This window comes from Enterococcus sp. 5B3_DIV0040 (assembly GCF_002140755.1).
Lineage (GTDB): Bacteria > Bacillota > Bacilli > Lactobacillales > Enterococcaceae > Enterococcus_D > Enterococcus_D casseliflavus.
On record NZ_NGLC01000002.1, the window covers coordinates 858318 to 915988 of the forward strand.

51 protein-coding genes and 1 pseudogene (2 of these 52 cut by a window edge) are annotated in these 57671 nt (G+C 41.5%); 44 read left to right on the forward strand and 8 right to left on the reverse strand.

Features of this window, described 5'->3' with window-relative positions; genetic code table 11:
* The 6 genes from A5883_RS16500 to adhE form a co-directional block, all read left to right on the forward strand.
* Window positions 1-655 carry the 3' portion of a Sapep family Mn(2+)-dependent dipeptidase gene (locus A5883_RS16500; protein ID WP_086339080.1) on the forward strand. 647 nt of this gene lie to the left of the window's left edge, so the window shows 655 of its 1302 coding nt (coding positions 648-1302); its start codon lies beyond the left edge, outside the window; the stop codon is at window positions 653-655.
* 124 nt (window positions 656-779) lie between these two features.
* On the forward strand, window positions 780-1727 hold the full coding sequence (locus tag A5883_RS16505; RefSeq protein ID WP_086339081.1) for a N(4)-(beta-N-acetylglucosaminyl)-L-asparaginase: 948 nt from the start codon (window positions 780-782) through the stop codon (window positions 1725-1727).
* 39 nt (window positions 1728-1766) lie between these two features.
* Window positions 1767-2099: a PTS sugar transporter subunit IIB gene (locus A5883_RS16510; RefSeq protein ID WP_005227348.1), complete on the forward strand. Its 333-nt coding sequence runs from the start codon at window positions 1767-1769 to the stop codon at window positions 2097-2099.
* 68 nt (window positions 2100-2167) lie between these two features.
* Window positions 2168-3523, forward strand: coding sequence for a PTS cellobiose transporter subunit IIC (gene celB / locus A5883_RS16515; RefSeq protein WP_086339082.1), 1356 nt, complete (start codon window positions 2168-2170; stop codon window positions 3521-3523).
* A gap of 17 nt (window positions 3524-3540) precedes the next feature.
* On the forward strand, window positions 3541-4059 hold the full coding sequence (locus A5883_RS16520; protein WP_086339083.1) for a GrdB-related putative oxidoreductase: 519 nt from the start codon (window positions 3541-3543) through the stop codon (window positions 4057-4059).
* Window positions 4060-4442: 383 nt separating this feature from the next.
* On the forward strand, window positions 4443-7034 hold the full coding sequence (gene adhE / locus A5883_RS16525; protein WP_010748754.1) for a bifunctional acetaldehyde-CoA/alcohol dehydrogenase: 2592 nt from the start codon (window positions 4443-4445) through the stop codon (window positions 7032-7034).
* 244 nt (window positions 7035-7278) lie between these two features.
* Here adhE and arfA read toward each other — a convergent pair whose 3' ends face one another.
* The gene (arfA, locus tag A5883_RS16530) at window positions 7279-8811 is read right to left on the reverse strand and encodes an arabinosylfuranosidase ArfA (protein ID WP_077453702.1); all 1533 of its coding nucleotides are present in this window, start codon (window positions 8809-8811) and stop codon (window positions 7279-7281) included.
* 101 nt (window positions 8812-8912) lie between these two features.
* On the opposite strand from arfA, the gene A5883_RS16535 reads away from it, so the two are divergent.
* The 10 genes from A5883_RS16535 to sufB all read left to right on the forward strand — a co-directional run bounded on the left by A5883_RS16535 (window position 8913) and on the right by sufB (window position 17232).
* Window positions 8913-9680 (forward strand): AraC family transcriptional regulator, encoded by a 768-nt coding sequence (locus A5883_RS16535; protein WP_015508907.1) that lies wholly within the window; start codon window positions 8913-8915, stop codon window positions 9678-9680.
* A 91-nt stretch (window positions 9681-9771) separates the two neighbouring features.
* Window positions 9772-10257, forward strand: a complete 486-nt coding sequence (locus tag A5883_RS16540) for a hypothetical protein (RefSeq protein WP_086339084.1) — start codon at window positions 9772-9774, stop codon at window positions 10255-10257.
* A gap of 110 nt (window positions 10258-10367) precedes the next feature.
* Entirely contained in the window at window positions 10368-10910 is a 543-nt protein-coding gene (locus A5883_RS16545) for a GNAT family N-acetyltransferase (RefSeq protein ID WP_086339085.1), read from the forward strand.
* Between the two features lie 187 nt (window positions 10911-11097).
* Window positions 11098-11322, forward strand: coding sequence for a type II toxin-antitoxin system PemI/MazE family antitoxin (gene mazE, locus A5883_RS16550; RefSeq protein WP_371860490.1), 225 nt, complete (start codon window positions 11098-11100; stop codon window positions 11320-11322).
* A complete protein-coding gene (locus A5883_RS16555) occupies window positions 11315-11665 on the forward strand; it encodes a type II toxin-antitoxin system PemK/MazF family toxin (RefSeq protein WP_086339086.1) in 351 nt (116 codons plus the stop codon). The genes mazE and A5883_RS16555 overlap by 8 nt, the downstream gene beginning before the upstream one ends.
* Window positions 11666-11970: 305 nt before the next feature.
* Entirely contained in the window at window positions 11971-12744 is a 774-nt protein-coding gene (gene sufC / locus A5883_RS16560; RefSeq protein WP_005232112.1) for a Fe-S cluster assembly ATPase SufC, read from the forward strand.
* Between the two features lie 13 nt (window positions 12745-12757).
* On the forward strand, window positions 12758-14098 hold the full coding sequence (gene sufD, locus A5883_RS16565) for a Fe-S cluster assembly protein SufD (protein ID WP_015508910.1): 1341 nt from the start codon (window positions 12758-12760) through the stop codon (window positions 14096-14098).
* Complete coding sequence (locus A5883_RS16570; protein ID WP_074934372.1) at window positions 14095-15339, forward strand: cysteine desulfurase; 1245 nt, start codon at window positions 14095-14097, stop codon at window positions 15337-15339. Before sufD ends, A5883_RS16570 begins: the two co-directional genes overlap by 4 nt.
* Window positions 15317-15811, forward strand: a complete 495-nt coding sequence (sufU, locus tag A5883_RS16575; RefSeq protein WP_086339087.1) for a Fe-S cluster assembly sulfur transfer protein SufU — start codon at window positions 15317-15319, stop codon at window positions 15809-15811. The genes A5883_RS16570 and sufU overlap by 23 nt, the downstream gene beginning before the upstream one ends.
* Window positions 15812-15840: 29 nt before the next feature.
* Window positions 15841-17232, forward strand: coding sequence for a Fe-S cluster assembly protein SufB (gene sufB / locus A5883_RS16580; protein ID WP_005232103.1), 1392 nt, complete (start codon window positions 15841-15843; stop codon window positions 17230-17232).
* Window positions 17233-17365: 133 nt separating this feature from the next.
* Here sufB and A5883_RS16585 read toward each other — a convergent pair.
* Together A5883_RS16585 and A5883_RS16590 are read right to left on the reverse strand one after the other, a co-directional pair.
* Window positions 17366-18659, reverse strand: a pseudogene (locus tag A5883_RS16585) (ISL3 family transposase).
* Between the two features lie 320 nt (window positions 18660-18979).
* Window positions 18980-20050: an MATE family efflux transporter gene (locus tag A5883_RS16590; RefSeq protein WP_254907885.1), complete on the reverse strand. Its 1071-nt coding sequence runs from the start codon at window positions 20048-20050 to the stop codon at window positions 18980-18982.
* A 390-nt stretch (window positions 20051-20440) separates the two neighbouring features.
* Here A5883_RS16590 and A5883_RS16595 point away from each other — a divergent pair, with 390 nt between their 5' ends.
* Window positions 20441-20956, forward strand: coding sequence for a hypothetical protein (locus tag A5883_RS16595; RefSeq protein WP_008377855.1), 516 nt, complete (start codon window positions 20441-20443; stop codon window positions 20954-20956).
* Window positions 20957-20969: 13 nt separating this feature from the next.
* Window positions 20970-22256, forward strand: a complete 1287-nt coding sequence (locus A5883_RS16600) for a hypothetical protein (protein WP_074934370.1) — start codon at window positions 20970-20972, stop codon at window positions 22254-22256.
* 270 nt (window positions 22257-22526) lie between these two features.
* Here A5883_RS16600 and A5883_RS16605 read toward each other — a convergent pair whose 3' ends face one another.
* Window positions 22527-22835, reverse strand: a complete 309-nt coding sequence (locus tag A5883_RS16605) for a hypothetical protein (protein ID WP_008377858.1) — start codon at window positions 22833-22835, stop codon at window positions 22527-22529.
* Between the two features lie 885 nt (window positions 22836-23720).
* Between A5883_RS16605 and A5883_RS16615 the strand changes: the two genes are divergently transcribed.
* The 18 genes from A5883_RS16615 (at window position 23721) to A5883_RS16705 (ending at window position 45978) form a co-directional block, all read left to right on the forward strand.
* On the forward strand, window positions 23721-25415 hold the full coding sequence (locus A5883_RS16615; RefSeq protein WP_074934369.1) for a DUF2075 domain-containing protein: 1695 nt from the start codon (window positions 23721-23723) through the stop codon (window positions 25413-25415).
* On the forward strand, window positions 25378-25713 hold the full coding sequence (locus tag A5883_RS16620; protein ID WP_061053736.1) for a nucleotide pyrophosphohydrolase: 336 nt from the start codon (window positions 25378-25380) through the stop codon (window positions 25711-25713). The genes A5883_RS16615 and A5883_RS16620 overlap by 38 nt, the downstream gene beginning before the upstream one ends.
* A gap of 482 nt (window positions 25714-26195) precedes the next feature.
* The gene (locus A5883_RS16625; RefSeq protein WP_074934368.1) at window positions 26196-26939 is read left to right on the forward strand and encodes a hypothetical protein; all 744 of its coding nucleotides are present in this window, start codon (window positions 26196-26198) and stop codon (window positions 26937-26939) included.
* A gap of 706 nt (window positions 26940-27645) precedes the next feature.
* The gene (gene celB / locus A5883_RS16635) at window positions 27646-28926 is read left to right on the forward strand and encodes a PTS cellobiose transporter subunit IIC (protein ID WP_074934366.1); all 1281 of its coding nucleotides are present in this window, start codon (window positions 27646-27648) and stop codon (window positions 28924-28926) included.
* Complete coding sequence (locus A5883_RS16640) at window positions 28927-29826, forward strand: DUF7916 family protein (RefSeq protein ID WP_074934365.1); 900 nt, start codon at window positions 28927-28929, stop codon at window positions 29824-29826.
* A 290-nt stretch (window positions 29827-30116) separates the two neighbouring features.
* Window positions 30117-30698 carry a GNAT family N-acetyltransferase gene (locus tag A5883_RS16645; RefSeq protein WP_074934364.1) on the forward strand — a complete coding sequence of 194 codons (582 nt, stop codon included), beginning with the start codon at window positions 30117-30119 and terminating at the stop codon, window positions 30696-30698.
* A 496-nt stretch (window positions 30699-31194) separates the two neighbouring features.
* Window positions 31195-32214: a serine hydrolase domain-containing protein gene (locus tag A5883_RS16650; protein WP_086339089.1), complete on the forward strand. Its 1020-nt coding sequence runs from the start codon at window positions 31195-31197 to the stop codon at window positions 32212-32214.
* Between the two features lie 261 nt (window positions 32215-32475).
* A complete protein-coding gene (locus tag A5883_RS16655) occupies window positions 32476-32712 on the forward strand; it encodes an addiction module antidote (RefSeq protein WP_016609673.1) in 237 nt (78 codons plus the stop codon).
* Window positions 32709-33119 carry a type II toxin-antitoxin system death-on-curing family toxin gene (locus tag A5883_RS16660; protein ID WP_074934362.1) on the forward strand — a complete coding sequence of 137 codons (411 nt, stop codon included), beginning with the start codon at window positions 32709-32711 and terminating at the stop codon, window positions 33117-33119. Before A5883_RS16655 ends, A5883_RS16660 begins: the two co-directional genes overlap by 4 nt.
* Before the next feature lie 393 nt (window positions 33120-33512).
* On the forward strand, window positions 33513-35750 hold the full coding sequence (locus A5883_RS16665) for an ATP-binding cassette domain-containing protein (RefSeq protein ID WP_086339090.1): 2238 nt from the start codon (window positions 33513-33515) through the stop codon (window positions 35748-35750).
* 241 nt (window positions 35751-35991) lie between these two features.
* A complete protein-coding gene (locus tag A5883_RS16670) occupies window positions 35992-37467 on the forward strand; it encodes a helix-turn-helix domain-containing protein (RefSeq protein WP_074934360.1) in 1476 nt (491 codons plus the stop codon).
* Window positions 37468-37841: 374 nt separating this feature from the next.
* Window positions 37842-42422, forward strand: coding sequence for a hypothetical protein (locus A5883_RS16675; RefSeq protein WP_086339091.1), 4581 nt, complete (start codon window positions 37842-37844; stop codon window positions 42420-42422).
* 39 nt (window positions 42423-42461) lie between these two features.
* Complete coding sequence (locus tag A5883_RS16680) at window positions 42462-42980, forward strand: hypothetical protein (protein WP_015508953.1); 519 nt, start codon at window positions 42462-42464, stop codon at window positions 42978-42980.
* A 25-nt stretch (window positions 42981-43005) separates the two neighbouring features.
* Window positions 43006-43569, forward strand: a complete 564-nt coding sequence (locus A5883_RS16685) for a hypothetical protein (protein ID WP_074934358.1) — start codon at window positions 43006-43008, stop codon at window positions 43567-43569.
* Window positions 43570-43603: 34 nt separating this feature from the next.
* A complete protein-coding gene (locus A5883_RS16690; protein WP_016609681.1) occupies window positions 43604-43933 on the forward strand; it encodes an LPXTG cell wall anchor domain-containing protein in 330 nt (109 codons plus the stop codon).
* A gap of 172 nt (window positions 43934-44105) precedes the next feature.
* Complete coding sequence (locus tag A5883_RS16695) at window positions 44106-44501, forward strand: hypothetical protein (protein WP_086339092.1); 396 nt, start codon at window positions 44106-44108, stop codon at window positions 44499-44501.
* Window positions 44502-44625: 124 nt separating this feature from the next.
* Complete coding sequence (locus A5883_RS16700) at window positions 44626-44973, forward strand: DUF7006 family protein (RefSeq protein ID WP_016609683.1); 348 nt, start codon at window positions 44626-44628, stop codon at window positions 44971-44973.
* Between the two features lie 156 nt (window positions 44974-45129).
* The gene (locus tag A5883_RS16705; protein WP_074934356.1) at window positions 45130-45978 is read left to right on the forward strand and encodes a MerR family transcriptional regulator; all 849 of its coding nucleotides are present in this window, start codon (window positions 45130-45132) and stop codon (window positions 45976-45978) included.
* A gap of 295 nt (window positions 45979-46273) precedes the next feature.
* On the opposite strand, the gene A5883_RS16715 is transcribed toward A5883_RS16705, so the two are convergent.
* Window positions 46274-47017: an EAL domain-containing protein gene (locus A5883_RS16715; protein ID WP_010748787.1), complete on the reverse strand. Its 744-nt coding sequence runs from the start codon at window positions 47015-47017 to the stop codon at window positions 46274-46276.
* A 134-nt stretch (window positions 47018-47151) separates the two neighbouring features.
* Between A5883_RS16715 and A5883_RS16720 the strand changes: the two genes are divergently transcribed.
* From A5883_RS16720 to A5883_RS16730, 3 genes are all read left to right on the forward strand, one after another.
* On the forward strand, window positions 47152-48276 hold the full coding sequence (locus tag A5883_RS16720) for a GGDEF domain-containing protein (protein ID WP_228074223.1): 1125 nt from the start codon (window positions 47152-47154) through the stop codon (window positions 48274-48276).
* 448 nt (window positions 48277-48724) lie between these two features.
* Entirely contained in the window at window positions 48725-49042 is a 318-nt protein-coding gene (locus A5883_RS16725; RefSeq protein WP_086339094.1) for a hypothetical protein, read from the forward strand.
* Between the two features lie 58 nt (window positions 49043-49100).
* Window positions 49101-49643 (forward strand): DUF3267 domain-containing protein, encoded by a 543-nt coding sequence (locus tag A5883_RS16730; protein WP_086339095.1) that lies wholly within the window; start codon window positions 49101-49103, stop codon window positions 49641-49643.
* A 193-nt stretch (window positions 49644-49836) separates the two neighbouring features.
* Here the strand turns inward: A5883_RS16730 and A5883_RS16735 are convergent, their stop codons facing one another.
* Together A5883_RS16735 and A5883_RS16740 are read right to left on the reverse strand one after the other, a co-directional pair.
* Window positions 49837-50256, reverse strand: coding sequence for a DUF2000 domain-containing protein (locus A5883_RS16735; protein WP_005232083.1), 420 nt, complete (start codon window positions 50254-50256; stop codon window positions 49837-49839).
* Window positions 50249-51082, reverse strand: coding sequence for a helix-turn-helix domain-containing protein (locus tag A5883_RS16740; RefSeq protein WP_086339096.1), 834 nt, complete (start codon window positions 51080-51082; stop codon window positions 50249-50251). Before A5883_RS16740 ends, A5883_RS16735 begins: the two co-directional genes overlap by 8 nt.
* 368 nt (window positions 51083-51450) lie before the next feature.
* On the opposite strand from A5883_RS16740, the gene A5883_RS16745 reads away from it, so the two are divergent.
* Window positions 51451-51567: a putative holin-like toxin gene (locus tag A5883_RS16745; protein WP_086339097.1), complete on the forward strand. Its 117-nt coding sequence runs from the start codon at window positions 51451-51453 to the stop codon at window positions 51565-51567.
* Between the two features lie 532 nt (window positions 51568-52099).
* Here A5883_RS16745 and A5883_RS16755 read toward each other — a convergent pair.
* The gene (locus A5883_RS16755) at window positions 52100-53491 is read right to left on the reverse strand and encodes an aminotransferase-like domain-containing protein (RefSeq protein WP_086339099.1); all 1392 of its coding nucleotides are present in this window, start codon (window positions 53489-53491) and stop codon (window positions 52100-52102) included.
* A gap of 90 nt (window positions 53492-53581) precedes the next feature.
* Here A5883_RS16755 and A5883_RS16760 point away from each other — a divergent pair, with 90 nt between their 5' ends.
* From A5883_RS16760 to A5883_RS16775, 4 genes are all read left to right on the forward strand, one after another.
* The gene (locus A5883_RS16760) at window positions 53582-54550 is read left to right on the forward strand and encodes an ornithine cyclodeaminase family protein (protein ID WP_086339100.1); all 969 of its coding nucleotides are present in this window, start codon (window positions 53582-53584) and stop codon (window positions 54548-54550) included.
* A complete protein-coding gene (locus tag A5883_RS16765) occupies window positions 54547-55332 on the forward strand; it encodes a PhzF family phenazine biosynthesis protein (RefSeq protein WP_086339101.1) in 786 nt (261 codons plus the stop codon). Before A5883_RS16760 ends, A5883_RS16765 begins: the two co-directional genes overlap by 4 nt.
* A 278-nt stretch (window positions 55333-55610) precedes the next feature.
* Window positions 55611-57650: a BglG family transcription antiterminator gene (locus A5883_RS16770; RefSeq protein ID WP_086339102.1), complete on the forward strand. Its 2040-nt coding sequence runs from the start codon at window positions 55611-55613 to the stop codon at window positions 57648-57650.
* Window positions 57647-57671 carry the beginning of a PTS sugar transporter subunit IIB gene (locus tag A5883_RS16775; protein WP_005227537.1) on the forward strand. 257 nt of this gene lie beyond the right edge of the window, so 25 of the gene's 282 nt are visible here — the first part of the coding sequence; the start codon lies at window positions 57647-57649; its stop codon lies beyond the right edge, outside the window. Before A5883_RS16770 ends, A5883_RS16775 begins: the two co-directional genes overlap by 4 nt.

Sequence of the window (57671 nt, forward strand, 5' to 3'; positions counted from 1 at the left end):
AGACCACCTATCGGTAACCGTAGGCAGCCAGTCCTTTGAAGCACTAGGCAAACGCTCCCCTAGCAATGCCCCTGAGCTAGGGGACAATGCCATTACAAAACTTGCGCAGCAAGCGGCACCGCAACTGGCGGCGACACCGTCATTGCAAGCAGCTTTGCAGTGGATCACCCAAAGTTTTCACCAGCAGCACTATGGCGAAGGCATTGATTTGGTACTAGAAGATGCCGACTCAGGAAAATTGATCTTGACCCCTGTGGTTCTCCAAAAATCCGCCAGTGGACTAGCGTTAGAAGTGGCCTTTCGCTATCCTGTATCGGTAACGGAGGAACAAGTGCTCGCTGGGGTGCAAAAGGCATTGCCAAAAGGGGCAAGTCTTACGATCCTTCGCAGCATTCCAGGGTTCTGCCGATCAAAAGATGCCCCCGAAATCCAAAAGCTATCGACAATCTATCACCAAGTAACGGGCAATGATCCAACCCCCGTGACGACTACAGGAGCAACCTACGCCCGCAAGATGCCAAACATCCTTGCTTTTGGTCCGTCTTTTCCAGGGCAAAAAGGGATCGCTCATAACCAAGATGAGTACATGGCGGTTGCCGATCTACGGACGAATCTTGAAATTTATTTGCGCAGCTTACAAGCACTGACAAAATAAGCGAAGACACGAACGAAGAAGAGTTTTTCCAATTTTTTTGAGAAACTCTTTTTTTAGTATAGACATAGTAGTATATACCGTATAGAATATACTTGAAAGCGCTATGAAAAATGGAGGGATATTTATGTGGGGAATGATTGCTACATGGCGGATGGCACACGATGGCGTGCTCGCTGCTAAAGCAATATTAGAGCAACAAGGCTCCTGCCAAGATGCAGTAGAAACAGCCATTAAAGCAGTGGAAGATTATCCATTTTATAAATCGGTGGGGTATGGCGGACTGCCCAACGAAGAAGGCGTGTTGGAAATGGACGCTGCCTTCATGGATGGTGATACCTTCAAAATTGGTGCCGTCGCTGGGATCGTCGATGTGGAAAATCCTATTTCCGTGGCACGCAGCCTAAGTGAGGAGAAATTCAATAGTTTTCGGATCGGCCAAGGAGCGGTCGCTTATGCGCTTGCCGAAGGATTCCAGCCCAAAGAGATGCTGACACCGCGAGCTAAAACCATTTGGGAAAAGCGCAAAGCAGAGATCGCTGCCAACAACCTCGATCCCTATGACGGCCACGATACAGTGGGAGTAGTTGCGCTGGATGAACACCAAAGCATGGCAGCAGGAACCTCTAGTTCTGGTTTATTTATGAAAAAAAGCGGTCGTGTTGGCGATTCACCTTTATCTGGATCTGGTTTTTATGTGGATAGTGAAATCGGCGGTGCCGCTGCCACAGGGTTAGGGGAAGACTTGATGAAAGGCTGCCTTTCCTACGAGATCGTCCGTTTGATGGGAGAAGGGCTAGCACCGCAAGAAGCATGTGATCAAGCCGTTTACGACTTTGAAGCGCGATTGAAGAAGCGCTACGGCAAAGCCGGCGCCTTCTCGCTGATCGCCTTAGATAAACAGGGTCGCTGGGGGGTGGCAACCAATGTAGAATTTACCTTTAGTGTCGCAACCACCAATCAAGAGCCTGCTATTTTTATGGCAACACCAGGACCTGAGCAGACAACCATGATCGAGCCTATTACGAAAGAATGGTTGGAAGCGTATGAAGAACGAATCAAAGCGCCGGTCTAACAACCGCGATTGAGAAAAACAAACATTGGAGGAATGGATATGGCAACGAAAAAAATCTATTTGTTTTGTGAAGCTGGAATGTCAACGAGTATCATGGTCAATAAAATGATGGAAGTCGTCAAAAAGCACAACATGCCTTTGACGATCGAAGCATTCCCTGCGATCCATGCAGAAGAAAAAGTCGAACAAGAAAAACCAGTCGCTATTTTGTTAGGTCCACAAGTACGACACTTAGATAGCAAAATGAAAGCAACTTTCGAGCCAATGGGGATTCCAGTCGGCACGATCGCGACAGAAGCATACGGCATGATGGATGGCGAACGAGCGTTGAAAGATGCCTTAAGCTTGATCAAAAAAGCCAAAGCAAAGTAATAAAAGTGTTGGAGTAACAGGGGACTACGTGTTATCTGCCAGATAGCACGCAGATGGGAGGAAGAAAAATGCAGAAATTTTTAAACTGGTTAGAAAAAGTGTTAACACCGATGGCAAAGACGATCGGTGAAAACAAATACTTGATTGCGATTCGTGATGGTTTCTTATTATCCACACCGTTGTTGATCGTGGGTTCACTCTTTTTAGTCTTGACCAATTTTCCGATTCCAAATTGGAACGAGATGATGAGCAGTTTGCTGGGAGACAACTGGGCAACGATGTTGAATATGCCAGCAACAGCCAGCTTTGACATTATGACGATTTTAGCCGTTGGTGGGATCGGGTATAGTTTGGCAAAACAGTTTAAAGTTGATGCCATGCAAGCAGCCATTATTTCACTCGTTTCTTTTTTTATCGTGACACCATTTACGACCGTTTTCACACCAGAAGGCTCTACGGAAGTATATGAAGTTGGCAGCCTGCCATTACGATGGATGGGTTCTAGCGGTTTGTTCTTAGGGATGGTTGTTGCCTTGATTTCCACCAGAATGTTCGTTGCGTTATTACGCAAAGGGTGGACGATCAAAATGCCTGACGGTGTTCCCCCAACTGTGGTGAAATCCTTTGAGGCGTTGATTCCCAGCTTTGTGATCGTGACGGTCTTTATGATCGCCAACTGGTTAGCCAACTTGACGTCTTATGGCAATCTGCAAGAGATCCTCTTTAAGTTCTTACAGACACCGTTGTTAAGTTTAGGAAATACTTTAGGTGCCATGATCATAGCCTACCTATTTTTGCATTTTTTCTGGTTCTTTGGGATCAATGGTTCCAGTGTGGTCGGCGCTGTCTTCAACCCTATCTTACGAGCATTATCTATTGAAAATTTAGATGCTTTCAAGAATGGCGCAGAAATTCCTAACATCATCACCGGTCAATTTCAAGACATGTTCGCGACCTTTGGTGGGGGCGGTTCGACATTATCTTTGATTTTAGTCATGATCTTAGTCTGTAAAAGCCAACGGGTCAAAAAACTATCACAGTTATCGTTAATCCCAGGTATTTTCGGGATCAATGAACCCATCATCTTTGGGTTACCGATCGTCTTGAATCCAGTTCTGCTGATTCCTTTTGCTTTAGTGCCAACGATCAATATTATTATCTCTTACTTCTGTATGGATCTTGGGTTAGTCAACTATACCAATGGAATTCAACTGCCATGGACCACGCCACCGATTATTTCTGGTTTCTTAGTCAGTGGTTGGCAAGCGTCCGTGTTACAAGTCTTGTTGATCCTCTTAGGAATGGCTATTTATTATCCGTTTATCAAAGTCTTAGATAATCAATATCTAAAAGAAGAAGCGGATACCGTTGAACAAGAAGAAGAGGAAATCAATTTTGATGATTTCGATTTTGATGATCTATAAGAAAAGAGGCACCGCTCATGAAAAAAATAATTTTGATTCTCAATCATGTCACTGCAGGGATGGGAAGTGATGAAAATGCTCAGTTGCCGCCAAGCGGCAAAAAAGCTGCCCTTGGTCCAGGTCGAACCTTGAATCCACTTTTTCAAGAGCAAGACGCACAAATCGTTGCAACGCTTTATTGTGGTGACCAATATTATCACGAGCATCAAGAAGAAGTGAACAAAAAATTTGTGGGGTTTGCTAAAAAATTTGACGCCGATGCCGTTCTTTGCGGACCTGCGATGCATTATCCTAATTTTGGCGAAATGGCAGCAGGATTGACGAAAGTATTCAATGCGCAAGGAATTCCAGGGGCTGCAGCGATATCAGAGGAAAATCCAGCAGTGACAATCTATGCCAAAGACATCTATATCTTGAAGATGCCGAAAAAAGGCGGAATCGGATTGAATGATTCCTACAAAAAGATGGCGCACGTTGTTTCCCAGCTTGCCCACGGAAAGCCTCTAACAGAAGCCGACCAAGAGGATTTGTTTTAAAGAGAAAGACGATCAGCGATGGCTGGTCGTTTTTTTGTCCTCGATAGACACTAATAGCCATTGAAAGAAGGGCAGAATACTAGAGGGAGTATACGGCAATCTTAGATAAAATAGTAGAAGGAAGAGTGATTTTTTTCAAAAGTGAACAAAAAGTTTTTTTAACCTATTGTTCAACTTAGCACATGACATTTTTCTTAATAAAAACCGAAACTTTTGTCCACTTCTTTTCCTTAAAAGTTCTTGAAAACGCTTAATTTAAAGGGAGTTTAATAAAACTGTGAAAAAAATCACAAAAACTATTTACAAACGAAAAAAGATGTTGTATGATCTGTATGTGAAGTAGTTAACAAACAAAACATGTTTAAAAACTAGGAGGACATACAATGGCTAAGACATTGGAAAAAGAAGTGACAATCGACGTACAAGCAATGATTGACGATTTAGCAACGAAGGCAAATGTGGCGTTAAAAGAAATGGAAAGCTTTGATCAAGAAAAAGTGGACCACATTGTTCATGAAATGGCAATGGCAGCATTAGACAAACATATGCCTTTAGCTAAAATGGCAGTAGAAGAAACTGGCCGTGGTATCTATGAAGATAAAGCGATCAAAAACATGTACGCTTCAGAATATATTTGGAACAGTATCAAACATGACAAAACAGTCGGCGTGATCAATGAAGACAAACAAAAAGGCTTGATCGAAATCGCTGAACCAGTTGGTGTCGTTTGTGGGGTAACACCAACAACTAACCCAACATCTACAACGATCTTTAAAGCAATGATCGCTTTGAAAACACGTAACCCGATCGTTTTTGCTTTCCACCCATCTGCACAAAAATGTTCAGCAGAAGCTGCACGTATCGTTCGTGATGCAGCCATCGCTGCTGGGGCACCTGAAAACTGTGTGCAATGGATCGAACATCCATCAATCGAAGCGACTGGCTTATTGATGAACCACCCAGGAATTGCGATCGTATTAGCAACTGGTGGCGCTGGCATGGTCAAAGCAGCATACTCAACTGGTAAACCTGCATTAGGTGTTGGACCAGGGAACGTACCTGCATATATCGAAAAAACAGCGAAAGTGAAACGAGCAGTCAATGACTTGATCGTATCAAAAACTTTTGATAACGGAATGATCTGTGCCTCTGAACAAGCAGTGATCGTTGATAAAGAAGTCTATGCCTCTGTGAAAGCAGAATTTGAAGCACATCAAGTCTATGTTGTAAAAGCAAAAGAATTACAAAAACTTGAAGATGCCGTGATGAACGAAGGAAAATATGCCGTAAATCCAGCAATCGTTGGACATTCAGCAATGGAAATTGCGAAATTAGCAGGCATCAACGTACCAGAAGGAACAAAATTATTGATCGCTGAACTTGACGGTGTCGGTGCTGATTACCCACTATCAAGAGAAAAACTTTCTCCAGTTTTAGCAATGATCAAAGCAAACAACACAGAAGACGCGTTCGAAAAATGTGAAGCAATGCTTGATTTAGGCGGATTAGGCCATACAGCGGTGATCCACACTGAAAACGAAGACTTGCAATTAGCATTCGGCCTACGCATGAAAGCTTGCCGTATCTTAGTTAACACACCATCTGCAGAAGGTGGTATCGGAAATATCTACAACGAAATGATTCCATCATTGACACTTGGTTGTGGTTCATACGGGAAAAATTCTGTATCACGAAATGTTTCTGCTGTGAACTTGATCAATGTGAAAACTGTAGCGAAACGGAGAAATAATATGCAATGGTTTAAATTGCCACCAAAAATCTTCTTTGAAAAGAACTCTCTAATGTACTTGGAGAAAATGGAAAACGTTGAACGTGTCATGATCGTTTGTGACCCTGGTATGGTTCAATTCGGCTATTGCGATACGGTTCGTGAAGTACTTGCTCGTCGTAAAAATGACGTGAAAATCGAAGTCTTCTCTGACGTAGAACCAAACCCATCAACAAACACCGTTTACGCTGGAACAAAAATGATGGTTGATTTCAAACCAGATACAGTGATCGCCCTTGGTGGTGGATCAGCAATGGATGCTGCCAAAGGCATGTGGATGTTCTATGAGCACCCAGATACTTCATTCTTCGGCGCGAAACAAAAATTCTTAGATATCCGTAAACGGACATACAAGATCGACAAACCAGAAAAAACGCAATTCGTTTGTATCCCAACAACGTCTGGTACTGGTTCTGAAGTAACCCCATTTGCGGTTATCACTGACAGTGAAACACACGTGAAGTACCCATTAGCTGATTACGCATTGACACCAGATGTAGCAATCGTTGACCCTCAATTCGTAATGTCAGTACCTGCTTCTGTTACAGCAGACACTGGAATGGACGTTTTGACTCATGCGATCGAATCTTATGTGTCAGTAATGGCATCTGATTACACTCGTGGATTGAGCTTACAAGCAATCAAGTTAGTCTTTGACTACTTAGAAAAATCAGTGAAAACACCTGATATGGAATCTCGCGAAAAAATGCATAATGCCTCAACAATGGCAGGTATGGCCTTCGCCAATGCATTCCTAGGTATTTGTCACTCAGTAGCCCACAAAATCGGTGGTGAATATGGTATTCCTCACGGACGTACAAATGCGATTCTTTTACCGCACATCATCCGTTACAATGCCAAAGACCCACAAAAACATGCAATGTTCCCTAAATATGACTTCTTCCGTGCTGATACAGATTACGCAGACATTGCGAAATTCTTAGGCCTTAAAGGCAAAACAACGGCTGAATTGGTTGAAGCATTGGCAACAGCTGTTTACGAATTAGGACAATCTGTTGGTATCGACATGAGCTTGAAAGCGCAAGGCGTCACTCAACAAACACTAGATACAACAGTTGATCGCATGGCTGAATTGGCTTATGAAGACCAATGTACAACAGCAAATCCAAAAGAACCACTAATCTCTGAATTGAAACAAATCATCGTTGATGCCTATAACGGCTAAACAATGAATCAAGAACACCCTGCGGTATCTTAGCTGCCGCAGGGTGTTCTTTTGTCGTCTCTTTTTTTGGAAAAGTAAGCCGGCAGTTGCCGCCTTTTTGCCCAGATCAGTTAAGAATGCGAAAAATAGCAAGTGAACAGGGGGGACCATAAAAAAGGAGTGGATTTCTCCACTCCGTAAAAGTCTCGTTTTTTCAGGATGTCACCAAGGCTGCTGCTTTTTTTGGCTAAAACAGATACGCTCGTTACTTGCTGACGTTTTTCTTCAAGCGTAGCATCTGGAAGCTTTGTTTTTCCAAGACGACACGCAAAATGCCGTCATTCAATTCCGCTGTTTTTCCATTGACGGGCACAACGTTGTTCGGGGTTGCTTCGGTATTGACGGCATGCAAGTCTGGGTGGTGTAAGACTTGATGGGTAGCGATTTGCAATGAATCATATTGACGCAAGTCGCAAGTGAATTCATTGGCATCCTGCAAATCCTTATTTACTAAGAAAAAGGTCAAATAGTCATCTTCGTTTTCGATCGCAATGGCATCCACATAAGAAGCTTTTCCGTGGCTGCTATCGAAATCAGCTCCTCGAAGGATGCTATGCAACACGTGACCGCGACCATAGTTGCTGATCATTTCATAGGGATAAAAAATCGTTTGTTTCCAAGCGGCAGTATCGGAAGTCATGATCGGTGCGATCACGTTGACCAGCTGTGCCATGCAGGCGATTTTGACGCGATCTGCGTGATGAAGCATCGTGATCATCATGCTTGCGACGAGTAACGCATCTTCAAAGTGATAGACGTCTTCTAATTGTGGTGGGTGTTGACTCCAAGGTTCAATTTTTTGATCCTGTTCATTTGAGTGATACCAGACGTTCCATTCGTCGAAGGAAATATTGATCGTCTTCTTGCTTCGGCGTTTGGCTTTCACTGCATCACAGATTGCTGCGACTTGACTGATGAACTGATCCATTGCGACATTGCTTGCTAGATAATCTTGGCTATCGCCATTACGGTTGCCATAATATTGATGCATGGAAATGTAGTCGACTTGATCGTAACAATGACTTAATACTGTATCTTCCCACATGCCAAAGGTCGGCATCGTGAGAGAAGAACTACCACAAGCGACGGTTTCGATCGTTGGGTCCACCAGACGCATCGCTTTGCCAGCTTCTTCTGCGAGACGGCCATATTCATCGGCTGTCTTATGTCCTTCTTGCCAAGGACCGTCCATTTCATTGCCTAGACACCAAAGTTTGATGTCATGAGGATCGGCCACCCCATGGGCACGACGGAGGTCACTATAATAGCTGCCGCCTTTTAAATTGGTGTATTCGATCAAGTTTTTTGCTGCTTCGATTCCTCGTGTCCCAAGATTGATCGCCATCATCGGTGCCGTATTGACTTGCTTGGTCCAATCCATAAATTCGTTTAAGCCGAACTGATTGCTTTCGATTACCCGCCAGGCCAAATCGATTTTTGCTGGCCGTTGCTCTTTAGGGCCGACGCTATCTTCCCATTTATACCCAGAGACGAAATTGCCTCCTGGGTAACGGACGATCGGCACATTCAACTGCTTGATCAAGGCAGCGACATCTTGACGAAAGCCTTGCTCATCGGCAAAAGGACTTTCTGGTTGATAAATCCCTTCGTACACACAGCGCCCTAAGTGCTCCACAAAAGAGCCGTAGATCCGTTCGTCGACTGGTGCCAAAATAAAGTGTTTGTCTAAATACATCGTAGTTTTCTTCAATTTTGCAACCCCTTTCTTTTCTTTCATTGTAGCGATAGTCCATGAAAATAAACACTACATTCTGTCTTATTCTATTGACGTTTTGTCCGTTTTCTTTATACTAAAGGCAAGTAGGAAGGAGTGAGAAGTTGAACGTAACCTATTCAGGATTTCAAATGCACAATGCTGTTTCCGATCATATTTATCGCCCCTCTGGCTTAAAGCATTATCTTTTCGTGTTGACGTTGTCTCCAATGGTTTTCACTTTTGAAGATGGTCATCAAGAAACTAGTGAAAAAGGTAGCTGCATTCTTTTTCCTCCAACCGTCTATCAAGATTATCGTGGCAAAGAAGATTTTTTTAATAGCTTTGTTGAGTTTCAAACGGATCAGGTGATCGAAGAAACCTATGCGATCCCTTGTAACCAACTGTTCCAGCCGAAAAATATTCAACAAATCAACAAATTGATCCAAAAGATCAATCATGAATCCTTGTTGCCACAACGGCACACGGAAGAATTGATCGCGGCGTATATGACAAATCTATTGGTCTTACTTGAACGCAATTTTGAAGAAAGCATCCCGCAACCACAAAACGAACACTATCAACTGTTTCAAGCGATGCGGTTGAAAATGTTAGTCAATTGTGAACAGCAATGGGATTTTTACCAGTTTAGCCGAGAGCTTTCCATCGGTAAAAGCCAATTCTATAAGCTCTATCAACAATTTTTTCATACCACGCCCAAAGAAGATTTATTGCAAGCTCGGTTTCAAAAGTTTTTTTATTTACGCAGCAACGAAACACTGACGATTCGAGAGGCGGCGTTTCAATCTGGGTTCCAAAACATCAACCATTTTAATCGGCTCTTTGCGAAGCGCTATGGCTGTGCACCGACAAAGTACCAACAGGAGCAATAGGCAGGTCTGATCGGTAAAAACGCAGAAAAAAGTCCGACGAATTCTTGACGGATGAAAGAGAAAACGGGACAATGTCATTAGGAGGTGGCGTATGGATACAGAAACGATCGTAAGCGAACTTTCTAAACGTTCAAACGAATTGGAAGCGCTACAAAGCAAGTTGAGTCAAAGCCAATTAATGAACAATGAAGCGGCACAAACGTTCATTTTTGACTTAAAGGATTATTTAGATAGCTTAAAGCTCGTAACGGATTTAGTACCGTCAGCGGCCACTACAACAGTGGAAGTTGACCAGTTGTCGTTCGTCTTAGGTGAACAAAATCAAAGCATCCAGCAGCTGCTGGTTATTTTGGAAGAAGCCGAAGCAAATGACGACCAGCGCTTTTTCGGCAAAAGTGCGGGAGAAGTGCGGCGGATGATTGGCAGTCTGTCTGGGATCCTGGAACTAAACGGTCTGTTGCTGCAAGACAATCGGGGCTTTCAGCAAGTCGTGAAGGAAACTGGACCGCTTCAGGTGACTGAAACAAAGGAAGTCCCTGAGAAAAAAGGGTTTCTCCAAAAGCTTTTTGGGAAATAAGCACTGATCGTCGATCGCAATACGTGTACTTGTATCTCAAACGGTTCTCCATAATGCGTGAAGAACCCTTTAAGGAGACGACTTTTTTTAGGAGAAAGGGGGGCTTGAAGATGGCAGAAACAGTCACACTTCAATCGATTACGGAAGAAATGATTGCTGAACTTTGGTCGATCAGCTATGGGCCTAAGGCAGATTTAGAATGGAAAAAATGGGACGGACCGTATTTCCAAGACCCCGTGTTGACGTGGGAAGAATTTCGAACGGGGTTTGGCGCTAGCTGTATCGACAACCCGTTACGTAAAGCGATCAGCTATCAAGGAAGAATCGTAGGGATCGCGACCGCTTATTGGGAAGACAATACCTTGCAGCAGTGGTTGGAATTCGGGATAGCCATCTATGATGCTTCCCTTTGGAATCAAGGCATTGGCAGCCAAGCAATTCGTCAGTGGATCAATGAGTTGTTTGAATCACAGCCTCATATCCAGCGTGTCGGTTATACCACGTGGTCGGGCAATCACCGCATGATGAAACTAGGAGAAAAGCTAGGGATGACCAAAGAAGCCCAGATCCGCAAAGTCCGTTTCTGGGAAGGCACCTATTATGATTCCATCAAGTATGGCATCTTGCGAGAAGAATGGGCACAGCAGAAGTGAAGGTAGGGGATGCGAGATTTTTTCGTGTCCTCTTTTGTTGTTGATGATTTATCAGATGCATTTTGCGTATAGTAAAGTACCTAGTAAAAAAGGGGGCTGATCTCCTAGCTGTATTTTGTAATTACAGTAACTACGTGGTGAAATAGACTATATATGTTATGAAGGAAAGGTGATTGTTTTGGATACAGTGAAAACAAGAAAGCAAGGAAATGCGGTAATGGTCACGCTAGCAAGTAAGTTTGAGATTCCTGCTGGTAAGACCTACTTTATCAGCAAAGAAAACGATGGTACGATTTCCTTGATTCCTAAGATCGATGATTATTTTTTAGCTGCGAAAGAGAAAGAATTTGTTGATGAAGAAGATATGCTAGCTGCTGATTTTATTGTTGAAGGCAGGCAGCTTGATGAATAGGCTCGAACAAGGGACTCTTGTATTTATTGATTTTGATCCCTCGAAAAGGAGTGAAATCAAAAAGCGCAGGCCTGCTTTAGTCATCAGCAGGGATGAGTACAGTTACACCTCAAATTTGATCATTGTTTGTCCAATAACGAGTACAGATAGGAAGCGTCCTTACTTTGTCGATATTCAACACGATAAATTGAAACCTGGGAGTAAAGTAAATACAAAGCAAGTTTATACGCTATATTATTCCGAGCGTGACGGTAGAAAGATTGAAATATTAGGGAAACTATCAAAAAAAGAACTGATTAATGTTGCACAGCATTTTATGATGAACTTTAATTTTCCATTATAGTTAAAAAAACAGCAGGATGGAAAAAGTGAAGGACCCTCACAAAAAACGAGTGAGGGTCCTTCACTTTGTTTTCCTAAGAATACAAGGTTTCAACAATAGAGAAAAGAAGATAGTGGAAAGATAAAAGTAAAATTTCAAAAATAGTCGACTTTCTGAACAATAACCATGTACTATCTCTATGTAATACTTTATAATAATTCCAATGTACAGATTATAAATATTTTAAAAAAGTCGGGAATAGCGTTTGAAGTTCATTCTCAATTAGTCTAAAATAGTGAGAAAGAAAAGATACTGGAGGGAAAGAAATGTCAGTTTTAGAAATCAAAAATCTACACGTCCAAATCGAAGATAAAAAGATCTTAAAAGGCGTTGACTTAGTGTTAAAAACTGGAGAGATCCATGCCATCATGGGACCAAACGGTACAGGGAAATCAACCTTGTCCGCTGCCATCATGGGTAACCCGAATTATGAAGTGACAGAAGGGGAAATTTTGTTCGACGGCGAAAACGTCTTGGAAATGGAAGTGGATGAGCGAGCTCGTTTAGGTCTGTTCTTGGCGATGCAATACCCAAGTGAAATTCCAGGCATCACCAATGCGGAATTCATGCGGGCAGCGATCAATGCCAAACGTGACGAAGACGACAAAATCTCTGTCATGGATTTCTTGAAAAAATTAGATGAAAAAATGGATTTATTGAATATGCCAGAAGAAATGGCGGAACGCTATTTGAATGAAGGCTTCTCTGGTGGAGAAAAGAAACGAAATGAAATCTTACAATTGTTGATGCTAGATCCAACCTTTGCGATTTTGGATGAGATCGACTCTGGTCTAGATATTGATGCCTTGAAAGTCGTAGCAAAAGGCGTCAATGAAATGCGCGGCGAAGGCTTTGGCGCTTTGATCATCACCCATTACCAACGTCTGTTAAACTACATCACACCAGACGTGGTTCATATCATGATGGAAGGCCGTGTCGTGATGACCGGTTCGGCAGATTTAGCCAAACGCCTAGAAGCAGAAGGCTATGCTGGGATCAGTAAAGAGTTAGGGATCGACTACAAAGAAGAAGAAGCGTAAGGAGGCAAGGTAAATGGCAAAATTACAGGATTATCTTGAACAAGTCAACGTTTTTTCAGCGTTAAAAGAAGAGCCTGAATGGATGTTGGAATTACGCCAAGCAGCCCTTGCGAAAGTGGATGAACTTGCGTTTCCAAAAATCGAGCGGGTGCGTTACGAGCGTTGGCCATTGTTCAATATCGACGAACAAGCACTTGCTGGTGAAAAAGAATTTGCAGGCTTCATCGATCCAACCTTACCTGCAAGTGAATCTAAGGAGACAGGTGCTGGCTTGGTTCCCGCCTTTGACGCGATGGATAACCATCCGACTCTCGTTCAGTTTGATGACACCACCATCTTTGAGCAATTACCGCAAGAGCTGATTGACAAAGGCGTGATCTTCACCGACTTGTTTACAGCAATGAAAGAAGTACCAGAGTTGGTCAATCAATACTACATGACCAAAGCAGTACCAATGGATGAAGACAAAATGACCGCAGCACATGCGGCGTTTATGAATAGCGGCATGTTCTTGTATGTACCAAAAAACGTGGTGATCGAAGAACCCCTTGAAGCGATTTTCTATCACAATGGCAATAGTCAAGCGCATTTCTTCAAACACATTTTGATCGTTGCTGATGAGCACAGTGAGTTCAGCTACTTGGAACGTTTCCAAACCAAAGGCGACCAAGCGAAAAAACTGTCTGGCAATATCGTAGTGGAAGTGATCGCCAAAGCAGGTGCGAAGGTCAAATTCTCTGCGATTGATCAGTTAGGTGTCAACATCACTACGTACATGAATCGTCGCGGCTACGTATTACGAGATGCGATGGTAGATTGGGCAATTGGAGTCATGAATGACGGCGACGTCGTGGCGGACTTTGATTCTGATCTTGTAGGCGAAGGCGCGCATTCGGAAGTCAAAGCGGTCGCCATCAGTGCTGGGCGTCAAACACAAGGAATCGACACTCGCGTCACCAACAAAGCACCGCATTCCATTGGCCATATCCTGCAACACGGCGTCATTAGAGAACGCGGCGTCTTAACCTTTAACGGTATCGGACACATTTTAAAAGGAGCAAAAGGGGCGGACGCGCAACAAGAAAGTCGTGTCTTGATGCTTTCTGACCAAGCCCGTGGCGATGCCAACCCAATCCTTTTGATCGATGAGCACGAAGTAACCGCCGGACACGCAGCCAGTGTGGGACGGGTCGATCCAGAAGAAATGTACTACTTGATGAGTCGTGGGCTGCGCAAAGCAGAAGCGGAACGTTTGGTGATTCGTGGCTTCTTGGGCTCCGTCTTGACCGCGATCCCAGTCAAAGAAGTGCAACAAGAATTGGTTGCCGTTATCGAAGGGAAGTTACTCGCATGATCGATGCCCAAAAAGTGAAACAAGCGTTTCCCATCTTGGATCAGCTCGTAAATGACGAACCATTGGTCTACCTCGACAATGCTGCCACTACGCAAAAGCCAGAGGCGGTGCTGCAGGCGATCACCGATTATTACCATCAAGACAATGCCAACGTTCATCGTGGGGTCCATACCCTCGCAGAACGGGCGACCCATTCCTATGAAGGCGCACGGGAAAAAGTGCGCAGCTTTATCCATGCGAATGAAACGGCGGAAGTGCTGTTTACTCGAGGGACGACCACTGGTTTAAATTGGGTCTCCCGCAGCTACGGCGACCGTTTTGTCAATGAAGGCGATGAAATCGTGATTTCCTATATGGAACATCATTCCAATATCATCCCTTGGCAACAATTAGCAGCCCGAAAAAAAGCTACCTTGAAATATATCCAGCTGACGCCAGAAGGCACCTTGGACATGGAAGATGCCAAGAAACAGATCACTGAAAAAACCGCTATCGTTTCGATCGCTCATGTTTCCAATGTTTTAGGCGTGATCAATCCGATTGCGGAGCTAACCAAATTGGCGCATCAGCACCAAGCCGTCATGGTGGTGGATGGTGCTCAGGCTGTTCCACATATGACAGTTGATGTCCAAGCACTGGATTGTGATTTCTATGCCTTTTCTGGCCATAAAATGTGCGGACCAACTGGCATCGGTGTCTTGTACGGCAAGCGGCAATGGCTGGATCAGATGGAGCCCGTCGAATTTGGTGGGGAAATGATCGATTTTGTCCATCTGCAAGAAAGCACGTGGAAAGAACTGCCGTGGAAATTTGAAGCTGGTACACCAAATATTGCCGGTGCGATCGGTTTAGGTGCATCGGTGGATTACTTAACAGAAATCGGCTTAGAAAATATCCACGCCCATGAAGCAGACTTAGCTGCTTACGTTTTGCCAAAACTGCAAGCCATTGAAGGCTTGACCATCTATGGCCCCCAAGAAGCAGCAAAACGCACGGGAGTGATCGCCTTTAATCTAGCAGGCATCCATCCTCATGATGTTGCCACCGCTTTAGACATGGAAGGCATCGCCGTACGGGCAGGTCATCATTGTGCCCAACCCCTCTTGACCTATTTGCAAGTCCCAGCGACTGCACGGGCCAGCTTTTACCTGTATAATACAAGAGAGGACGCCGATCGACTGGTTGACGCCATCAAGCTGACGAAGGAGTTTTTCCAACATGGCACTAACGAAATTAGATAATTTGTATCGACAAGTCATTCTGGATCATTCCAGCCACCCACATCATCGGGGCACCTTGGATGATTCAACGTACAAAGTCGAATTGAATAACCCTACCTGTGGCGACGTGATCCACTTGGAGCTCGCTGTCGAAGGAGACACCATCAAAGACATCGCGTTTACTGGCGAAGGCTGTTCCATCAGTACCGCCAGTGCATCCATGATGGGGGATGCGATTATCGGTAAGACACTAGCAGAAGCTGGTGAGCTATCAGGCTTGTTTTCTGAACTCATCCAAGGAAACGACATTCCCCAAAGCGATCGCTTAGGCGATGCTTCCATGCTTGGAGGTGTGGCGAAGTTTCCTGCACGCATCAAGTGTGCGACCTTAGCTTGGAAAGCATTAGAAAAAGCTATTGCTGCCGACAGTACACAAGCATCTGTCAGTCACAGCCACGCCAATGAATCTGACACTGAAGAAACCAGCGAATAGACAACCGCACTACAAAAGGAGTGAGAACCATGGGTGTACCCGAATTAGAAGAATATAAATTTGGCTTCCACGATGACGTGCAGCCTGTTTTTAGTACCGGCGAAGGATTGACCGAAGACATCGTCCGTGAAATCTCACGGGTCAAGCAAGAGCCAGAATGGATGCTTGAGTTCCGCTTGAAGTCTCTTGAAGCCTTCAACAAGATGCCCATGCAAAACTGGGGCCCAGACCTGTCTGACATCGATTTTGATGCCATCAAATATTACCAAAAACCAAGTGATCGTCCTGCCCGTGATTGGGATGACGTACCAGAAAAAATCAAAGAGACCTTTGAGCGCATTGGTATTCCAGAAGCCGAGCGGGCATACCTGGCTGGCGCTTCTGCCCAATACGAATCAGAAGTCGTTTACCACAACATGAAAGAAGAGTTTGAAAAACTTGGCATCGTTTTTACCGATACCGATTCAGCCTTGAAGGAATACCCTGAGCTGTTCAAACAATACTTCTCAAAATTAGTCCCACCAACCGATAACAAGCTTGCTGCTTTAAACTCAGCCGTTTGGTCAGGTGGTACCTTTATCTATGTACCAAAAGGCGTTCGTGTCGATGTGCCATTACAAACCTATTTCCGAATCAATGCCGAAAATACCGGTCAGTTCGAACGCACATTGATCATCGTTGACGAAGGCGCCAGCGTCCATTACGTCGAAGGCTGTACCGCCCCAACCTATTCAAGCAATAGTTTGCACGCAGCCATCGTTGAAATTTTTACCCTAAAAGACGCTTACTGCCGCTACACCACCATTCAAAACTGGTCAGACAACGTCTACAACCTAGTAACCAAACGGGCCAAAGCCTTAGAAGGTGCTACCGTTGAATGGATCGATGGCAACCTAGGTGCCAAAACAACCATGAAATACCCAAGTGTGTATCTTGATGGCAAAGGCGCACGGGGCACGATGCTTTCCATTGCCTTTGCAGGTGCCAACCAAATCCAAGATACTGGTGCAAAAATGATCCATAACGCACCAAATACCTCCAGCTCCATCGTCTCAAAATCAATTTCTAAAGACGGCGGTGCAGTAAACTACCGTGGACAAGTCACCTTCGGCAAGAAGAGCGCAGGCTCTATCTCCCATATCGAGTGTGACACCATCATCATGGATGACCTATCGAAATCCGATACCATCCCATTCAATGAGATCCACAACAGCCAAGTGTCCCTAGAACACGAAGCCAAAGTCTCCAAAATCTCAGAAGAACAACTGTACTACCTAATGAGTCGCGGTCTTTCCGAAAGCGAAGCAACCGAAATGATCGTCATGGGATTCGTCGAACCATTCACCAAAGAATTACCGATGGAATACGCAGTCGAATTGAACCGGTTGATTAGTTATGAGATGGAAGGTTCTGTGGGGTAATTGAATTGCATAAGCTAGAAATGCCTATTTGAAGGCGTTTCTGGCTTTTTTTGCTCTTTGTCAATAAGGACTGATGAGTTGTGCAAAATCAAATCTGGGTCAGAATGAACCACATTCTGGCTCAGATTTTTTGTTATCTTACATTGATTATTTGATTGATCAAAAAGATTCTAATTCTCATGTTCTCGAATGATTTAAATCCGTAGGATACTCGTTTCATTGTCTTTATGTGGGTATTCTTCGCTTCTATTTTCCATTGGAATAAGGTTAGATCATTGCGTTGGTAATGCCTTCTTCATAGGTCAGAAGGTTTTGAAGCTTCTCCCGAAAGCCACCATCTAACGTTTCTGGAAGTTCTGCCAATAAGGAGAAAAATAAGTCAGGGTCTTTGTCTCGAAAGGCTTCAACTAATTCATGAAAAATGGGATACGCCTCCTTTAGGGGCGTAGAAAACTCAAGCAATCGATCAATCATCATTGCTTCAGTAAGAAATGGGTATTTTGGTGCTCGGAAACTTTTCCATGTTTTGTATTCATAATGGTTGATGTTTGCACGATTTTTTAGCAAAAAGCGCCAGTTCTTTTTCAGTTTTTCTGCCTGGTTTTTCTGTCCTGCTTTACGAAGTTCATTCATTTCACGGATACGCAACTCATTGAACGCTTGATTCATGTGTTTGACAATATGAAAACGATCAATCACTACTTTCGCATTTGGCAGAACACGTTTGGTGAGCTGGAAGTAGGCAGCGTTCATGTCTGTCACCAAGAATTCTACTTCTTCTGGATTGGTACAACCTAAGAAATAGCTTGTTAATCGAGGTAATTTACGCATAGGCAAAACATCTAATAATTTTCCTGTTTCGCCATCTGCGCAAATAAAGCTCATTTTATCTTCTATGGAAGCATGCGAGCGAAATTCATCAACCATCAATACTCTGGGGAGAATCTTCTTAGATTGCTTTGGCAAATAGCTTTTAAACTCTTTCAATGTACGAATAACGGTGGTCAAAGATACCTGACAGCTTTTCGCAATAAAAGATAAAGATACTTTTTCAGTCAGTAAAGAAGCAATTTTATATCTAACATGATTTGCGATTGAATGTCTGGGTTGGACGAAATAACTTTGAGCAGTCCAATGGGTGCGGCAGTTTTTACAGGTATAGCGCTGCTTTTTTAGGCGCATAACCAAAGGCATATGATTGCATTGTTCAAAACGGACAATCGTTTCCTTCTTCCCATTTTTCACTATAATTGCTTTCCCGTTTCCATCTACCACAGTAGAACCACAACTTCTACAAGCTCGAGGAGTAGGCGAGAGAACAGCATCGACGACCAACGTCTTTTTCTTCTGAAGGGTCTCGTAAGAGACCTCTGTAATCATCAAATCTTTCTCTATTATTCTCAGCATTTTTTGATAGAATCATTCATATAGCATATCGTCCTCTCAGTTTGTTTATTTTGTGGTGATTTAATCATACTAGAGAACGATATGTTTTTTAATATCTAAAATGAAAATGGGGCTGAAGAATCAATTCTGATTCATCAGTCCCATAAATTATAGAGCCCTTTTTTCATGTGAAAACAATTACCACTTACGTCAACGTATGCTGATACCATTTCTTCCCTCAAAATCGCAGCAAGAAAATCAGGCCCCGAACGCCCCATTCGATGGTCATCACGACATAAATCCCTGTCAATCCATAAAACAAAACGATACGAGCCAAGTACCCCATACCAATCCGGAAAATTTAAATCGAAAGCAGCGAAGCGATGGTCGTGAAGTTGGTATCGCCAGCAACGCGCAATGCAGCAGGCAAAATGAAGACAATGCTCCAAGTTAGAAAGTGCATCACGATGGCAATCAAATAAAGCCGATAAATCGCTGGAACAATAACTGCCGGCGGATTGAACAGGCGCATCCCATATGAAAAGAAGGGCAGCAGACTTAAGTTAATCACAAGAAACGCCACCATACCAGTCAAAACAAAGGCCTTCGTAAACTTCTTGGCGTCTGCGATATTGCCCCGTCCAATACTTTGGCCCACGATTGGCACAAGTGATGTGGCCAAGGCGCTAGGAATGATTTCTAAAATCTGAATCCCTGAAGACGCAATCGCGTTGGTAGCAATCACATTGGTTCCAAAACTGACGATCATTGTTTGGATAATGATTTTTCCGCCATAAAAAAACAAAGAGTCAGCAGCAAAGGGAATACTGATCTTTAACACTTTGCTGATGACTTTCATGCGAATATGCATAAGTCTTCTTTCTTTAATATAAAGAGCCCGCGATTGATGCGCAATGTGTAGACAGCAAAGAGCAACCCAATCATCCCCATGCCTAATACATGCAAAAAGAGAATATTGAAGACAATGTAGACAAAGTTCATTAGCAAAGATAATTTTAAATGAGGCCTTCGTGTGGCCAATCCATCTCAAACTGCCATTGGTTCCTTCTAATATTGCTTGCAATCGGTATGAGGCCAATAGACCCAACAAATAAATCTTGGCATGGTCCAAAACCAGCGACTCTGCTTGTCCGAATAACAACTGCAAGATACCTTTCTGAAAAACAGCAATCAAAATACTGACTGAACAGGCCAAAAAGACGGTACCGTAGACTGTGCCACTGCACACTTTGCTATGTTGTTTGCGCTCTTTTTTGGCGAAATATTGTGCCATCAAGACTGTTCCACCCAATCCGACAGCAGTAAACGTATTGACCAAGAAGAAATGCAAACTGCCAACCATACTGACCACACTAACTGTTTCTGTACCAGCGGAGCTGATCATCGCTGTATTGACAAAATTAAAACTCACATGAAAAAATTAATCGAGGATCACGGGTAACACAAGAGCGAGGATAAACGGATAAGCAATATCTTGCCCGAAATAAACATTCTTTAGCCAATTGCCGCTATGATGCAGGATAGACTTGATCATATTCAACGAGGACACACCTTATATTTAATTTTGCACACGGTTTCATTTTTATGCTATCGTTTATGGTAGCTTATGTCAATATGGAATAAGTCGAAGGATGTGCAAATTGGCGAAATTGTAAAGGTTTATCTCGGATTTTTTATCACCTGACAAAAAGGATTAGGTGTTTTATGAAAAAGACAGTGGAAACGCAAAATATACCTTGCTACGACTGAAAGTAAAGGCTATTATAATCTTGTTAATAAATAAAATAAGGGTGGTAAAAAAATGAAAGAGTACCAAGATATTATGGGTAAATATCAGAAACAAAAGCAATACTATAAAAAAGTCATAGTAGTATCTATCGGATTGATCCTACTAGCAAGCCTCATCGTTTTTTTAGATGTGGTAAGAATCAATCCTTTGCTTGTTTATTTGGTGGGAATGAGCACTGCTCTTTTTTATGCAAATAAAACTCGTGTTGAAAGTAAATCATATGCACAATTAAAAAAATATTTGCGAAAAGCAAATCCAAAATTATTGCAACAAGAAGCGCTTGTCTTTTTTATTGACCAACAACTCAATAAACTTCCTCAAGAAGAAGCAAGTGGTCTTTTTGATTGGTTAGCAGAAGAAAAAAAATGGCAAGACAAGAAGGAACGGTCATATTTCCATGGAAAAGTGGATGAATTGCGTGCGTATTATTTGTTCCTCAACGATATGACCGATGATGAAGAGAATGGGGAAATCACTTTGGATACATTTCGGGCATTAGGAATAAACAAATATAAAGAGTTGGTCTAATAGGAGAGAAAGAATGAAATTAAGAAAAGAGTTATTAGGGATTGTTTTGGCTTTTTCAATGACAGGGATCATTGCAACCTCTGTGAATGCAAATGCCTACCAAGATGTCTATGATCAGCAAGAAAAACAAGAACAAAAAATCAATAAATTGCTTCAATCAGTGTTTATCTCAGAAGATGAACAAAGCACATTAGAACATGAATTGACCTCGTTTGATCAAGTGAAGGATCGTGAAAATAGACAAGGTTTATTGGATTTGATTGCGCAAAGTGAAGCAACGCTCGCAAAAGTTGAAAAGAATGTGTCATCTGCAGAAGCCAATGCCGTTAAAACAGAACTTAGCCAAATCAAAACACAACTAGATGCGTTGGCTAAAAAAAGCGATGAAGCGTTTATTACCAAAGATGATCAAACGCAAATCAATGAAATCACAGAGAAGTATCAAACGGTATTTGGAACCAGTGAAATTACACCTGTCAGGTCTTTAGCAAATGAAGTAACAACACTGGCTAAAGCAGTCGAGAGGCATCAAAAAGAACTGATTTCTCTAGTTGATAAGCTCAAAGAAGATAACAAAGCAACAGATACATTGCTGAAAAAAGACTATTTGTCAGAGCGCGATAAAAAAGACTTAACGCAAAACAAAGCAGTCAACCAAACATTTTTCGAAGATGCAGATGAAAAGACAGCTGTTGAAGAACGACAGAGTGATTCGGCGAAGCTGATTGAAAACATCAGGCAAAAGCAAGAAGCGACTGCTAAAGAATTCAAAGACTATGAATTTAAAGCCAAATCACTGATTAAAGAAACAACATTATTGCTTGATGATGGTGATCTTACGAAGGATGAAACAAAAGAGCTTACAACTGCGAAAACAACTCTGGAAGATTCATTGGCGTTGAAAGATTACTCACCAGGTACCTTAAAAGATGACTTTGCTGCATTGGATAGTCAATATGACAGTGCAAAGACAAGCAGTGACAAACGGATCGCTGATAAGAAGAAAGAAGCCGAAGCGGCTGCAAAAGCTGAGCGTGAGAAACAGGCCAAAGAACAAGCAGAAGCCGCAGAGCAAGCGAAAGCTAATGAGGAAGCAAATCAGGCGAATGCCAACCAAGCCACCCCATCTCCTTCATTGGTTGGCGAATGGTACCAAGCACCTGCAGGGTATAAGTTCTTGAAGGTCGAAAGTGGCAAGACCTATGGACAAGTAAAGATTCCAGAGAACTTCACGTTGATTACAGATTCAGAAGCACAGAGTTATAGTCCGGGTCATGGTAACGGATATGCGAAGCAATAATGAATAGCCACGTCAGACAGACCAAATTTGAGTATTTGGTCTGTTTTTCTATATGCAAAAAATAAACGAATAATAACGATGTAACAGATGCCTTTGTTTTCGTTCATCAAAATACTACCTTATTAATAATTGGAATAATTTTATCGTAAAGTAATAGTTTTAGAATATTCGGACTGTTTTCTCGTCCAAAAAGAAGTTGGCAAATCGAAGAAAAAAACTGATTGATAACGGTATCAATCAGTAAGAGCTTAAAACGATCGAAGATTAGTATTACTTAGCATCGTTTTCTTTAAAGTAGTCATCAATGTAATCCTTAATTTTTTCAAAGTCCTTAGTCAGAAAAAATTTTGAAGGAACTTTTATGATAGGGAGGTTATTTTCATTATCAAAAGGAGCAAATGGCTCAGGAAGGACCAAGTAATCAACAGTATCTTTATCTCTCAGATAATTGATTGAAACGTCGTAAAACGGTGAAAAATAGTCTTTGAGGCTTGTGTCTCTTTGATAAAGAACACCTGGAGTTAATGGTGTGTAAGATAATCCATTGCTCAAAACTAAGACAAAACAAATTCTTTTCATAAAAAATCACCTTTCCTTTCGATTAAATACTAGCGTCATCTCAACAGTCAAGGATTCGTTATTCATTTAATAAATCCATTTTAATAGACAAATGGATAAAATAGTGAGCAATAGAAAAATAATTCAGTTGTTGGGTAGAAGGGAACCAACAATCACAAGTTGTTCCTTTAAAAAACAAGAGATAGGAAAATACCAAGAACAATTGTGGTTAAGATTTCTAGAGCTCTTTCCAGAAACAAATTGTTGCTTTTTAAAAATATTGTTTTCTTTTTATAAGGGAACCAAAATGACTGGTTTGCGTAGTCTGGCGGGTACACGAGATCTAAAATACCACTGATTAACAGTAATGGAATTGCTTCGAAAATATTGTCATGGACGGCTAAATAAATATAGTATGTTAACAAAGAAATTTGAGCGATCCGTAGATATCTTAGGCTGGTAACTGTATGGTTCATCAAATCATCCTTTCGTAAATGATTATCTCATATTGAATGATTTGGTCAAATTAAAATTATAAAATATTTATTTATTTTAATGTTGAAAAATAAATTCTTTTGATTTAATAAACAATTTATAAATATCCTAAACAGAGGATATTTGATGAATTATCAAAGGGGATTTTCAGCTATTTATTTTAGAACGTTTTAGAGAGGATTCGTTTGAAAAGAGTTTCAGGATAATAAGTTAGTCTATTAAATCATTAGCAAAGTATGCACGTTGGACGAAATTAGTAGATTAATCAACAGCGATTTTTTTAAATAATGGTTATTTTGCTAAAACAAAAAATTACCAATTTTGTCTTTAATGCTTTAAGAGCAAAATATGCAATGATATACTAAAATAAATAACCTTAATGGAATAGACACTAAACGGAGACTCTAAAATATGACCAACCAACTAATCATAGAAGATCATCATTTCAAGAAAGGTGAGCTATCTAGCATAACGACGGCTTATATCGATCAGTACCCAGTCGTTTACATACTCTACAACCGAAATGAAAAGAAAAGACCTGTTGCGTACATTGGTCAAACGGTTCAAGTGAACAAACGATTGAAGCAGCACTTGAATAACGCTAAGCGCAGAGAAATTAAAGAAGTCCTGCTGATTGGTCATGAAAAATTCAATCAATCAGCGACCTACAATATCGAAACCAATTTGATCAATCACTTCATTGGGGATGAGCAGTTTCAGTTGCAAAATGTCAGTCAAACAAGACAGGTGCAGATGCATCAGTATTATGAAAAAGAGTATTATGATGAAGTGGTCTTCCAAGAGTTATGGGAAGAATTGCAAAGGCGTCAGTTGGCGAAGCACTCAATCGATACGATTCGCAACAAAGATGTGTATAAATTATCCCCTTTTAAAGAACTGACGCCAGAACAGTTAGATATAAAACTTGAAATCATTGAGTACTGTAAACAAGCGATTCAGCAGGATGAAACACAAAAAGTCTTGATGATTGAAGGAGAAGCTGGAACGGGAAAGAGCGTCTTATTAGCATCTCTCTATAACACCCTTCAAGACTATACAAAATCAGAGTCTGTATTAAAAGGCACTGATAATTATTTGCTGGTCAACCATTCAGAGATGTTAAAAACCTATCATACAATGGCAGAAAGTTTGCCAAATTTAAAAAAGAATCATATGTTAAAGCCAACTTCCTTTATTAATAAAACAGATAATCAGAAGTTGCACCCAGACATCGTTATTGTGGATGAGGCCCATTTGCTTTTAACGAAGAAAGACAGCTATAACAGTTTTCACTATGAAAACCAACTAGAAGAAATTATCAAGCGAGCAAAAATCACGATTTGTATCTTTGATCCGAAGCAAGTATTGAAAATCAAAAGTTATTGGGATCAGGACCAATTGGATCAGTTTCAGAAAAGGTACAATGCTTCTCGCTTTCAGCTAAAAGATCAATTAAGAATGAAAAGTAGTCCACAAATTATTCAATGGATCGATGATATCGTAGAAAAACGTGTAACACCGATTCCAGAATCAACAGCATCTTTTGAGCTTCAGATTATGGAAACCCATGATGCGTTGAAGAATAAAATCTTTTCTCTCGATAAAAAGGAAGGTCTGTCACGGATCATCTCAACATTCGATTATGTTCATAAAAAAGACGGAGCTTCTTATCTTGTAGATCCTGGTGGGATCAACCTGCCATGGAATACGACCGACACGAAGCGAACATGGGCGGAGCGACCAGAGACAATCAGTGAAGTCGGATCAATCTACACCGTCCAAGGTTTTGATTTAAACAATGTAGGAGTCGTCATTGGCCCTTCCGTTGATTACGATCCAGAGACCGACCAGCTTGTCATCGATATCGATAAATATGAGGACAAAGGGGCGTTTACGGGACGTGACGATATGAACCAAGAATTGACGAAGAAAGCCAAAGAAACGATCATCCTTAATTCATTGAATGTATTAATGAAACGAGCAATCAAAGGGCTTTACATCTATGCAATCAATCCCAATCTCCGCCAAAAACTCATAGCCCTACAAAACGAAAGGAGCCAGTCCAACCATGCAAAACCAACCCTCTTCAATGGAACGGATCAATAAATTCCGAGATGATCGCAATTGGCGACAATTCCATAATGAAAAAGATCTAGCTATTTCTATCTCCATCGAAGCCGCCGAATTGTTGGAGATTTTTCAATGGAAAACACCTGAAGAAGCCACTCAAGATTTCGAACATCTAAAAGAAGAAATTGCCGATGTTCTGATTTATTCCTATATGCTGGCAGACAATTTGGGTCTTGATATTGATGAGATCATCAAAGAAAAGCTGGAAAAAAACAACATGAAGTATCCGGTGAAAGAAAGTAAAGATTCGAAAAAGAAGTATAATGAATTGTAACAAAAAAGAAGCAAGGACGCTGCAAGTTCTTGCTTCTTTTTTTTAATGGAATAGGAGCAACAACGGCTTTCTGAATTCATCAGTGATTGGTTACGAACGTCAAAAATCTGTCATAATTGAGAAAGTTGAAGATAACTTCAAATTGGTTACAATTTTTCGGAAATTTGAAGTTAACTTCAAATAAGCGCAATTTTTTATAAAAATGAAGTTAGACCTAGTGTCTGCTAGAGTAAAAACAAGATTATCCTATCCGAAAATGAAGACAAGGTCATTGGGAAAAAATCGGCAACAATGAAGGTCATTTTCTATCAAAAATATTTCTCCCCAAAAACCTAAAAAACCTATTGCCCCCCGAGCCCACTTACTGTATAGTAAACAAGAATATTTCATGAAAATAACCAAAAATAACTAATTACAAAGACTTTGTTATTGAAAATTGCGCTTAAACGATGCCGCGAACGGAATGTAAGAAGGAGAAAACAATGACGTATCTAACAAACAATTTTGTGAATTGCATGATCACTTTAGGGTTTATCTTCATCCATCTATCTTCAAATGTTATCTCATCCAGAAAACTAAACGTGCAATACATGAGCTCCTTTGCCGCTGGGGTAGGGATCTCCTACGCGATCGTTCATCTATTGCCCCATTTGGCGTATTTTCAAACGGTGTTGATCGATGAATTTGGCTGGGATTCGGGGATTTTTTATAGTCATGGGGTCTATGGCATCGTTTTGTTTGGCTTAGTCTTCAGTTACGTGATCTACAAAATCGATGAGCGGACGTTTATGGTGTTAGAAAAGAAAGACATCACCAGTGCCAAAAACGCCTTTTTTTGGTCGGATATCGCTTTTCATGTGATCTACAATATCATGATCGGCTATATCGTGATTGCCAATACGCTATCAGAGCGTTTTTACATTTTGACCTACTTTATTGCCTTTGGTTTGCACTTTCTCATGAACGATTGGCTGCTCTATCACCATCATGGTGCCCTCTATAACAAATATGGCCGTTTTGTGCTTTCCTTCAGTATTTTCGCGGGAGCTGCGTTCTCCCTCTTTGTTTCATTGCCCTACTATTTGGTGGTCATCATTGAAGCCTTGATCACCGGCGCTTTGCTGGTCAATATCATCAAATTTGAGTTACCCAATGAAGGAGAAGGCAGTATTCGTGGGCTATTGGTAGGCACGATCTGCTCTGGAATTTTGTTTGTATTTGTCTAGCGCGAAAAGGAGGACTGAATCATGGATGATTCGGTCCTCTTTTTTTATAAATACGCAAAGTAATTACTATTTTCTGTTTCAATCAAACAAATCACAATAGTTTTTTATTTTTTTGACCATTATTTACAATTTTGTTACGATGTTCGCTTGCTTTTCCCAAAAACATTCTATAAAATGTAAGCGAATAGAAACCAAAAAAATAGGCACCTCGTATCTCTGCGCCAACAGATTTACGAGGCCCTGATCAGTCACACCCTTAAGACGGATGACCAATCAAGTTGCCATAGTTGATCGCCAAAGGCATCAACGTGTTTATTGTACCCGATTTTCTTGTCGATTTCTAGTAGATTCAGGCAGGTTTTTGGGCAAAAACCGTGGGATGCTGGACGCTTATTTTGCTATGCCAAAGGCATTGGACAATCTTGTCCAATGCCTTTTTTGTCGTTTGAAACGGTTCATGCGCAGGATCGTTTGCGGCAAATAACAGGTGTGAAGATCAGTTGAGGACAGTCGCATGGAAAATAGGCAGTCATAGTTGAGAAATCCAATGCCATGCGTTCTTACTGTGTTCATAGAAATAGCGTTCTGGCGATCAGCACTTCAATCCTAGGTTCTTGAAGGTGGCAAGCCTTGGTTTCTATTCACACTTCGAAAAGATACCTGAAAGCAATCTGTCAGCGTTCTTTTAAGGTTAAGGAGGAAGCTTATGAAGGATTCGTTAAAGAAATTTATGGAAGAAAAAATGCTGCCATGGGGAATGAAAATTGGCGGTGAAAAGCATCTAGTTGCCATCCGTGATGGACTTGTCACCACGATGCCTTTGATTATTATCGGTTCCATTTTTGTTATTTTATCTAACGTTCCATGGGAAGGCTTTAACCTATTTGTTACTAGTATTTTTGGCGGGGAATGGCGCAGCAAATTAGACTTTGTCGTACAAGTGACCTTTGGTGTGATGGCGCTGTTCAATTCCTTTGCTATTGCGTATAGTTTAGCAACCACTTACCGCGTCAGCGGTTTATCTGCCGGTGTATTGGCAGCTTCGGTTTTTCTTTTAGTCACTCCGATTGAAGATGGCGGCATTCAAATGTCTTATCTTGGTAGCCGCGGGCTGATCGTAGCAATCATCACTAGTCTAATCACGGCGGAGATTTTCCGATTATTCGTACAAAAGAATATCGTGATTCGCATGCCAGAAAACGTTCCCCCGGCGGTCAGTCGCTCCTTTATTGCATTGATCCCCTCATTCTTTTGCCTCTCGCTTTTCTGGGTGATTCGTTTATTAGTGGAATCATTCGGCAACACGAATGTTCATGATCTGCTGTACAGCCTTGTGGGACAACCACTATCTATCATTGGCGGAGGCTTTGTAGGCGGTCTGTTTGCCATTATGTTTACGTCATTGTTTTGGTCAGTGGGTATCCACGGGTGGGACTTGGTCTTGAGCGTCTTGCAGCCGACATGGATTCAAATGATCGATGAGAATCGAATCGCTTTTCAAAACGGCGAAACGATTCCGCATATCATCAATTATACCTTTATGAATACCTTTGTCTGGATTGGCGGTAGTGGGGTGATTTTGGGCTTAGCGATCTTGCTATTAGTCAGAAGTAAAAGCAAGTATTTAAAAGAGTTGGGGAAACTCGGATTTCCATCAACGGTTTTCAATGTCAATGAACCCATCATGTTTGGATTGCCCGTTGTCATGAATCCATTGATTTTGTTCCCTTATATTCTGACGCCGGTCGTTTGCTATATCATCTCTTATACGACAGTTGCCATGGGGATCGTCCAACCTGCCGTCGTTTTGGTGCCCTGGTCGATGCCGCCAATCATCGGCGGTTATCTAGCCACAGGCGGACATATTTCGGGGGCAATCTTACAACTGGTGAATCTGACGGTTTCTATCGCCATCTATTATCCATTCTTCAAAATGCTGGATAATCGGACATTAGCCAGTGGACTAGGTTCAGAAAGTGAGGAGTAAATGGAGACAAAACGATTATTGAATTGCACGGCAGCTGATTTTAAATCATTTGATAAAGACCAGCTATTGGAAAGTATCCGAGGAAGTGCGGGGCGGACGATCGTAGCAGAAAATGATGTCCAAATCGATCCGATGTCTAGAGGAATCACCAATGCTGAATTCGTCGCTGCATTTGGGGCGGATTTGATTTTGCTGAACCTATTTGATTGCGAAAACGGCGCTATCAAAGGATTACCGACAACGGATGACCCCATTCGCTTTTTGCAATGCTTAACGGGGCGGCCTATTGGAGTCAATCTTGAGCCTGTCGACGATTGTGCGGAGCAGATGGAACAGCTGACAACTATCGCTACTGGGCGTTTGGCAACAAAGAAAAACATGGCTCGTGCAGAAGCACTTGGATTTGATTTTATCTGTCTGACAGGAAATCCTTCCACTGGCGTTTCAAATAAAGAGATTACAGCGGCAATCAAACAAGCAAGAGCCATTTTCTCTGGGATCATTATTGCTGGAAAAATGCACGGAGCTGGTGTCAATGAACCCGTGTTAGATGAAGAAATTGCGTCTGCGTTCATTCAAGCTGGAGCCGATGTTATTCTTGTACCCATCGCGGGCACGATTCCTGGGCTGAGTGAACAACATATGAGTGATCTAGTGGCCTTTATCCACCAAAAAGAGAAGTTGGTCATGGGCACCATTGGCACTACACAGGAAGGTGCAGATACAGGTACGATCCGTGCCTTGGCATTGACTAGCAAACGTGCCGGCTGCGACCTTCATCATATCGGAGATGCAGGTTTTTCTGGGACCGCTGATCCCGAGAACATCTTGCAACTATCCATCGCCATCAGAGGCAAGCGCCATACCTATCACCGAATGGCCATCTCAGTGAATAGGTAGGTGGAACAAATGGGCACATGCCTATGAAAGGCAAGAAGTGTTAGAAGAATTTTTCGTAGACTAATGAAGTAAGACCGAAACAGAGAGGAAGTCTGCTGTTTCGGTTTTGTTTATGTATGTAACCTACATAGTAAGTCTTTGAAAAATGAAAGAAAGCAATTGGTTTTTTGTTTTCCTAAACGAAATCTATATTTAATAAACGAATTGGCGAGCAGTTGTTTTCTAAAGTACCTTTGATTAAAATAGGCACAGCAGCTATCATATACTAACTAAGCAAAGGAGTATGCCACATGCTAATAGGCAACAAAGTCACTTTAACCCCTGCGGAAATCAAAGATAAAGAAGCGGTCTATCAATGGTGTTTTCACTCTGAAACCACAAAGTATCATTCCGGACCACCTTCTTATCCTAATGCACCGATCGCCACTGAAGCAGAGTTTTTTGAGGACTATCAAGAGTATTACTTTACTGGTGCCCAACCGCAAGATGGCAGAGGCTTTTTGATTCTACATGCAGGTGAACCTATTGGCTTTATTAGCTACTCCTCATTTCATCTAAAAGACGGCATAGCAGAACTGGATATCTGGTTGAATCGGGAAATTCATTGCGGCAAAGGATTTGGCACCGATGCGATCGTCACCCTCGGTGATCATTTACATGAAACATTCGGCATAAAAAAATTGATGATGCGACCATCGAGAAAAAATATTGCTGCAGTCAAATCTTACGAAAAGGCTGGTTTTACGCAATCTTCCCAAGACCTTGCTGACTATTTGTTGGAAGAGTATCTTGATTTATATGCCGAAGGGGATTATGGGGCAGAAGAAACGGTGACATTGATCAAAACGTTTCCGTCAACTGCATTGAGCTGATCTATAACAGTCGGCTTCAAACGGTTAAAGGTTATTTCATGAAAACAGTCCATTTCACTTTGCAAGCAAGGGGAAATGGAATATTTTTTTACCTTTTAGCAATTTAAGGCCATTCAAAATACTCGTTCTTCGCTCTGTCTTATAACTTCGTACGCACTCTAAATTCCTTCCTATGCAATAGTTATCGAAAAATCGTATAAGCCCTCACCATTGATAAGCTAACATTGAGAACAAAACATAAAATAAACATAGTTTTTTTTCAAAATTCCGAGAAACAGCGAGTAGATTGCCATTGCTCATGAAATGACAGATGGATAGAATGGTCGGGTATCTTTGCACACAAAGTACAAAGATACCACCATTGTGAAGCGCTTTATTCTATGATACCCTGATAACAGATAGGAGGAGATAAGGATGTTGCGTTTCCAAATATGAAAAGGGTAGGCTGGTGTTGACGACAAGTTGTCCTTGTACGAAACATTCGGAGGAAGAGAAAATGAATACCCAATTAATTGATAAGAGATTAGAACAAAAGCAAAAAGAGTACGCTTTTTATGGCAATATTCGTGTGGTCAAAGCTGACAAGGTTTTGGTGGATCGCACTTTTGGCTATGCAAACGATGCAGACAAATTGCCAAATCGTGCCCATACCCGTTTTGGCATTGCCTCAGGTTGCAAGCTTTTTACGGCACTAGCCATTTGCCAATTAGTTGAAGCAGGCAAACTGAGCTTTGACACGACACTGCAGGAGTGTGTTCCCGATGTATTGCCAAACTTTGATCAAGCTGTGACTGTTCATCATTTGCTGACACATACCTCTGGTATCCCTGACTATTTTGATGAAGAAGTATCCGATGATTTTGAAGCACTTTGGCAAGACTTGCCGACCTACCGAGTGCGAACCCCCCTTGATTTTTTGCCGCTTTTTCAAAGAAAAGCCATGACTGATCCAGTGGGAAGCAAGGTCAAGTACAACAATGCAGGGTACATCCTCTTAGGAATGGTGGTGGAAGCAGTTAGCGACTTACACTTTACCGACTATATTGAAAAGAATATTTTTGAAAAAGCAGAAATGACAGATGCTGGTTACTTTGCCCAAGACACGCTGCCTCGCAATACGGCATTGGGATATATTGAAACGGAATCAGGACTTAAAACCAATATATTTTCCATCCCAGCCAAGGGCGGACCGGATGGCGGTGCTTATGTATCAGTTGAAGACTTAGAAAAATTCTGGCATGCATTGATGAGCGGGCAATTACTGAGTAAAACAATGACCGAGATATTTTTGACACCACAAGTCCATGAGGAAGATGAATTTTTTTATGGCTATGGCGGTTTAATGAAAGTGATAGAACAAAAAGTGGTGAAGTACATCCAGATGGGCTACGATCCCGGGGTCAACTACCATTCCGTCTACTACCCAGATCAGCAGTTGTTGATCGCGGTATGTTCAAACAAATCGGCACATGCCTATGAAATGCAAGAAGTGTTAGAAGAATTTTTCGTAGACTAATGAAGTAAGACCGAAACAGAGAGTGAGTTCTTTGTTTCGGTTTTTTTATAGTAAGTTTTAATGCGTGATCAAGAATTCGCAACAATTGTGGTGAGTAGGAAAAAATTAGGAAATATATTTTCAAATTGGATTGATTATTCTTTGGTATGTCGGATCATAGAGTTGAAGGTTATGCTCTTTAAGACATATTTTGACGGCATGTATCTATTGTTGTATAATGTATATACAAATTCATTTGTATATACATTGGGAGGGTAGAAATTGAAAAAAACAAAAAAATATAAAGTCAGAAGATCTGGTAATAGTGATATTACAACGATACCTGCAGAAGTAAAGGAGTATATCGGTGTTCAGACCGGTGAATCAATCAGTTATGTTTTTGAACGGGATGGATCTGTAAAAATGATTAAAGCGGTTGAAGAAGTTTCTATTGATTCAATCGTAGATTCAGTCATGGATCAATACGACAAAGCTTTAAAAGACTTGGTTGACTTATGATTTTTTTGACGGCGGCAGATGTGATCAGAATCAATGCGAAAGTAATTGTACAGTATTCTAAAGGAGAAATGATTGGTGTAAAAGATGCAAGTGCGTTGGATATGGCAATAAATCAACCTTCACAAGCTGTGTTTGGCAAAGAATTATATCCGACAATTTTTGATAAGGCATCAATTTTAGCAATTAACTTAGTAAAAAGACACCCTTTCCATAATGGTAATAAACGGACCGCTTTAGTTTCTATGATTACTTTTTTGCAGCTTAATGGATATGTGACAAATTTTTCTCAAGATGAAGCGGTCCATTTTATTCTGACTATTACTACTAGTAAAAAAGAATTTAACGATTTAAAAGAAGAGGTGGCAAGCTACTTACAAGATTCTAATCGCGTAAGGCCTAACTTTTAAGTAAAGTGTGCAAAGAAATATTTCAATTAATTGATGGTTGTTTCGTAATCAAACGGAATTGTTCGCTTAAAGGTTAGTAGCTAATCATTACTTTTCGTTAAACACATCGACGCGAAAGCAGATCAAATCCTTATAAAAAGGGATTTGGTCTGTTTTCGTCTTTTCTATTCGCCACTTGCGCCACGCATTTTTTATTCAATAGTTATTCTTCTAACCCTCGGTTCATCTATCAATCGAAAAATCGCATAAGCCCTCTATCCTTGCTATTCCAACATTTAGAACAAAACATAAAATAAACATAGTTTTTTTTCAAAATTCCGAGAAACAGCGAGAATGTTTGTGCTATAATGGTCGCTCACTGAAAAAATTCAACAGAATCTGGGAGGGTATAGCATGCAGGAATACATTACGATCCACAACGCCAGGCAGAACAATTTGAAGGGCTTTGACTTGAAGATTCCCAAAAGAAAAATCACGATTTTCACGGGTGTCTCTGGTTCAGGCAAGTCATCGATCGTCTTTGACACGATCGCACAAGAAGCTGGGCGACAGCTGAATGAGAACTTTTCGAAATTTGTCCGCAACTTTTTGCCAAAATATAGCCAGCCCGATGCGGATGCCATCGACAATCTTTCGATGGCGGTAGTAGTTGATCAAAGCCGTTTAGGCGGCAATTCCCGCTCCACATTAGGGACGATCACGGATATCAATCCCTTGATCCGCTTGCTTTTTTCTCGTCTTGGTCAACCGTATTTAGGTCCTGCATGGAATTTCTCTTTCAATGATCCTCATGGGATGTGTCCCACTTGCGAAGGGATTGGGCGCATCGTCGGCTTAGATTTAGAAAAGGCACTGGATCTTGAAAAGTCCTTAAACGAAGGGGCGATCCTGCTTCCTGGCTATAAAGTCGGCTCTTGGCTGCTGAAGTCTTTCACCAATACGGGCTTTTTTGACAATGACAAGCCATTGAAAGAATATAGCGAAGAAGAAATGAACCGCTTTTTGTATGCCCAAGGAGAAAAAATCGATTCCTTGTATATGGAAGGGATGAGTTCCACCTATGAAGGCTTAGTCGCTCGTTTTAATCGCTCCAATATCAAAGGTGGCAATGAAAGCTCCGCTGCTACCCAGAAGAAAATCGCTTCTTTCATGAATGAGCAGAAGTGTCCTGACTGTCAGGGAAAACGATTCAATCCACAAGTACTCGCGTGCAAAATCGCGGGCTATTCGATTGCGGACTTTTTGGCGATGCAAGTGGATGAACTATTGACGGTTCTTCAAGAAATCTCGGAGGAGAGTGTCCAACCACTGCTTCAAAACATCCAAGCGAGAATCACTGATCTAATCAATATCGGGTTGGATTATGTTTCCTTAGACCGTGAAACGACGACCCTTTCTGGTGGGGAAAGTCAGCGGGTAAAAATGGTCAAACACTTGTCTTCTAGCTTGAACGATGTGATCTACATTTTTGATGAACCGAGTATTGGGCTACATCCAAGGGATGTCCATCGATTGAATGAATTGTTAGTCAAACTACGGGACAAAGGAAACACCGTCATCGTAGTGGAGCATGATCCAGATGTCATTAAAGCAGCTGACCATATTATCGATGTTGGTCCTAAAGCGGGGAAAAATGGCGGCTATATTACCTACGAAGGAACCTTTGAAGGATTGCTGCGCTCAGATACACTGACTGGCAAAGCTTTTGGACAGATGGTGGACTTTAAAGAAGCACCTCGCCAGAGTCATCAGGTTATCGAAACGAAAAAATCGACGCTGCATAACTTGAAAAATACAGCACTGCGGGTGCCATTAGGAGTATTTACAGTGGTGACCGGTGTTGCTGGTTCTGGAAAGAGCAGTTTAGTGAATGGGGTTTTTGCTAAAGAATACCCCGAAGCCATTACGATCGATCAATCAGCGGTGGCGGGAAATATCCGCTCCAATCCAGCGACCTATTCTGGGATCATGAATGACATTCGGAAGTTATTTTCCCAAGAAAACAAGGTCTCAGCAGGTCTTTTTTCCTACAATTCCGAAGGCGCCTGTGAAACGTGTAAGGGCCACGGGACCATCAAGATGGAGCTGTCCTTTATGGATTCCGTTGAGGTTTTGTGTCAGGCCTGTGGCGGCAAACGGTTTAAAGAAGAAGTCTACCAGTATCGCTTGAAAGGCAAGTCGATCGATGAAGTCCTTGCCATGAGCATCACAGAAGCGGTGGAATTCTTTGAGGAAAAAGCGATTCAAAGAAAACTAAAACAGATTTTGGCTGTGGGACTAGGATACATGACCCTTGGACAGCCATTGAATACCTTGTCTGGTGGTGAATGCCAACGACTGAAGTTAGCAAAAGAATTAAGCAAAAAAGGCAATATCTACATTATGGATGAACCAACGACCGGATTGCACATGGCAGACATCAAGAGCATTTTGGCGATCATCGAACGGCTAGTAGAAAAAGGCAACACGGTGATCGTGATCGAACACAACCTTGAGGTCATGAAAGCAGCGGATTGGCTGATCGATGTCGGCATTGATGGCGGGATTCGCGGTGGCGAAGTGTTGTACGAAGGGATTCCAGAAAAACTGATCGAGTGCCAGTCCTCGATTACTGCCCAGTATTTATTTTAATGAGAAAACCAAAATAGCCGCAAGCAGCTCTTTCATCGAGCGCTGCTTGCGGCTTTTTTTCTTTTTCCTCCAGCAAAAAGAATATGATAAGTCTAAAAAATTAATTTCTCCTTGTTATTTTTTTCATTTTTAGTAGGTTTTTTGATTAAAAATATATAAATTTGAGTATATAATTACCAAATAGTGTGCTATTTATGTAATAGTATAGAAAAGAATTTCTTGAAAAAAAGGAGTGGGATGAATGAGAGAGTTGCAATTGGCCTTCATCAGCAACCGTACGACTGCGCGCTTGTTTCGGCTGCTGAGTACGATTGAGCGAGACCGTGTGTTCACGATTGGCGACTTAGCAGAACGCAATCAGGTGACGCAACGAACGATTGCCAATGATATCAAATACATGAAAGAATATTTTGGGGACAGTATTGCCCTCGTTTCGGGCAATAGCGGGTTTGTTTTCGAAGAGAAAAAGCCAGCAGACTATCAAAAAAGAAAACAAAGCTTGTTAAAAAATGAATGCTTATTTGAAATTATCGGGAATATTTTCCATGGCAAACTATCTAAGGTGGATGAGCTGGCACATCATTATCATTTTTCAGAGAGTACGTTTCGGCGTCTACTCAATCAGCGAAACCCTATTTTAAAAAGCTATGGCTTGCAGTGGGCATCTAATCCCTTAACGATTGAAGGAAGTGAAGCCAACTTGCGTAAGTTTTTCAAAGATTTTTATTACGAAGGTGTGGAAACGATCTATACGTTGGTTCCAGATCAAGCCTTGCATGACTTGATCTTAGGTCAATTGGAGGACAAGTTCGGCTATTATGAAATCGGATCTGGGGCGACTCCCGCAGCGTTTTACTACACGTTTTATATTGCCATCAAGCGTGCGAGCCTCGGCTATCGTATCACTATGCCGAAAGAACTGGTTAGACAGGCGTATAAAGGGAACAGTTTTTCCAAGCTATACGCACTGAAGGAAGGCATTGAGAAAATCTATCAGGTTCAGCTGCCCAAAGAAGAATTCGCTTGGATCTACTTAGTCACCTTGTGCAAGCGAACCTTGGATCAAGAAGAACGAGAGGAAAAGTTTTACCAACAATTTCATCAAGGCGAAGCCATCACAATTGTGACGGACTTGTTTCTTCAAAACCATGAGGTGCACCAAGCACAAGCCAAAACGGTTGCGACTTTTTTACGTTCTTTCTTTTTATCGAGAAAAATTAACCATGCGATTGCGCCGGTTTTGAACAAGGAAATGGATGATATCAAAGAGGTGATCATGCGTTCCAACAGTGAGAGTTACCAAAAGAACTTACAATTTCTTAAGGAGCAGAGCAAAAAACTCTCTTTGTCTACTGCCTACTTAGAAGACATCTGTGTCAGTTTAACGATTTATAGCGAGCTGATTTTCGATTATTATGCACCAGCAAAAACCATTTATTTTCTCTTAGAAGGAGATCATTTTGTGTGCCAGCATATCCAAACAAGAGCGATCCAGCGATTTGGCAGCAAGCATAAATTGACGTTTGTTCAACTGCAATATTTAACAAAACATACGCTTCATGCTGCCCATATCGATTTGATCGTGACCAATTACAATCGCTACCTCGTTGATTATAAAGTCAAAACAGATTACTTATTGTTGAAATCTCTCCCGGATGATCGCGATTGGGAACACCTCGAAAGGAAAATAAATCCCTATCAAAAACCGCTCTTTTAAACCAATTGCTGTGCTGTTCACGCGTTTAAATAGGTATGTTATTTATTCATCTATTTCAGGTGTTTATGAAAATAATGATTTTCCTTTGAGAAACGACCACGCTATTCTTAGTTTAGTAAGCAACACGCGTGTCATACTTACAAATAGTTTGTCCCAATAACCTTCGTTTTTGAGAATACAGAACTCGTATGTAGTTATTATTTTATGAAAACTTAATCTAACAACTTTCTCCAGACATTTGATTCATCAAAATGTCTTTTTTTGTCGTTCCCTCAAAAACGAAGAATATTGAGACAGCTTTGCGTGAAAAAGCAAGGAGCTATTCTCTAGTTTTCAGCTTTCTTAACGCAACAAAGACTTGAAGAAAGGAGGATATGATGAAATTACTTACATTGTTTTCTGCCGTATTACTACTGAGCAGCACGGGCGTCAACACGACGATGGCGTTCCAGCAAGTTGCTTATGCAGAAACAGAGTCACTTTCTGAAGGGACGCAACAATCTTCTGGGGAGGAAACCAATAATTCTGCTGATCAATCGGAAACGCAAGAGTCAACCGAGCAAAGCAGCGAGGAACAAACAACCTCATCGGAAGCCACCGATGATTCAACGACCGCTAGCCAAGAAGAAGCAGAGGAAAATGAAGCACTGTCCGAAGCAGAAACGCCAGATAGCTCAGAAGATGAAGCGGAGCCAGAAGCTGAGAACGAGCAAGTCGAAAGGTTTGATGCTGGAGCTTCAGCGGTCGCATTGACTGTAGCAAGTGAGGCGCAATTGCGGGCAATTTTACTTGGGGAATCCTTCACCGATGAAGAGGGCACGGAGTATCGTTACGAAGAAATCGCCAATGAGCAATCGCTAGTGCTTACTTTTGCCAGCAACTTGGCATTAACTGGGCCAATCAGTGGGATCCAACGGATGAACGTTACCTTTCGTAGTCAAGAAACACCTGTGATCGTTTCGCAGACGGCGGCAGAGAACCTGATGCAGTTTGCGGCACCTGTTCAACTGACTTGGCAAGGGGTGCAGCAACAAGGCATCCAGTCAGCGCAAGGGCTGGCTCAAACAACTGGGGCATCAACGATTACTTTTGAAGATACCCAACTGGAGCTGACCACTACCGCAGGACGCGTGGTGAATAACAACCAAGCACATCTTCATTTCAAAGGAACCAATGTGGTGACGACAGCGACGTCTTCCATTCCAACGTTATTCATGGCTGAAGGACTCTTTGTCGAAGGGCAATTGACGGTCAATCATCGCTCATCAAATGCCACACCAATCTTTGAAATGAATCAAGTAGCAGTCGCTAGCCAAGCTGAAATTTCTGTCACCCGAAGTACCAACAGCAATACTGGCACCGTCTTTCATATGACAGGTACCGCAGCAAGCCTTGATTTTGGTCAAGGAAGTATGACCACGATTCGCCAATCTGGCGCAATGGTTTCCCTGCCAAATGCCAATCAAGATAGTCGGTTGACGCTAGCAACCGGGGCAACACTAGATGTTGGCACGGGACAGGGGCTTTCTGGGGACTCTACCAGTACGTTAGGGGAGGTACGATTACAAGCAGGTAGTCAGTTAAAACTATCTGAGTACGGGACGGTCAGCGAGACGCCCGCCATCAATGTCGGACACCGATTCATCGTTGAAAATAGTACCGCAGACCAACCTACCATTATTGAAGGAACGCGGACGGGCACAACGGCCGGAGCTTTTATCCAGCTCCAAAGTGCAAATTCCTCCATCGATTTTGGGGAGAATACACAAACGCGAATATCGCAGCATGGACCGATGTTTACGGGTGTGGCTAGTACCACGATAGTGATTCAAGACCACGTGAAAATGAACAATCAGCATAGCAACGGGTTTAATGGCAACGTAGCAGTCAACAGTATTGCGATTGGTGATCAGGTGGATATAACCATCAGTGAACCTAGTAATGCCACTGTTGGTCAAGCGTATCGAACCTTTTTCGCAACGTCTTCGGTTCAAATCGGAAGTCATACAACAATTGACGTACCGAGAACGCGAACGACCTCTTCAGCAAGTACATCGAATGTCGTCATCGGTTTAGCATCGAGCAACGGAAAAATCACCATTGGTGACTATTCAGAAATAGCTGTGAATCAGCGTGGGGCGTTCGTCAACGCAAGCTTGGCTCAGGTAACTCTAGGAAAATACTCAAAACTAACGGGCGTATTAGGGAATGGCTTTACCGCTGGAACGCTGGTCGATCAATTCGAGCTGCTTGAAGGGGCTGAAATCAATGTTGCTGAGCATTCAACGAGTGCAGCAGCCAATGCTTTTTCCGTGCAACGGCGTTTCTTCCTAGGAGAAAAAGCAGCAATCAATTATTCTCGCACATCATCAGCAGCAAACCCTCTCATTGCCTTAGGATCAACGACCACAGCTTCCCAATTTTTGTCAGAAGCAAATGCAACCATCACCCTCAATCAAGTAGGACCATTGGTGACTGGTCGCAGCACAACAGATATCTATATTGGTGAAGCAAATACGATCAGCCTACAAACCGCACAAGGCTTTACCGGTGGTACCTCATCTGCTGCTTCTTCAACCATTCGCCGGTTGCATGTGGGCGATCACTCTGAAATCACCGTTTCTGGACGAAACAATGCAAATGTCGATTTTTTCCGGTTTAGAGAAGAAATCAAACTAGGACGTGAAGCGGAAGTAACGGTCAATCATACTACGCGACAAGCTGCACGAGCCGTTTTTCGTTTAACCTTGGCGAATTCGAAATTTACGATGGAAGAAGCAAGTAAAGTTGAAGTTGATACTGGTGGTCGATTTATTCAAGGTGTTAGTACGAGTGACTTAGTATTTGGAGAAAATTCATATACTAGAATAAATGCAGCTAGGGGAATGACAGGAAACACCTCTGTTCGCTCTGTTATTCTTGCGCAAAAAGCTGAAGTTCATATGACAGAGCCAACGACTAGTAATATTCAAAATTCAGCAGTCGGACATAATTACGCACGAATAAGAGTAGCTCAACGGGTTGAGTTACTTGATAACGCTAAAATGACTTCTAAAAGGGATCGCACAACATATGATTCACGCTTTATCCAACTTGGAAATGCGAATTCCTTTGTCCGAATAGGAAAAGGTGCGCAAATGGATGTCAACCAATCGGGAGGAATATTTAGGGTAACCACGACATCGAATTTAATTCTTGAAGACGAAGCAGTATTTAATGGGGTTGCCAGAGGATTGAATACGCAAGGCGGTGGGAACGGCTCAAGCAATCATTCAAATTCTTTCGCAAACATTACAGTCGGTAAACGAGCGGAATTTTTCCTTACAGATAATCGGAATGGGATGGGGACAACAGCAGAGTTTACCAATCGTCCGCTTGTTAATGTACGAAATACCTTTATTGCCGATGAGGACTCAACCGTTACGTTAGAAACCATTAGAAATAAATTACAAGTTCTTTACTTCAGAACGGCAAATGCACAATTAAATGTAAAAAATGTTGAGCTATTTGAAATTAGTCATCCTATGACAAGAACAGGTCAAGCAAATGCACAATTACAGCGATTGATACGTTCGGAACAATATACAGTTGCAAATGGTCTTAAAATCAATGTAAATAACCAAAAATTCTCAGTATGGGAGAATGCTGCTTTGGAAACGCCAACCGAAGAGTTTATCAATATTTATGGAACGATGCGTATTAATCGTAACGGGGGAAATCCCTTTCCCTATGGGGGGACCGGTAGTGCAGAAGCTCGTTCAAGATTACTGAGTGGCGAACAATTCGATGGTTCCTTAGAAAGTCTTGAAACACAAACAGATATTTATCAAGTGATTGCCAAAAATAATTACAATAAAATTCGTTTTTCAGAACCAGAAGGTCTGGTTGCCCGAATCGACGCATTGAGTGATCAGTCGACTGAAATCACTGGTTCCATGTATGAGGATACCGATATCACAGTGATCTCCTATACCAATACTGACGGAGAACTCGTTGAATTAGACAAAAACTCTGAACGAATCGAATGGGGCGACTATCGGGATGAAAATCAGCTGTATCGCTATTTCCGCATTCCCTTAAGAGAAAATGAGCGATTGGAAACCGAGACAGAAGTGTCGATTTTCTTATCGAAACCTTCGATTGAGACCTATGTCGATGTGACCGCTCGTCAAACCGTGATTAAAGGTGTGAATTTTGAAGCATACAATATCACCTTAGATCGCTATAAAATTAATGAATTAAGCATGCAAGAAGAATTAGATGCTTTGATCCTTCAAGAAAGCCGAGCACAAGCCGCAAACGTCTTGACGGAAGCGGATATGACGGATGACTTTCGCATCGTAGAAACGGATCTTACACGAGAAGTCGACGAAGATGGTAGCTACTTTGCTGTTCTTGAGGTGGGGAATAAAGCCTACCAGCTGACAGTCGGTATCGATGTGACATCGAAACTGGAGCATATGCGGGTGACGATCCCAACCAAAATGGTCTTCGAATCCTTGTACAACACAGCGGAATCGAATCGTAATTTTGAAAGCCAAACGTATGAGATCCGCAATCAATCGCCACTTGCCGTGGATACCTACGTCAATCAACTGGCGATCGATGATAGTGCCAGTATTGTCTTATTAGAAGCGGGAGAAGATCCTCTCGACTATGCCGAAAGTGAAAGCGAAGAAGAAGACCCAACCCTGACCTATGACGATATTTCAACCCCGCTGTTGCGATTGAATCTAAAAACGGAAGAAACACAGATCCAACTCTATGAAGCGATGGAGGAACAACACTTGGTTCGCCTAGAAGAAAGAAGCCGCGTGCCGATTTCCTTAACGGGGGACTTCTATGGAGACTATCCCCAATGGATCGTTGATACAGAAGCCGATCAAGGTGGGTATTATGAAGACTTGCTCGTACCGAAGTATCGCATCGTCTTACGCTTTGTCCCACGAGATTAAAGAAAAAAGATCGTACCAAACGTGAAGGAGGTGAATCCATTGGAGCAAACGAATCAAACCGAAACGAAGGATCGACGGAAATGGATCTTGTGGTTGTTGCTATTGCTAGTACTTATCGGTGGGATCGGGTACTACTTTTACCAATCAAAAACAGCAGTCCCTTTGATCAGTGCCGACCTGTTGCCAGAATCTGGCGATGCCACCGATCAGCGGGTTTCTGAACGAGCGCAGGAGATTGCGGATGCGAATTATTTCACGCTGCAAATCAATCCAGAAGCCATTTTTGAAGATGGTCAAAGCACAGGATCCATCGAGATCGTCAATCCAGGCACCAATGTGTACCCAATCGCCGTGGATATCTCTTTACTGTCGAGCGGGGAAGTCATCTATTCTTCCGGTGCGATCTATCCAAACCAATTTGTTGAAAATGTCGCCTTGGCGACACCGTTGGCAAAAGGGGAATATCCCGCCAAAGCCACCATCAATATTTACGACCCTGAAAGCAAAGAAAAACAAGGGGTCACTGAAGCTGAATTAACGATTATCGTTAAGAATTAAAAAAAGGAAAAGTGAGGAAATAAAAATGAAAAAATTTGTAGCAGCCATTCTAAGTACAGCAACAATCGCAGGAGTAATCGCAAGCGGCACCACCGCTTTTGCGACACAAACCATTGACGGACGTGAAGGCGATACGTCAGGAGATGTCCAAGTAAACGGGATCATCGGATCATTCGATAACACAACCCCTGGACCAAATCCCGACGATTTGAACCAATGGATCAATGTGACGATTCCAACGACTGCTTTGTTCTATACAACAGAAGAGTCAAGCCACAAAGAGATCGTTTCACCTAGCTACACTGTGACAAATAACTCAGCAGTTGGTGTGATCGCTTCTGTTGCGGGTGTCGATACACCATTGAATATGGATGAAGTAGACTTGTTAAACGTAAACAGTATTGAGTTGTTTGAAAACGGCACACCAACCGTAGCAGAAACAGAATTATTTACCCTTGAAGGCAACCAAGGTACGAATGTAGGAACATTTGCGTTCACTGGTGAAGCAACACCGACCGATGCATCAGAAGAATCAAATCCAAGTTTCAAATTGGTCTTGAGCTTTGCGCCGGATGTAGAGGAAGACTAAGAATTGAAATCCCAGTAAAGAAGGGATCTATCGTATGAAAAAACGAAAACGAATCGTTCTTTTCGTCGCTGTGTTACTGACTCTGACTGTCTGGGATCTATCGGAAACCAGCGTCGCAGAGGCGACGACAGGGCAAGTCTCTGTGACCGGTCGAATCGGTGAAACGGTGACGCAAGAGGAAGAAGCAGACGATGACAATAAGAAAACGATCGTAGCAGATGGTTCTCAAATCGGACAAGGAAAATTACCACAAACAGGTTCATCAAACACAAGCAGTTTGATCATTCTTGGGTATACACTCCTAGTACTGTTTGTCGTCGCAGTAACAAGAAAAAAGAAACACGGTGAAAGCGTCGCTCCTTAACTATAGGCATCGCTAGAAGCGTAAAGGAGAAACTGTGGGGAAAACTTGCAGTTTCTCTTTTTTTGATGAAAGATTTAACAAAAAATCGACCAAAAGAAGAAACAGTACTTAGTGATACCACAAACGCTGCATAAGTGAGGTCAGTGATAGTTTTGAAAGAAGGATACAGAAGATGAAAATCAAGAAAGAAGCGTTTGAAAGAACCATCCTAAATAGTGAATACATCGGGTACTATACCCATCTGCTGAGTGCAGATACTTGCCCGTATCACCAAGGGAAACAACTCGATACCATGCGTTACTTACTAGAAAACGATCGTATAGAAGAAATAAAAGCCAGTGCTCGCTATTTATTTCCATTACGTAAATATAAATTACCCAGCAACCTGCAAAAAGAGTATCAATTAATGGAAGAATGTGTCTCCTTTATCTCAAGCTTAAACACCCATCTGCTGATTCCTCAAGCAGCCATTGAGCAAAGTCTGTCAATCAAGGCAGAAAATGGAGCAAAAGATCAAAAAGAGCATTACAAGCAGCTGGTCAGAGGATTGCTGGATATTCTGCATTGACACCTGTACCTGGGTGCTTTTTCAGCAGCTAGAAAGAATAGTGAATGAATAACTAGAAAAAAAAGCTGAGCTTTAGGAAGAAAATAACGGGACTTGTTCCCCTCAAAGAAAGGAGTAAAAAAGCATGACGGTATTTACTTCAAAAACAGAATACCTTGATGGATTTCAAAAGAAATTTGCGGAGTCACACCGCGCCAATGGCGCTTTAGCGGCGTATGTTGAAAAGCAATTGGCCCTCCTTGATGAATTGGTAGCAGCCATTTCACCAGAAACATTTTGGGCGATCACCCCAGATATTTTGGGCATCGACGCCAAACTGGTCTTAGTCACAGAAATGATGCGATTCGACGATTTTTCCGACAATGAGATCATTCGAATCGTTGAAAATGATTATCGCTTTTATCTAAAAGAACTGTGTGGTTACAATCTAGGAACAAAAGCGAAACATTCTCTGGTTTTCAATGTGAGATAAACAGTAAAATGAGTGAACTTTAGGGAATAGAGGCCTCAAAGGGCTTTTCAAACAATCCTGCAAAATCAAAAAGCAATCGTATAAGCCATTTCATTTAAGTAATCATTGACTCTACCCCTAGGGGTGGGGTTATTCTTGTTTTAGGAGGGAAATAGAATGAGAATAAGTGAAGTGGCAAAACGGGCAGAGCTGACAAAAAAAGCTGTTTTATATTATTGTGAGCAAGGTTTACTTTTCCCAAAAATTCTAGAAAACGGCTACCGTTCCTTCTCTGAAGCAGATGTTATACGGTTGCAGACGATTGGCTTATATCGAAAACTAGGGTTGAGTGTTGTGGAAATCAAAGCATATTGCGCGCATCCAGAGTATTTGAAACAAATCATTCAGGAAAGAAAACAAGCAGCCCGAAAATTAGAAGAAACGATCCAGCTCTTGGACGCGCTCGCTGATGGAAGACCAATAGAGGAACTGGCAGAAGAAATCGGATCCCTAGACAAGAAAAAGACGATCATGACAAAGCTATTCGAATTGTTTCCTAGTAACTACGGGCGTTTGATTGGATTTCACTTTTCTTGCTATTTAGACGAACCAATTGAAACAAAGGAGCAGCAGCAAGCTTTTCAAGAAATCGTGGAATTTTTGGATACTACAGATCCGTTCGTTTTATCAGAAGAATTGACGCTTTTTTTGGAAGAACACACGCCTTCGTTTACGAAAGAACAAGTAGAGGAAATGCGCGTGTTTAAAGAACAAAGTCTTAGTAATTACAGTGATTTTGTCAAAAACAATAAAGAGACAATCCAAGCATACCATGCTTTTAAAGCAAGTCCTGCATATCTCGATTCACCATTAAAACAGATCGAAGAGCAGATGAAGCATTTTTACCAATCAAGTGGTTATTATGAAAAATTTATTCCTGCTATGAGGCGAGTAAGTCCTTCTTATGAAGCCTATTACCAAAAGTTGTTAGCAGCAGATGAGATGGAACAAAAACATCTAAAATGAAAAGAAAGCGAAACACCACTGGAACGTATCCTGTAGAGTGTTTCGCTTTCTTTGATTTCTGTTTGTGGGATGGATTGGATAAAGCAATGTTCCTATCGTTTCTTCCCCTGTTTGGATAAAATCTCTGTTGGAATGATTGAATTGAGTTCAGGAAAATCACCGTTAAAGCGATGCCGAATCAGCAAAAATTCTGCAAATAAAATTATTTGTGTTATATTTGAAGGGCATCTGTTCGTTTTTTTAATAATCGTTTATTTTTGATCGCGTATAGTGAGAAAAATAAACGATGCGAGGACTATTTTTTTCGCTTTAATTGATCAGCTGGGGCAGGTTTGTCCAAATAAAACCCTTGTTGAAGAAAAATCTCTTCTTCAAGCAGGTACTCATGGATATCCGAGGTTTCGACCCCTTCGACAATAAATTGGATTTTACGATTGCTGGCGATATTTCGCCAGAAGTCGATCAAAAAGAAAATCTCTTTTTGGGACAGGACTCGCAACGAGATAGGCGAAAACTTGATCACATCGATTTTATCCAGCATCGGTGCAATATTTGTCAGTGAATGAATGCCTGTCCCTACATCATCCAATGCGACAGAGAAGCGCATCTTTTTTATTTGGTTGATTTTGTTCATAAGAAAGGACTTGGGATCACAAGCGATAGAAGGTTCTGTATCGTCTTCGGTGATCTCAATCAAAATACGGTCATGGTAGGGAGCTAAATCAGCTAACATCAAAAAGGTTTCTGGGTAGCTGAGTTGTTGCGGGTGGATATTGAGACTGATTTTTGTTTCTTCGTTCGGATGAAGCAAGCTGAAAATTTCATTTCGATACCACTGCAGTAAACGAGTATGTAATTTTTTGTATTTGATCACTTGCTGGAAGAAGGAAAGGGGAAACCTATTTCTTTCGGTACTTCTCAATAATAATTCGTAGCCAATCACTTTCTGACTATCTGCTTTCATTTGAAAGATAGGCTGGGCATCAAAATATAATTGGGGAAATATCGATAAGAGTTCTTGTTCTATTTTCTCAGACATTGGTTTCTGCTCCTTTCTGGGGTCGCTTTATTTTTGGTTTCATGAAGTGCAGGAAAAAAGCTTATTTCGTGCGCTGCATCGTTAAAGAATCGAGCCTTTCAAAATCATGGGCGAACGATTTTAAAGAAAAATCTATGAAAGAAAGAAGGAGTAGTGTGTTTGTCCATCTGATTTATGCTGCGATCTATTCTGTGTTAGTCGTGAGCTTGCTCATTTCGTATGATTTGTTTATCAAGAACTTCAAAGAATTGAATTTACGCCTGTCGTTTAAAATTCTTATTGGTATTGTTTTGTTTATTTCGCAAGTCTACTTTATTATATCATTTTCTTTGAACAGTATCGGTTATGTTGCGTATGAATATACGATTCCAATCTTTATTTATTATTTTGGCATTCTCAAAGAAAAAATCTATCTGGTTGGGTTAGTACCCGTCATTTTGCTGACCTTTTTTGCATTGATCAATAAATTTGAATGGGAAGCCATGCTCTTTATTATCGGATTAAATTATATCATTTTAATCGTTACGGGCTTATTAAAGAAAAGATTTTATGGACAACCAAATCACACAGCATTTTACCTATTTTCGATTTTCGTTACGGTTGTCTCGCCGATGCTCAACGCCTTGCTTTTTTATCGCCGCGAAATTAGCGTTTGGGATGTAGTGTCTTTAGGCATTGGATCTGTGGGGATCGTTTCTTTATGGAAGTATTATTTGCAGAATCAAAAAAATTTCCTGGAAAAAATTAACACAAAAATCATTGAACGCAATTATGATGAGTTGACCAAGGTGAAAAATTTCCGCAGTCTGAACGAGGATATTTCAAAGCTGGCGCTACTTGAGAAGGACCAGCTCGTCGTGGTGATGATGGATTTAGATCATTTTAAGCGCATCAATGATCACCATGGACATCAAATCGGCAATCAAGCCCTATCCTTCTTTTCGGAAAAGCTGATGACGTTTCTCTACCAGAAAAGTCCTTCCCATTTAGTCGAAGTCTATCGATATGGCGGCGAAGAATTTTTAGTCCTATTTAAAGAGAATACTTCTGATGCTGTGAAAAAAATTATTGAAGAATTCCATTTGTTTTTAAGCAATGAACAGTTGAAATTAGAAACCGCCCAACTGACCCTTTACTTTTCGGCAGGGATTTCAGAAGCAGCCTCTGCGTTAGACATTTCAGAAACCTTTTACCAAGCAGATCAAGCATTGTACGAAGCCAAAAGGAAGGGCAGAAACCGCACGATTATTTTTTCTTGAGACGTTTGCTTTTCTAAAGAAGGTTTCGCAGTCTTTTCTCAAGTAGATCAGGTGTTGTAAAAAACCAAAAGGAAAGACAAGGTCGTATGATTTTTTTAGACGAATGCTTTTCAGAAGAAATTTTAATAAAGAGACAAGGTTCGCAGGCTTCTTTGTCCAGCGTCGTAGCTTTTTCAAAAGGAAGAGAGGAAGCAATCTGGTAAGTATAACGGTTTACCGATTATCTTGAGAGGTTAATTGAAGGGAAAAAACAAGTAGAGTGCTTTTTAAGAAGTGGGAAGAAACCACTTCTTTTTTTGCACCAAGCATTGGGCAGTCGCGCTTGGCAGCATCGACTTGGTTTTCTGGCGTGTTTACAGTCTTTAAAAGCAATGGTATATTTATTTGATAAGTAAATAAAATTATTTTGTACCTGTGCGTAACGATTACTGACTAAGGAGACTTCCCCATGAAACCAATTCGGCGAATACTGTACCAAAGTGTTTTGTACGTAGCTATTCCTTTGATCGTGAGTCTACTGATTGGCTACCTAGCCAAATGCTCACTCCTGATTCCTGCCTCCATTATTTATGGCGTTCTTTTAGTGTTTATGATCCCTTCCGACAGCTTTTTATCAAGCAGCGTGGACTACCAAACGAAAAGCATGAATCCAAGTTTTCGTCCTCCGCCATTAAAGAGAAGGTTTGAAAGTGCGCCAGAGATGATCAATTTCCTCTTCGTTTTAACTGCACTGGTTTTGTGTTTGTTGCTCTTATTGGTTGGGTGAAGGGAATTCATAGAAATCATGTACTAAGAAGAATGACAAAAAGAAGAGGAGAACAGCGATGAAATTACTCAAACAAATCAATTTGATGGATGATAAAAAAACAATAAAGAGATTGAATCTCGCGGCGATTCCTAGTTTTATTTTTTTCTATGTGTTCTTTACACTCTTTGTCTTAGGTGGTCATGGGTCAAATGCTGAAACTTCGCTTATTTTCGATCTTTTGATCTTAATGGTTGCATATTTTATTCTCATCATTATTCATGAATTGATCCATGGTGCCTTCTTCAAGCTTTTTGACCCTGAAGGGAAGGTAAAGTTTGGGTTCAAAAATGGCGTAGCATATGCCACGAGTCCCCATTCCTTTTATTCAAAAGGGAAATTTGCCATCATTTTATTGGCGCCATTCCTTGGCATTTCTGTGGGTCTCTTTCTATTTTATTTATTTGGCTGGTTGACGGCATCTCTTTTTACCTTGATTGCTGCCGCACATGCCGCTTCTTGTGTGGGAGACTTTTACTTTCTTTTTCTGATTGTTAAAGCACCAGTGAACAGTTGTGTGGAAGATACTGAAGTGGGGTTGAATATTTATCAAGGAGAGTAGTTTATTTTTCAATTGATCTTGGCAAAATCAAAGAGCAAGAAAATGTCTGCTAGAAAATCTCTTACAAAAAAACAAACACCTCAAAAGTGTTTGTTTTTTTGTAGGACTGTTTATAAAAAACGTATATAGCAAGAAGACTGTTCGGCCGACAAAAAGAAAACTTGTTTTAAACGATCGTTTTCTTATTAGCGCTTTACCGATACAACGGTAAGCTGCCAGCGACTTTATTGATACTCTTTTTCTTGCCTTTTAAACAAAGACCAAAATAAGCCAGTGTTTCTGTGGGAATCGTCTCAAGCGTCTGGCGGTATTGCTCATAAGAATTGGTGGTCTGAGCAACGTCGGAAAAATCAATGATGGTTACTTCTGGATCCGCTTGTTGACTGATCGATTCACGAATGGTCTGCAACTGTTCCTTGTTCGTTTTTAAGATAGGAATGGGGAAGTTGACAATGCCAAGGTGTTTTCTGCCCGTCGAATCGTAAATATCTTCTCCGATTCCTTCGGGAAACAATTTGCCTAAGGTTGCGCCTAAAATTGCTGCAGTATTTGCAACTAAGCCAATCGGTAATTGTTCATCGATAATCATGACACATTTTTCTTGGTTATTCATACGTTCTCACTCCATCTTCTTGGTAAATTGTTTGGTAAGCTTTCGGGGTGACCCCAATCAAGCTTTTAAAGATACGGGTAAAATGACTTTGGTCACTAAAACCTGTCAGAAAAGCGACTTCTGCAATTGCTTCTTGTGATTCTAGTCTTTTCTTGGCAGCACTGATGCGCACCGTACTTAAATATTGAAACGGCGACAGCCCATACGCTTTGGTAAACTGCCGAATCAAGACGTACTGATTCATTCCAAGAACGTCACTTAATTCACTCAAGGACAATTTTTCGGCATAATGTTGATCGATATAGGCTTTTGCCGTTGCGGCTTTATTTGACACCGGGTCCGTTTGTTCGTGGGTGAAATCCGCATACTGAACAAGCAGGTCGTGAAGCAGACAAGTAAAGCGTTCTTGCTTTTCAAACTCATCACCGTGATCCGACAGCAACAGCTGGTGCACTGCATGAAATTCCTCTTTTTCTTTCACTTGGCGAATGACCGGTTCAGGAAAGTGGGGCGTCAATTGAGTGTTAAAAATTTTTTGTACTTGTACCGCTATGTTCTCCGGGGTTAAGTGGATATTGCGGTAAACCAGCTTTTCCTCCGTGAGTTGCTGGCAGCGGTGGGCAGCCTTTGGCGGAATCAAAATCAAGTCGCCTGCTTCAACGATATAGCAGGTGTTTTGACAGGTGAATTGACGCGTCCCGGCTTCCATCAAGCCAATCACATAATATTCGTGCCAATGGTTAGGAAACTCCTGCTGGATGCCGTTAAATAATAAAGCTTCTACACCAAGGGTGCTATCTTGAATGATTTTTCGTTCATTTCTCATCTGCATTCTCCTTTTTGTTACTATAACAAAAGTGGTTTTTGGTGAATAGAATGATATTGACTTTTGACTATTTTTCTTGATGGAAGTCACTTGATTGGGACTGAGAAAAGGGGCTGGAGAAGGTCGGAAAAGAGCGGATCAGACTTGAAGAGAGAACAGCGGGTTATTTTGACGATTCTATGGAATGAATCACAGCAGATGGACCATGCGCCGTGAAAAAAATAATGATAAATCCTTGGCATTTGAAAGTTTTATTGATGGAAGTATGGTACCATTTGACTGCAGTAAAGTTTGTGACGGTGGCTATCTTTGAAAGGTGGTGGTGCTTATGAATGTAAGTACTAACTCTTCAGAAAGGAGAAGCCTTTTTGTCCACAGCGGAAGCAATCGGGCTAATGATCAGTTTTGGTACATTTACCGCCATGCTGATCTTTGGTATCCTAGCCGCAGTGAAAAATGACAAAAAAAATAACCGTCAACTTTAACAGGGAAACGGTTATCTTTTAAGTTAAAAAACCTGTCGCCGTCTTAAATGGCGCTGCAGAGGGGTTGTGGCAACAACTCCTCTTTACATAGTTAGTATAGCAAGAAGAGAGTGATTTTTCAACTTTTAACAAGGATATTCTCAAACAAAATCGATAAGCGACATAGGCAAAACCTTATTCTCAATTGAAATAAGGTATTCGATGTAGTCATATTGGAAAAGTGTTCGAACATCTAAAAACGAATGCAATGTTTAAGGAAAAGGGAAGCATTATTATCGAAACTAGCGGCTAATAAGTTCCAGATAAATTCTGGTACATTTATTGCCATGCTGCTCTTTCGTATCCTAGCCACAGTGAAAAATGACAAAAAAATAACCGTCGACTTTAGCAGGGAAACGGTTATTTTTTTACTAATAAAACCTGTCGCCTTCTTAAAAGGTGCGAAAGAGGAGTTGTTGACGCAACTCCTTTTTATATGGAGCGTGTAAAAAAATTGCAAATCTGTTCAACGGATTGCTGATTTTTTAGACAGCTACTGATAGGTCTTTAAGGAGTCCTTTACAATACGCAATCCTTTTTCTAATACCTCTAAATGATTCGATGACAGGGACAATCGAATAAATGGGTCCATTTGCTTTTGGGTCGTAAAACGATTGGAATGATAGATGCGCACGCCTTTTGCCAAATAGTCTTGTTCAATATCGAATTGAGCAACATCTGAGCGAATCGGTAAATGACGATAATAGGGATAGACTGCTGGTTTTGATTGACAGTCAAAGATCACGTCAAAAAGTGCATTCGCTTGTTTCGTAAGAGCAAATTTTTGATGAAGAATGGTTTGCGCCACTTCACTGTTCAAAACCTCGGTAACGATCTCTGCCTCCAAAGGTGAGGTTTTTACATTGATCGTGAAAATGGCCTGTTCGATTTTCCCTCGGACCGCTTCTGGAAAAACAAGATAAGCGATCCGCAGTCCCGAACAGATAAATTTGGTCATTCCAGCAAGATAAATGACTTGTTGAGGGAGCAGCGCTTGAAAGGGAGCGATCACTTTATTTTGTTGATACGTCGTTAAAAAAGAATGAATATCATCTTCGATCACCCACAATGATTCTTCTACGATAATTGTTGCAAGCGCTTTTCGTCTGAATTCGGTGATTTGAAAACCAATCGGATTGTTGCAAGAAGGCATCACGAAGAGTCCGTGTATTTTTTTCTTGCGGCATTCTTGTGCAAGTACTTCCGGACGCATTCCTTCCTGATCGTAATCAATAGGAACAATTTCTAAATGGAAGAGGTGTGCCAATTCAATAAAATTTGAGTACGTGTAACGATCAACTGCGATCCGATCTCCTGGAGAAAATAAAGCTGCCAAGGCAATCGCTAAGCCGTTTTGTACACCAGAAACAATCGCAGTCGTGTCTTTGTCTGCTTTGACCCCTTGCGTCCTTAACCAGTTGCTGGCGGTCGTCAATTGATAATCGGATCCTTGAGGTTCTCGATAATTCATGATCCCAACAATATTTGAATGATTGACGACTTTTTGAATCGTGGGCAGTATCAAGGAATTGCATTCTTCAAAGGAACTGACGAGTCCCAGATCAATGATGTGCGTTGCCACATTGCTGGTAGAAATAGAGATCGAGTCGAATGCATTGGCAGAAACATACGTGCCACTGCCAATCTGGCTATAGAGAATTCCTTTCTCGACACCATATCTATAGGCTTGACCAATCGTAGTGAAATTAAGATCTAAGAAATCTGCTAACTCTCTTTGAGAGGGTAAGCGGGTATTTTTGGCGAGCTTGCCAGAGAGGATATCTTCTTCTAAGCGCTTGATCAAGGAACGATAAAATGGACGGGTAAGCTGCGTTTTGTCTGGGCGCCAACTAAGGGCATAATCTTCATAAGAATTGATGGGCATAAGAACACCTCCTAAATTGTATTCCATACAATTATATCATTGATTGTATGAATCGCTGAGAGTAGGATAATGAAAAAAGGAGGAATTTTTATGGAGATTATAACAGAAGAAGAGATTTTACGTGAACTGACATTTCCTGAAGCCATTTCGGCTATGAAAAACTGCTTTCGTGATTTTGAGCAGCAAGCTGTTTCTCAATGGCAAAGAGCGGTATTGCCATTGCCAGACCAAAAGCAAGGAAATCTCTTTGCTTTAATGCCCGCTTACTTAGGTCCGAACCGAGTGTATGGCGCAAAAATCATGTCCTTTTTCCCAGAGAACGGAACGTTACAGCTGCCGACTCATTTAGGACAAATTCTTTTGCTTGATAGTCAGAATGGGGCGCCACTCACGTTAATGGATGCGAATAGTATTACTTGGATTCGCACGGCAGCAGTATCAGCAGTAGCGACGAATTATTTAGCAAAGAAAGAAGCGACCAAATTGTCACTAATTGGTGCGGGACATCAAGCTTCCTCCCATCTACAAGCGATGCTGGCTATTCGTCCGATCCACACTGTATTTGTTTATGATCTAGATAAAAGAAAACTAGCGAACTTTGTTGAATCAGTCAAGAAAACTTATCCGCAGCTGCAGGTTATTGTCTGTAAACATCTGATGGAAGCGACACGTGAGACCGATATTATTTGTACCTTAACACCTAGCAAGCAGGCGTTTTTGGATAAAGATATGGTTTCACCTGGCACTCATATCAATACGATCGGAACCTTTACCCCAGAAACACGGGAACTCACCAGTGATTTAGTGGCTTCGGCTAGTGTAAATGTGGATGACTATCAAGCAGCGCTGCAAGAAAGCGGCGATCTTCTGATTCCAATCGCAGAACAATCCTTTCATCCTGCTGCTATCAAAGGGTCGTTAGGGGAATTGGTTACTCATAAATGTCACGGACGAGAGACAAAACAAGAATGCACGGTTTTTGATGCGGTGGGACTCGCAGTAGAAGATCTCTATTGCGCAGAGTACGTATACAACAAACGAAAAGGAGTAGGAAAATGAACTTAGCGTATTACGTAGTAGATGCTTTTGCCACAAAGGTTTTTGAAGGAAATCCAGCGGCCGTTTTTATTTTGCCAGAATGGCTACCAGAAGATTTGATGCAAAAAATCGCGATCGAAAACAATTTATCGGAAACGGCCTTCGCCGTAAAAGAAGCAGATTCTTATAGCCTTCGCTGGTTTACACCGGATCGTGAAATTGATCTTTGCGGACATGCGACGTTGGCAACAGCGTTTGTGCTGTTTCATTATTATGAACCTCAACGAACTTCTATCGTTTTCCAAACAAAATATAGCGGACAGCTGCGGGTGACGAAGGAAGGGGAGATTTTATCACTGGATTTTCCAGCGATTCGCCCAGAAAAAACGGCGATATTGCCTGTATATGAAGAAGCGATCGGTGCCAAAATCAACGAGGCTTACTTGGCAAGAGATCTTTTCTTTGTATTGGATAATGAAACCCAGATTCAACAGTTAACACCTAATTTTTCTTTCATAAAAACCTTTGAGCAAGGGGTCGGCGTGATCGTGACAGCTCCTGGGGAAACGGTCGATTTTGTTTCTCGAACCTTCTTTCCTAAGTTGACGATTGATGAAGATCCTGTTTGCGGATCGGCTCATTCGAACCTGATCCCCTATTGGAGCAGCCGATTAAACAAGACCCAAATGACCGCACAGCAACTCTCTGCACGAGGAGGATTTCTTGAGTGTACCTTAGCAGATGAACGGGTGATCATTGGCGGAAAAGGTGTGCTTTATGCGAAAGGAACCTGTTTCTTATAAGCAATCTAGATTTCATTTTCCTAGAGTTTAGTCCACTTTTGCCATCTGTTTCTATTACTTATCACTTTTGAAAGGCGAATCATCAAGTTGATTCGCCTTTTTTGCGTTAAAAAACAAATAATGGTCTTCGCATATCCTCTTTTTATGTAAAAATGTTATGGTAATCCTTGAAATCTCCTCTTCGGTCCATCGTTTAAAAAAAACGGAGCTTCAGTTGTGCCGAGAAATGATGGCGATTTCATTTTGTGCAAGCTATAGTTTAGGTGGGGGTAGCAAATATGATTCATTTCAAATTGACGTATCTGTTTTCAGAACCAAATATTGAGGCGTTTCTTCAGTTGACGAAGTGGAGGGATGAGGAATTTCTGGCGGAGATTGCCAAGATCAATCAAATCACTGAACAGCGGTTGAATCAACGAATCACGATGCATGAGGGAGAAGTTTTGATTCCTTCGCTGATTCAACGAAAATGGCCGGAAATTCTTTTCGATGTCCAGAAGAATACGTTGTTTTTTTCGGAAGAAGAGCGGCGGTCCATGATTTATCTTCTGACTTTTTCAGCAGTGAAAGATTTATCCGTCTATCAGTTTCAAGAGCTGTTCTATGTCAGTAAAAATACGATTTTGAAGGATGTAAAGGGGATCAGAGAGGAACTTGCAGCTTTCAAGATTCAACTATTGTACTCTCGAAAATATGGCTTTTATCTAGAGGGAGAGGAATATCAGATTCGCGCTCTTGCCTTTCGAAAGGTCAGCACGTTATCCAATACGAAAAACGGGAACTTGCTCTTATTTGAGGGAATCTATGAGCAGGATAAAACGATCTATGTTCAAATCAGAGATCGTTTGTCCGCAACACTGACTGATTTCAATCTGGTGATCGTTCCGAGTCGCTTCGAAGAAATGCTTTATTTTCTTAATTATCTATCCTTTCGGATGGCAGAAACGGCTGTTTCTTTAGCGGAGACAGAAATACCGCTGCTCCAGTCGCTGCATGTCCATCAAGTCAGTCAGCAGTTTTTAGCAGAATTTCCTGACATCAAAGATCGGAAAACAGAAGAACTTTATGTAACGATCCTGTTGAAAACGATTCTGCAAGGAGATATCGAAGATACTTCATTAGAGTTTTTATTGGAATGTGCCAGTAAGATCATTCATGAAATGGAACGGCTGGCAGCTATCGAGTTTGTGGACTATCGCACCCTTTTGATGAACACATTCTATCATCTTGTCCCAGCGTATTTTCGAATCCGCTACGGTTTTCCACTGGAGAATGTACTGATTGAAGAAATCAAGCTGCAATACAATGAGTTGTTTGAACTGACGAGACGAGCACTGGGTTCTTTAGAAGACTTAGTCGGCACGATCCCTGATGAAGAAATCGGTTATTTTACGATTTTGTTTGGTGGAGAAATCAGTAAACAAAAGGCCAAACGTGATTACTTCCAACTGAATGCATTAGTCGTTTGTCCCAGTGGCATCAGTTCATCCTTGATTTTGGAATCAGAATTAAAGGAACTGTTTCCCCAGATCCATTTTTTGCCGGCTCGTTCGATCGAAGAGTATGAAAATGTTCGGTTTAATGAAGAGATTGATCTGATTTTTTCCAGTGCGCCGATCAAAACCAAACGACCCTGTTATGTGATCAATCCGATTATGACACCCATTGAGAAGGATGAACTGGTTAAAAACGTACAAGCGGCATTTTTCCCTTCAAAAACTGGATTGCATTCCATTGACGATGTGTTAGAAGTGATTTTGCCCTATGTTGATTTAAAAGCAGGAATCAGTAAGCAAAAGCTGAGAAAAATTTTGCAAAGAAAAATCAATCGAGAATTGAATAGAAGGGAAGACCAACGTCCGATGTTATCAGATTTATTAACAGCAGAAACCATCAAATTTACCGAGGTGCCGCTGACTTGGCAAGAAGCCATTCGAGAAGCTGCTGCGCCATTAAAAAAGACCAATAAAATTGAGGAGCAGTATATTACCGCCATGATTAATAAAGTGGTGGATCACGGTCCCTTTATCCATATTGGAAAAGGCATCGCTTTGCCTCATGCACGTCCAGAAGATGGGGTCAATGCCATCGGGATGTCGTTATTAAAAGTCAAAGAACCCGTGCTTTTGAATGATGATCCGCAACACCCCATTCACGTGTTTATATGTTTGGCGGCGGTTGACAATGAACTCCATCTAAAAGCGTTAGCGAGTTTAACTAAAATTTTGTCGAATAATGAAAAACTAACTGCGTTACTTTCCGCAACCAATGCGGATCAAATAATTGAAGTGATTAGAGAAGGAGAAGATGAAAAATGAAATTTGCAGCAGTGTGTGGGT

Coding starts and splice junctions, on each gene's coding strand:
- A5883_RS16505 (WP_086339081.1), top strand. CDS start 780: ATGTGGGGAATGATTGCTACATGGCGGATGGCACACGATGGCGTGCTC.
- A5883_RS16510 (WP_005227348.1), top strand. CDS start 1,767: ATGGCAACGAAAAAAATCTATTTGTTTTGTGAAGCTGGAATGTCAACG.
- celB (WP_086339082.1), top strand. CDS start 2,168: ATGCAGAAATTTTTAAACTGGTTAGAAAAAGTGTTAACACCGATGGCA.
- A5883_RS16520 (WP_086339083.1), top strand. CDS start 3,541: ATGAAAAAAATAATTTTGATTCTCAATCATGTCACTGCAGGGATGGGA.
- adhE (WP_010748754.1), top strand. CDS start 4,443: ATGGCTAAGACATTGGAAAAAGAAGTGACAATCGACGTACAAGCAATG.
- arfA (WP_077453702.1), bottom strand. CDS start 8,811: ATGAAAGAAAAGAAAGGGGTTGCAAAATTGAAGAAAACTACGATGTAT.
- A5883_RS16540 (WP_086339084.1), top strand. CDS start 9,772: ATGGATACAGAAACGATCGTAAGCGAACTTTCTAAACGTTCAAACGAA.
- A5883_RS16545 (WP_086339085.1), top strand. CDS start 10,368: ATGGCAGAAACAGTCACACTTCAATCGATTACGGAAGAAATGATTGCT.
- A5883_RS16555 (WP_086339086.1), top strand. CDS start 11,315: ATGAATAGGCTCGAACAAGGGACTCTTGTATTTATTGATTTTGATCCC.
- sufC (WP_005232112.1), top strand. CDS start 11,971: ATGTCAGTTTTAGAAATCAAAAATCTACACGTCCAAATCGAAGATAAA.
- sufD (WP_015508910.1), top strand. CDS start 12,758: ATGGCAAAATTACAGGATTATCTTGAACAAGTCAACGTTTTTTCAGCG.
- A5883_RS16570 (WP_074934372.1), top strand. CDS start 14,095: ATGATCGATGCCCAAAAAGTGAAACAAGCGTTTCCCATCTTGGATCAG.
- sufU (WP_086339087.1), top strand. CDS start 15,317: ATGGCACTAACGAAATTAGATAATTTGTATCGACAAGTCATTCTGGAT.
- sufB (WP_005232103.1), top strand. CDS start 15,841: ATGGGTGTACCCGAATTAGAAGAATATAAATTTGGCTTCCACGATGAC.
- A5883_RS16595 (WP_008377855.1), top strand. CDS start 20,441: ATGAAAGAGTACCAAGATATTATGGGTAAATATCAGAAACAAAAGCAA.
- A5883_RS16600 (WP_074934370.1), top strand. CDS start 20,970: ATGAAATTAAGAAAAGAGTTATTAGGGATTGTTTTGGCTTTTTCAATG.
- A5883_RS16605 (WP_008377858.1), bottom strand. CDS start 22,835: ATGAAAAGAATTTGTTTTGTCTTAGTTTTGAGCAATGGATTATCTTAC.
- A5883_RS16615 (WP_074934369.1), top strand. CDS start 23,721: ATGACCAACCAACTAATCATAGAAGATCATCATTTCAAGAAAGGTGAG.
- A5883_RS16620 (WP_061053736.1), top strand. CDS start 25,378: ATGCAAAACCAACCCTCTTCAATGGAACGGATCAATAAATTCCGAGAT.
- A5883_RS16625 (WP_074934368.1), top strand. CDS start 26,196: ATGACGTATCTAACAAACAATTTTGTGAATTGCATGATCACTTTAGGG.
- celB (WP_074934366.1), top strand. CDS start 27,646: ATGAAGGATTCGTTAAAGAAATTTATGGAAGAAAAAATGCTGCCATGG.
- A5883_RS16640 (WP_074934365.1), top strand. CDS start 28,927: ATGGAGACAAAACGATTATTGAATTGCACGGCAGCTGATTTTAAATCA.
- A5883_RS16645 (WP_074934364.1), top strand. CDS start 30,117: ATGCTAATAGGCAACAAAGTCACTTTAACCCCTGCGGAAATCAAAGAT.
- A5883_RS16650 (WP_086339089.1), top strand. CDS start 31,195: ATGAATACCCAATTAATTGATAAGAGATTAGAACAAAAGCAAAAAGAG.
- A5883_RS16660 (WP_074934362.1), top strand. CDS start 32,709: ATGATTTTTTTGACGGCGGCAGATGTGATCAGAATCAATGCGAAAGTA.
- A5883_RS16665 (WP_086339090.1), top strand. CDS start 33,513: ATGCAGGAATACATTACGATCCACAACGCCAGGCAGAACAATTTGAAG.
- A5883_RS16670 (WP_074934360.1), top strand. CDS start 35,992: ATGAGAGAGTTGCAATTGGCCTTCATCAGCAACCGTACGACTGCGCGC.
- A5883_RS16675 (WP_086339091.1), top strand. CDS start 37,842: ATGATGAAATTACTTACATTGTTTTCTGCCGTATTACTACTGAGCAGC.
- A5883_RS16685 (WP_074934358.1), top strand. CDS start 43,006: ATGAAAAAATTTGTAGCAGCCATTCTAAGTACAGCAACAATCGCAGGA.
- A5883_RS16690 (WP_016609681.1), top strand. CDS start 43,604: ATGAAAAAACGAAAACGAATCGTTCTTTTCGTCGCTGTGTTACTGACT.
- A5883_RS16695 (WP_086339092.1), top strand. CDS start 44,106: ATGAAAATCAAGAAAGAAGCGTTTGAAAGAACCATCCTAAATAGTGAA.
- A5883_RS16700 (WP_016609683.1), top strand. CDS start 44,626: ATGACGGTATTTACTTCAAAAACAGAATACCTTGATGGATTTCAAAAG.
- A5883_RS16705 (WP_074934356.1), top strand. CDS start 45,130: ATGAGAATAAGTGAAGTGGCAAAACGGGCAGAGCTGACAAAAAAAGCT.
- A5883_RS16715 (WP_010748787.1), bottom strand. CDS start 47,017: ATGTCTGAGAAAATAGAACAAGAACTCTTATCGATATTTCCCCAATTA.
- A5883_RS16720 (WP_228074223.1), top strand. CDS start 47,152: ATGAAAGAAAGAAGGAGTAGTGTGTTTGTCCATCTGATTTATGCTGCG.
- A5883_RS16725 (WP_086339094.1), top strand. CDS start 48,725: ATGAAACCAATTCGGCGAATACTGTACCAAAGTGTTTTGTACGTAGCT.
- A5883_RS16730 (WP_086339095.1), top strand. CDS start 49,101: ATGAAATTACTCAAACAAATCAATTTGATGGATGATAAAAAAACAATA.
- A5883_RS16735 (WP_005232083.1), bottom strand. CDS start 50,256: ATGAATAACCAAGAAAAATGTGTCATGATTATCGATGAACAATTACCG.
- A5883_RS16740 (WP_086339096.1), bottom strand. CDS start 51,082: ATGAGAAATGAACGAAAAATCATTCAAGATAGCACCCTTGGTGTAGAA.
- A5883_RS16755 (WP_086339099.1), bottom strand. CDS start 53,491: ATGCCCATCAATTCTTATGAAGATTATGCCCTTAGTTGGCGCCCAGAC.
- A5883_RS16760 (WP_086339100.1), top strand. CDS start 53,582: ATGGAGATTATAACAGAAGAAGAGATTTTACGTGAACTGACATTTCCT.
- A5883_RS16765 (WP_086339101.1), top strand. CDS start 54,547: ATGAACTTAGCGTATTACGTAGTAGATGCTTTTGCCACAAAGGTTTTT.
- A5883_RS16770 (WP_086339102.1), top strand. CDS start 55,611: ATGATTCATTTCAAATTGACGTATCTGTTTTCAGAACCAAATATTGAG.